The sequence below is a fragment of the Bacillus cereus group sp. BfR-BA-01355 genome, assembly GCF_022663675.1.
Classification (GTDB): domain Bacteria; phylum Bacillota; class Bacilli; order Bacillales; family Bacillaceae_G; genus Bacillus_A; species Bacillus_A thuringiensis_S.
Map to the genome: position 1 here is coordinate 1 of NZ_JAKUFY010000034.1, position 55,194 is coordinate 55,194.

Below are 55,194 nucleotides of genomic sequence, written 5' to 3' on the forward strand. Positions count from 1 at the left end.
TTCCTTTTTTCTGTTTTTTTAGATAAATAATGGTATAGTAAGAAAAAGGGATTATTTCTTATAAAAGCGAATGTATACAGCAGGACATATGGACAAAGAATTAGGTGGTTGAAGAAATGAAAATTTTACTGATCATGGAAGAGGCAGAAGAGAGAAGAGAGTTAGCTGAAAATTTCACTGAAAATATGAGAAATGTAGAATGTTTTGAAGCAAAGACAGGAACAGAATCTTTATTTATGATGAAAAAACATATACCAGACTTTGTTTTTTTAAGTTCCAAATTACTAGATGGTACTGGTTTTGAATATGCAAGTTTATTACGAGAAATAAATTGCTATACAAAATTTATTTTTGTAGGTGAAAACATAGAGGAATCTATTACAGCTTTTCGTTTCCAAGCATTTTATTATTTATTACGACCATTTCGTGAAGAAGATTTACAATTTCTTTTATATAAAATAGGTAAAGAACAAGGTGAGAAAGCAAAGAGTTATTTGCGGAAACTACCGATAGAAAGTCAAGAGGGTATACGATATATTCTTCCAGAAGATATCGTATATGTAAGTAAAAATAAAGAAAATAAAACTGTTTCAATTTACACAACGAATAATCAGTATATTTCAACATATACACTTCAGGAATTAGAAAATAAGCTAAATGCATATGATTTTTTACGTGTGCATAAAAGCTATTTAATTAATATGTCATATGTAAAAGAACTGAAACCTTATTATAATGGCACGTATAATTTGTATTTAGATAGGTATGATGAGCAACCGATTCCAGTCAGTCGTAATTATGTAAAACGCCTTCGAAATAAAATTGAATTATAGTAGGTAATGAGAGTATTTTAACATGATAAACTGAAAATCCTTCATGATAGGGAGGATTCAAGTTAAATATTCAGAAAATTTAGTACAATCTCCACTAAGAAATAGTATTGGGGGAATTGTATGTGAAGACATTGAAATCGATCTTACTTTGGGGCGTTATTACAGCAGTAGGAGCAGGGGCTTTTGGGGTAATAGCTTTATCACAAGGTGAAACCATTAATGCTGTATGGCTCTTAGTAGCTGCTGTATGTGTATATGCAGTTGCTTATCGCTTTTATAGTAGATTTATAGCGAGAAAGGTTTTTAATTTAGATGATAATCGTCAAACACCAGCCCATACATTAAACGATGGGAAAGACTATGTTCCAACAAATAAGTGGGTATTGTTTGGACATCACTTTGCAGCGATTGCTGGGGCGGGACCTTTAGTAGGACCGATTTTAGCAGCACAAATGGGATATTTACCAGGGACCATTTGGATTATTGTTGGGGTAGTTGTTGCGGGGGCTGTCCAAGATTTTGTCATTTTATTTGCTTCGATGAGACGTAATGGTAAATCGTTAGGAGAAATGATTAAGGATGAGATTGGGCCTGTTACAGGACTAATTGCAATGATAGGTATTTTAGGAATTATGATTATTTTATTAGCAGTATTAGCGTTAGTCGTAGTAAAGGCACTGATTGGAAGTCCTTGGGGAATGTTTACGATAGCAGCAACGATTCCCATCGCTATTTTAATGGGAGTTTACATGCGCTATATTAGGCCTGGTCGTGTTGGAGAAGGGTCAGTAATTGGTATTATCCTACTTATTTTATCTCTTATTGGAGGACAGTATGTAGCAGAAAATCCAACACTTGCAAGTATGTTCACATTTAGTGGCGAAACAATTGCTATTATGCTTATTGTATATGGATTTATTGCATCTGCATTACCAGTTTGGATGTTATTAGCACCACGTGATTATTTAAGTACATTTTTAAAAGTTGGAACAATTGTTGGATTGGCGATTGGTATTTTAATTGTAGCACCTGATTTACAAATGCCAGCAGTTTCGCAATTTATTGATGGAACAGGTCCTGTTTTCTCCGGTAATTTATTCCCGTTCTTATTTATTACGATTGCCTGTGGTGCAGTCTCTGGATTCCATGCTCTTGTTTCATCAGGTACGACGCCAAAAATGATTGAACAAGAGGGACATGCACAGCCAATTGGTTACGGAGCAATGTTAATGGAGTCGTTTGTAGCTGCGATGGCAATGATTGCAGCTTGTGTATTAACACCAGGAACTTATTTTGCGATTAATAGTCCGGCAGCACTTATTGGTACGGATGTATCGCAGGCAGCTCAAGTTATTTCTTCATGGGGATTTGCTATTACACCAAATGAACTAAAAGAACTTGCTGTAAATGTTGGAGAGCAAACAATTTTATCACGTACAGGTGGCGCACCAACGTTAGCGATAGGTATGGCATATATTTTCTCACAAGTAATAGGTGGAACGGCGATGATGGCATTCTGGTATCATTTTGCTATTCTCTTTGAAGCCCTATTTATTTTAACAACGATTGACGCAGGAACGCGTGTAGGACGATTTATGATTCAAGATATTTTAGGGCATGTATATAAGCCGTTTGCGAAAACAGATTCTACATTAGCAAATGTAATAGCTACAACGTTATGTGTATTAGGATGGGGTTATTTTTTGTACCAAGGGGTAGTAGATCCGCTTGGTGGAATTAATACATTATGGCCACTTTTCGGTATTGCAAATCAAATGTTAGCAGGTATTGCATTATTACTTGGAACGACAATTTTGTTCAAAATGGGGAAAAAGGCATATGTTTGGGTGACACTTATTCCAACTGTTGGATTGCTTATTGTAACGATGACGGCGGGTTATCAAAAGCTATTTCATGAAAACCCTAAAATAGGATTTCTATCTCATGCAAAGGTGTTCCAGGGAGCATTAGATGAGGGGAAAGTGTTAGCACCAGCTAAAAATGTTGCTCAAATGAAGCAAATTATTTTCAATGATTATATTGATGCAGCGCTTTGCGGGATTTTTATGATAGTTGTAATCGCTGTATTAATTTCTGCAATTCGAATTTGGATTCAAGTATTAAGAAATAAGCCGATGCTGCTAAAAGAGGCAGCATATATTTCTAGAGATGAAAGTGAGTCGAGGAACTATTATGCTTAAACGACTACGGAAAGTATGGGGGGAAAGAAAACGCTTTATTAGTTTGCTCGTTGGGGTACCAAGTTATGAAGTATATGTGGAGCATATGAAAAAGCATCATCCTGAAGAAGAGGTTGTATGTCAAAAGCAATTTTTTGCTGAGGCACAAGAAGCAAGATTTAATGCAAAGGGTGGAAAAATATCACGCTGTTGTTAATGAAGAAGGGCGAGTTTTCGCCCTTTTTATTTTTTTGCTGTTTCACGTGGAACAGCAAAAAATAAACAAAAAACTTTGGGAATTATAGGGATTTCGTATACAATAAAGTGGGGAAGGGGATAGATGGAAAAGTAGGGAGATTATTTTATGTTAAGGGACTTATTTGTAAATACAACAATTATTCTTTCCTTTATTTTTGTTGGAGGTCAGCTTTTAAGAGATAGGCCGTTAAAAGAAGAGTTTTCTCTTTGGCAGAAATGTGTAGTAGGTATTCTTACTGGAATATTAGGTATATTACTAATGTATTTCGGTGTTCATGTTGGTACCATCCTATTGGATTTGCGCTACTTAGCTGTTATTTTAGCTGTTATAATTGGAGGCCCGATAGCGAGTACTATAGCTGTTAGTATGATTTTAGTAACTAGGTTATTATTTATGGATTATTCATTAGCTTCTCAAGTAGCTTTTTATACAATTATTGCGATAGGAGTAGGTAGTATCTTTATTTCGCGTCTAAATATCTCTCTAGGAGAAAAGTGGGCATGGTTACATACATATATTTTATCTATTCTAATCCCCTCACTATATATATGGTTAATTAAAGATATTAACATAGTAGGATTATATTTAATTTCTAGTATTATTACAGGCTACATAACATTCATAAGTGCAAATTACGTTTTACAATCCAATGAGTTATTCCAAACGATGAAGCAATACGCAACGGTAGACGCATTGACAGGTCTAGGAAACGTAAGACAGTTTGATTTAGAGATGAATCGTCATATTAGTAATAAGAACATGAAAAATGATTCGCTTTGTTTACTACTTATAGATATTGACCACTTTAAGTATGTAAATGATACGTACGGGCATCCTGCAGGGGACGAAGTGTTAAAACAAGTAGGATGTATTTTACGAGAAACTTCACAATTTCCAGATTTGGCTTTTCGAAAGGGTGGAGAGGAGTTTGCGCTTTTGATACCGAATAAGGGATTAGCTTACGGAATTCGTATGGGCGAGCAAATTCGTATAGCTGTTGAAAGTCACCCATTTCAATTGTTAGATGGAACAAAAATAAAAATTACGGTTTCGGTAGGGGTTTCAGAGTATGAAGGGTCATCAGAGCAATTTATTCAAGCGGCGGATGATGCGTTATACTACTCGAAACGAAATGGTAGAAATAAGGTCAGCTCTGCATCTTAAAGATAAGATGACCAGAAGACATAAAGCTTATAAAAAACACTCACAGAGGCAATGTATGAACCTTGTGAGTGTTTTTATTTATATATTAGACAAGTTCTTTTGATACAACGAATTTACGATATGCACCATGGTGAGTTGGACCTACGTATTCGTTAATTTTGAATGAGTAACGAATAGCAGCTGTGATGAATTCTTTAGCAGTTTTTACTGCTTCTTTCACAGGTTTTCCTTTTGCAAGTTCTGCTGTAATTGCAGCAGAATATGTACAACCTGCACCGTGTGTATTGGTTGTATCGATTTTTTCTGATTCTAGAAGATCGAATGTTTCTCCATCATATAGGACGTCGATTGCAGTTTCCGTACCAAGTTTGCTTCCACCTTTAATTAGTACGTATTTGGCACCTAAAGCGTGGATTTTCTTCGCTGCTTCTTTCATGTCCTCAAGAGAATTAATTTTCACACCGCTTAATTGGTAAGCTTCAAATAAGTTTGGTGTTACAACTAATGCCTTTGGCACAAGAACGTCACGTAAGCAATCGTTCGTTTCAGGATGTAATGCTTCATCTGCACCTTTACATACCATAACAGGGTCAACTACTACATTTTTGAAATTGTGCTTTTCGATTGTTTCTGCAACCATTTCAATAATTTCTACTGATCCAAGCATACCTGTTTTTAAAGCGTCTACGCCAACACCTTCAATTGTTGTTTCTAATTGTGGTTTTAATGTAGAAGCTGGGATTGGAAATACGTTATGTGCCCAACCGTTATGTGGATCCATCGTTACGATTGTTGTAAGAGATGTCATTCCGTATACGCCAAGTTCTTGGAATGTTTTTAAATCTGCTTGTATACCAGCACCGCCACTTGTGTCAGAACCAGCGATAGTAAGTGCTTTATTTAATGTCATTATGAAAGCCCCCTCAAGTGATATAATGAAAACTATGTTTTCACCATTATATCAATGTTACGAATAAGTACAAAGTGAAAAGTAGATGATTTATTTTAAGAGCTATTTAAAATCTTGTATGCAGGAGACTGAGTATGTTTCGAGATAATCGTACAAATGAATTAGTTATATTAAAGGAAATTGCAGAAACATTAAATACATCAAATGATACATATCATGTATTGCAAGCAGTACTAGAAAAATTGCTCAGTGTAACAGGTTTAACGACAGGCTGGATTTTTCTTGCGGATGAAAATGGGAAGTATACGAAGGTGATCGATTACCAGTTACCAGAGGCACTTAAATATGAAAATAAACGCCCGATGTGTGAAGGTGAGTGTTGGTGTTTACGCGGCTTCGTAGATGGGAAATTAGAGAGAGCCGTTAATATTATTGAATGTAAAAGAATTAATAATGCAATTGAATATAATTGGGGAGATACAGAAGGAATTCTTCATCATGCTACGGTTCCTTTAAAGGCTGGAGGAGAGAAATTTGGTGTTTTAAATGTAGCTAGCCCAGGTAAAACACATTTTTCGGAAGAAGAATTAGTATTGCTCCAATCAGTTGCTTTCCAAATCGGGACGGCTTTAAAGCGAACAAAATTATATGAAAATGAAAAGCGAAGAGCACATTACTATGTGAAATTGGAGCGGTTTATTCAAGCTTTAAAAACGATTCATAAGTTTAATGTATTATCTGAAAAGGTGGTAAATCACGTAGGTGAAGTATTTCAGTGGAATCAAGTGGCGTTTTTTATTAGGGAAGAAATAGAGTTATCTTTGCGAGCTTCTTATGGGCAGGAAGAGTTACAAGAGGATGTAAAAGAAGCGGCAAAGAAGGCGTTAGAACAAGGTGAGCTAGCTCTATTAAAACGTGTAAATGGAGTTGTTATTGCTACGCCAATACATATTCAAAATCATATATTTGGTGTTTTATGTGTTAGTTTAAATAATGGAGAATTTGATGTTAATACAATAGATATAATTCAAGCATTATCGAATCACGTTTCATTAATAATAGAGAATCTAAGGTTAAACGAACAGCGCCGTGAACTCGTACGACTGGAAGAAAGAAACCGATTAGCAAGGGATTTACATGATTCTGTTTCGCAAAAATTATTTTCATTAACCTTTATGACAAAAGGGGCTGAGGCCGTTTTAAAAGGTCAAAATGAAAAGGTTGACCAATCTTTGCATGAGATGCGGGAACTAGCGCAAGGAGCTTTAAAGGAAATGAGAACATTAATTTGGCAGCTTCGTCCGGCAGGATTAGAAAAAGGTTTATTACCAGCTTTAAAGCAGTACGGTGAAAACTTGGGACTGAAAATTCGGGAACAAGTTACAGGTGTTCGTGATTTACCGCGTGTAGTAGAGGAAGCGTTATGGAGAATTGGACAAGAAGCTTTGAATAACGTAAGTAAACATGCGAATGTCAGAGAATCAACGATTTATTTCAAAGTGACAGAGAAGAATGTATCATTAGAAATAGTCGATCAAGGAAACGGCTTTGTAGAAAAGGATATAAAAGAGAAGAAATCACTCGGCATGACTACGATGCGTGAAAGAGTAGAATTAGTTGGTGGAACAATTAAAATTGTAAGTAGTAAGAAGCGAACGAGCGTAAAAGTAAATGTACCATTATGATGTGAAAATGAGGGAAGTTTGTGAAAATAAAAGTATTGTTAGTCGATGATCATACAGTCGTTTTAAAAGGATTAGCATTTTTCTTAAGTACACAGGAAGATTTAACGTTAGTTGGAGAAGCAAATAATGGGAAAGAAGCGTTAGTGAAAGTAGGGGAGACGAATCCAGATGTTGTATTAATGGATTTATATATGCCCGAAATGGATGGTGTCGAGGCGACGGCGTGCATCAAAAAAGAATATCCGAATGTGAAAGTAATTGTATTAACTAGCTTTTCTGATCAGGCGCATGTTTTACCAGCGTTAAGGGCGGGGGCAAGTGGGTATATTTTAAAAGATGTAGAACCGGATCAGCTTGTTGAAGCTATTCGAAGCGCATATAAAGGTAATATTCAATTACATCCGGATATAGCAAATACTCTTCTCTCTCAAACACTACCTGTGGAAGAAAAGGAAGAAGAACCTTCTATTCAAGTGGATGTGCTAACGGCGAGAGAAAATGAAGTGCTGCAGCTATTAGCGAAAGGGATGAGTAATAAAGAGATCGCTTCTGTTTTAGTTATTACAGAAAAAACGGTAAAAGCTCATGTAAGTAGTATTTTGAGTAAGTTGAATTTATCTGATCGCACGCAAGCGGCGTTATATGCAGTGAAAAATGGAATTGTATAAGACAAAAGTCGTAAGACCTAGTTCGCCTTTAGAAGGTGGACTTTTTTTATGGAAAAATACGTCTATGTGAGGACGAAAATGTATTGATATAAAGATAAAATATGTTTGTAAGCAACAAAACAACAATTACAAGGGATACCTTTTTTGAAAGCATATAACAACATAAGAGTGAGTACTAGGAGGAAGAAATAATGGCAACAGTTTTATTTGTTAAAGCAAACAACCGTCCAGCGGAACAAGCAGTTAGTGTAAAATTATATGAGGCATTTTTAGCGAACTATAAAGAAGCACACCCAAATGATACAGTAGTAGAACTTGATTTATATAAAGAAGAATTACCATATGTAGGTGTAGACATGATCAATGGTACATTTAAGGCAGGTAAAGGATTTGATTTAACAGAAGAAGAGGCAAAAGCAGTAGCAGTTGCTGATAAGTATTTAAATCAATTTCTAGAAGCTGATAAAATTGTTTTCGGCTTCCCATTATGGAACTTAACGATTCCAGCAGTGTTACACACATATATTGATTATTTAAACCGTGCTGGTAAAACGTTCAAATATACACCAGAAGGTCCAGTTGGTTTAATTGGAGATAAGAAGATTGCATTATTAAACGCGCGCGGCGGCGTATATTCAGAAGGTCCAGCAGCTGAGGTAGAAATGGCTGTTAAATATGTAGCAAGCATGATGGGCTTCTTCGGTGCAACAAACATGGAAACAGTAGTTATTGAAGGACATAACCAATTCCCAGATAAAGCAGAAGAAATCATTGCTGCAGGTCTTGAAGAAGCAGCTAAAGTAGCAAGTAAATTTTAATTTAAATTATAATCGTCACTCAAAGAAACAGCATTAACGTTTATGTTAATGCTGTTTCTTTATATTTTCAGCTCGTCAGCAAGCTTTTCTAATGTATTTCGATCTTGTATATAATATGTTCGGCCTTCTTTTTTTAAATAATTTTGTTGGCAAAACTGGTTTAATACATATAAAAGATGACGATAGCTGACATTTAAGTATTCTGCAGCCTCAGTATGCTTTTCTATATAACAATTATTTTGTTCTGTTAATAAAATAAAAGCAGCTAATCGATTTTCGAAAGGATAACTATAGTTTTTTGCGTAATTTTCAGTGCGAGTAATTGTCTTTTCTCCAATAAATTTGCATAAGTGCTGTAAAAACGTTGCATCTTGTAATACAAGTTGCTGACAATCTTTAAGAGGAAGTGCTAAACAAACACAATCTTCTAGTACTTCAACGGACTTGGTGATATTTTCTACTCCTATTAATCCTAATTCCCCGATAAAAGATGGTGCTTGAATAAAATTAATTAATGAAACTTTCCCGTTTTTATGATTCATATATATTTTTGCTTTCCCAGAAATTAAGTAATAGAGATAAGGGAGGGCGTTTCCTTCGCTACATATCATCTCTTTCGTTTGAAAAGAATGCAGCTCTACATATGGCAAGACATGAAATGAAAATAGGGTATGGAATTGATGGATTCGCATGTATTGATAAATTTCTTCTTCATTTTTGCTGATTTTCATATTTTCACCCCTATTTATAGTATGAGATATCTCCTATTATCTTTACAAGAAGGAATGATACGATTTATGTAAATTTGTTTTTGTAGAAAAGAGAGTGTGATGAATTTATGAAAAAATATAAAACATTGCTATTTGATGTAGATGATACATTATTAGATTTCCAAAAGGCTGAAAAAGTAGCTTTACAGGTGCTTTTTGAAGAGAAGGGAATCCCTTTAACAGAGGAGATAGAGGCTCGTTATAAAAAAATAAATAAAGGTCTTTGGAATGCTTTTGAAAAAGGTGAACTATCACGTAATGAAGTTGTAAATAAACGATTCTCTATGTTGTTTAAAGAGTATGGAGAAGAAGTAGACGGTATATTATTCGAAAATAATTATCGTAGCTACTTAGAAGAAGGAAATCAAATCATGCAAGGTGCGTTTGAATTTATAAATCAAATTCAAGGGGAGTATGAGTTGTATATAGTGACAAATGGTGTTTCTAAGACGCAAGATAAACGTTTGCGTAATGCAGGGTTACATTCATTATTTAAAGATGTTTTTGTTTCGGAAGATACAGGTTTTCAAAAGCCGATGAAAGAGTATTTTGATTATGTTTTTGAACGGATTCCTAACTTTGCACCTGAAGAAGGGCTGATTATTGGGGATTCATTAAGTGCCGATATTAAAGGTGGATATGTAGCGGGAATTGATACTTGTTGGTTTAATCCAGAAAGGAAATTAAATGATAGTGGGATTATACCGACATATGAAGTGCATAATTTTGAAGAATTATACGCTCTATTAAAACAGTTTGTTTAATGAAAATAGATGATTGGGGTTTATTTTACATGAATCATTTTTTCTAAAGGTCTTTTTCGAGTTAGTATGGAATATATTTCTTTTGTTGCTTTATATGAAATTGTTAATATTTATTTTAGAACATTCAGAAAAAATGTTTGACATTAGGAAATTATTGCTATAAAATCAACGGTAATTGCATAGTCTTATCAAGAAAAGGTGGAGGGACAGGCCCGATGAAACCTTGGCAACAGCCGTATAACGGAATTGTGCCAAATCCTGCAGGTAGTAATCCTGAGAGATAAGAAAGAGCCTTTAGAGCGTGTTTTCAAACTGCTCCTTTCTTGTTTTCAGGAAAGGGGCAGTTTTTTATTTTGTATAAAAGAAAGGAGAATGAGAGATGGGAGAATCATGGGGAAAAGGAACGATTTGTGTGCAAGGTGGCTATACGCCAAAGAATGGTGAACCACGTGTTTTACCACTTTATCAAAGTACAACGTATAAATACGATACTTCGGATGATTTAGCAGCCCTATTTAACTTAGAGGCAGAAGGATATATTTATACGCGTATTGGAAACCCTACTCTAGCTGCATTTGAGCAGAAGTTATCAGATTTAGAAGGCGGGGTAGGAGCTGTTGCAACGGCTTCTGGGCAAGCGGCTATTATGCTCGCAGTTTTAAATATTTGTAGTAGTGGAGACCATTTACTTTGCTCTTCAACTGTTTACGGGGGAACGTTTAATTTATTTGGGGTGAGTTTACGTAAGCTTGGCATTGATGTTACGTTCTTTAATCCCAATTTAACGGCAGATGAAATTGCGGCACTTGCTAACGATAAGACGAAGCTCATTTATGCAGAATCATTAGGAAATCCAGCGATGAACGTTTTGAATTTTAAAGAATTTTCAGATGCAGCGAAAGAGTTAGAAGTGCCTTTTATCGTGGATAATACATTAGCAACTCCTTATTTATGCCAAGCATTTGAGCACGGAGCAAATATTATCGTTCATTCTACGACGAAATATATTGATGGTCATGCAAGCTCTTTAGGCGGCATTGTCATTGACGGAGGGAACTTTGATTGGACAAATGGGAAATATCCTGAACTTGTTGAACCGGATCCAAGTTATCACGGCGTAAGTTACGTTCAAAATTTTGGTGCAGCAGCTTATATTGTGAAGGCGCGTGTTCAATTATTAAGGGACTACGGAAACTGTATGAGCCCATTCAATGCGTATATTAGCAATATCGGCTTAGAAACGCTGCATTTAAGAATGGAGCGTCATAGTGAAAATGCTCTCGTAGTTGCTAAGTGGCTTGCTAACCATGAACGTATTGAATGGGTGAATTATCCTGGATTAGATAGCAATGAAAATTACTCGTTAGCACAAACGTATTTGAAAAAAGGTGCTAGTGGTGTTTTAACATTCGGCATTAAGGGCGGATTAGAAGCGGCGAAAGAATTTATCGCAAATGTAAAACTAGCAACTCTTGTAACGCATGTAGCGGATGCACGAACTTGCGTTATACATCCTGCTAGCACAACGCATAGACAATTAAGTGCTGAAGATCAGCGTCTAGCTGGCGTTACATCAGATTTAATTCGTTTATCTGTTGGCATAGAAGATGTTTCTGATATTATTGCAGATTTAGAAGCGGCGCTAGTCGGAGGCAAAGAACATGCCGATCATAATTGATAAAGATTTACCAGCTCGCAAAGTGTTGCAGAAGGAAAATATATTTGTAATGACGAAGGAGCGAGCAGAAACACAAGATATTCGGGCATTGAAAATTGCTATCTTAAATTTAATGCCTACAAAGCAAGAAACAGAAGCGCAATTACTTCGTTTAATTGGCAACACACCGTTGCAATTAGATGTTCATTTGCTTCATATGGAATCACATTTGTCTCGCAATGTAGCGCAGGACCATTTAATGAGCTTTTATAAAACATTTCGTGATATTGAAAATGAAAAATTTGACGGGCTCATTATAACAGGAGCCCCAGTTGAAACTCTTTCTTTTGAAGAGGTAGATTATTGGGAAGAGCTTAAACGTATTATGGAGTATTCAAAAACGAATGTAACATCTACGCTCCATATTTGCTGGGGGGCACAGGCTGGCTTGTATTATCATTATGGTGTTCCAAAGTATCCTCTTAAGGAAAAAATGTTCGGTGTATTTGAACATGAAGTTTGCGAGCAACATGTGAAATTGTTACAAGGGTTTGATGAATTGTTTTTTGCTCCCCATTCTCGTCATACAGAAGTACGAGAGAGTGATATTAGAGAGGTGACAGACTTAACATTATTAGCAAATTCTGAGGAAGCGGGTGTTCACCTTGTCATTGGGCAAGAAGGAAGGCAAGTGTTTGCCCTTGGGCATAGTGAATATAGTTGTGATACGTTAAAGCAAGAATACGAACGAGATCGTGACAAGGGATTAAATATTGATGTGCCAAAAAACTATTTTAAACATAATAATCCAGATGAAAAGCCCCTTGTTAGGTGGAGGAGTCATGGGAATTTATTGTTTTCTAATTGGTTGAATTATTACGTGTATCAAGAAACCCCTTATATATTGTAAAGAAAGATTGTGTAACACGTGGCAACGTTTTCCTTGTAAAGATTAACCTTTATTTTTCCGAATGTTCTAAATACATTGTTTTTCAGATTTTTTATTCATATAATTTCATCTAAACACAATTTTTGAGGGGTGGACAGTACTATGAAAGAAATTCAAGTTGGGTTATTAGGTCTTGGGACAGTGGGTAGCGGTGTAGTTCGTATTATTACGGATCATCAAGAAAGACTCATACACCAAGTAGGTTGTCCAGTGAAGGTAACGAAAGTATTAGTGCAAAACATTGAGAAAGAGAGAGAAGTAGAGGTACCTTCTACTCTATTAACACAAGATGCAAATGAAATTTTAGATAATCCAAATATTGATGTTGTCATCGAAGTAATGGGTGGCATTGATGATGCAAAATTATATATTTTACAAGCTTTAAAAAGCGGAAAGCATGTTGTAACTGCAAATAAAGACTTAATGGCATTACATGGAGCTGAATTATTAGCGACAGCAAAAGATAATAAAACTGATCTCTTCTATGAAGCGAGTGTGGCAGGGGGAATTCCAATTCTACGCAGTATTGTAGAAGGACTCTCTTCAGATCTTATTACGAAAGTCATGGGAATTGTAAATGGAACGACAAATTTTATTTTGACGAAAATGTCAGACGAAGGGAGAGCATATAACGACGTGTTAAAAGAAGCCCAACAACTTGGATTTGCAGAAGCAGATCCAACATCAGATGTAGAAGGTTTAGATGCAGCAAGAAAAATGACGATTTTAGCTACTCTCGGTTTCTCTACAAATGTAGAGCTTGGAGATGTGAACGTAAAAGGAATTACCTCTATTACAGAGGAAGATATTGAATACAGTAAGAGCTTAGGTTATACAATTAAATTAATCGGTCTTGCAAAACGAGATGGTGAAAAATTGGAGGTTACGGTTGAACCAACTTTACTTCCAAATACACACCCTCTTGCGGCAGTACAAAATGAATATAACGCTGTGTATGTGTACGGTGAAGCAGTTGGGGAAACGATGTTTTATGGACCAGGGGCAGGAAGTTTACCGACAGCGACAGCTGTTGTTTCGGATTTAGTTGCTGTAATGCAAAATATTAGATTAGGGGTAACAGGAAATAGTGCTGTAGTCCCACAGTATCAAAAAGTATTAAAAGAGCCAGACGAAATAGTCGTGAAAAAGTTTTTAAGACTGCATGTAAAAGACGAAATTGGTGTATTTGCAAAAATTACTTCATTGTTCTCTGAGCGCGGAGTTAGCTTTGAGAAAATTATTCAAATGCCGCTTGAAGAGAAAGGAAAGGCTGAAATTGTAATTGTAACGCATCGTGCGTCTCTTGCTGATTATGATTATATTCTACATACGTTGCAAGGGTATGAAGAAATAGATTGTTTGAAAGCGAACTATCGAATTGAAGGGGATGCTAAGTAGTATCTCTTACCATAAAACAGAAAGAGCCTATTAAGCAGCTTGCTTAATAGGTTCTTTTCTATTTAAAATCTGTGTACCAACTTGAATAAATGCTTGGATAATCCAGCCTGTTGTAAAGGATAAGATGATGGTTCCAAAATAGATAGGTCCATCTAATAAAAAGCTTAAAGTTAAAAATAAAAAGGCTAATGAAATCTCTGTTCTTCTAAACGTCCATTTTTTCTTCTCAGCAACGGTTAAAACGAAAGCTTCTTGAGGCGCTGCGCAAAGGTTTGTAGAGACGTAAAGACCAATTCCAGCTCCAACGAATAGATTTCCGCAAATAAGTGTTATATATTTTGGAAGAGAGCGGATAGCGTCCATAATAGTTATAATGGAACCAATCCAATCAACAAAAAGAGAAATAAGAACCATCGTTACAATTGTACCGATTGTAATTTGTTTTTTATTCCAAAAGAGTACGATAAGTGTAAAGGCAAAGTTAATCATGAAAATCCAAAAACCAATACTTATCCCAAAATTTTGATATAGTGCAATAAAGAAGGAATCATAAGGGCTAAGTCCAAAGGAAGTAATTGTCGTCATCATATTAATACCGATGGCAAGAATGAGTAAACCGCCAATGAAAAATATATATTCTAATTTGAATCGAAGCATAGTTGTATATCCTTTCTAAATGTATTTGCTAGGAAAGGATATATTGTGGAAAGCTTACCAGGTCAAGAGAGAATTTTTGTGAGAAGGGGAAAGTGAGATGACAAATATAAGAAAGATTGCTGAACTTGCTGGAGTATCTGTTTCAACTGTTTCACGTGTACTAAATAATCATCCGTACGTAAATGAACAGAAACGAAAAGAAATTTTAGCGATTATAGAAGAATTAAATTACACGCAAAACGTGAATGCAATTCATTTAGTGAAAGGAAAAACGAATGTAATTGGCGTTTTATTGCCACACGTAAATGATCAATATTATAGCGCTATTATTGAGGGGATATCAAAAGAAACGGCAAAGAATAATTATAATATGATGCTTTGCCAGACAAATTATAGCGAAGAAAGAGAACTAGAAATTTTAAATATGTTAAAAATGAAAAAGCTTGATGGGGTTATTATTTGTTCTCGGGCAAATAGTAAGGAGAAGCTTGAAGAATATACGAAATTCGGCCCGATTGTTATGTGTGAAGAAATAGATTCAAAATGCATTTCAAGTGTCCATATTGATTACTACAAAGTATTTTCACGTGGGATGAAAAGCTTAATAGATGCCGGTCATACAAATATTGGATATTGTATTGGAAGAAGTAATAGCGTTAATAGCCAAAGACGAAAGAGGGCGTATGAAGATTCGCTTCAACAGAGTATCGTAACACCGTTAGAGACCTGGAAATTTGAGGGGTGTTTTACAGTGGAAGATGGACGCAATGTAATTAGAGAATGGGCTCATATGTCAGTAAAACCGACGGCGTTCCTTGTATCTTGTAACCATATTGCAGCGGGGATGGTTACAGAAGCAAAAAAACAAGGAATTCGTATTCCAGAGGATATTACGATTATTGGGTGTGATGATCAAGAGGTGGCAGATATATTGGGTATAACGACGATTTCGCATTCTAGTAAAAACGTTGGATTGAAAGCATTTGAATTATTATATGAAAAGATTAATGAAGAGAAATTAGATGTGAAGCATATAGAGTTATTACCAGAGTTAGTAGATAGAGAAACGACATAATTGAGAAGGTGTGAAAATCGCTTTTCAAAATTTCGTTTGGTATAATTATGGACAATCTATGAGGGCTAAAAGGGGTTTTGATATGAGATCAAAAGTAGTAAAAGTAATTCTACTCATTACAATTGCATCTTTCTGTTTATTTGCATATGGCTTTGTTTCAGGTGTAAATGATGTATTAAATCCGAAAGCTTCAAATTTAATTAAAAAGACCGATGTAGTGGCAAAAGAGAAAAAGAAAACGGGAACGTTACAAATCGTTAGTTTAGGTGATTCATTAACGCGTGGCGTTGGTGATAAAGAAGGAATTGGCTATGTTGGGCGAATGAAAGAGGATTTACAAAAAGATTATAAGCAAAAAATTGCATTAACAAATTTAGCAGTTAGTGGTGCAAAAATGCCCGATTTATTAAAACAAATTGAAAGTAATGGCGCTCAATATTCAATTAAGCAAGCAGATGTAATCGTGTTAACGATTGGTGGGAATGATTTGTTCCCAGGCTGGGAATCGCTTGGGAAGATAGATTTAGATACGTATCGTCCTGACACAGAAACGTTTCAAAATGAAGCAAAGAAAATTATAGAAGAAATTCGTAAATTAAATACAGATAGTCCGATTTTTTGGCTTGGTTTATACAATCCTTTTGAAGATGTAGAAGATTTAAAAGGGTCTTCAAACATTGTTGTGGACTGGAATGCATCTTTAGAGAAGTTAGCGCTAAACGATAAAAATGTGTATATTACACCGACATTTGATTTATTCCAAAACCGCGGAAAAGATTTATTATACTCTGATCATTTTCATCCGAACGAAGTAGGTTATACGTATATGGCAGAACGTTTAGTTCAAAATGTTGTAAGTAAATTAAAACTAGAACAAGGAGGGGTAAAATGACGACGATACTTTCCGTACGAGACTTGAAGAAGGTAATTGGAAAGAAGACTCTTGTAGAGGACATTTCCTTTGATGTAAAGCAAGGAGAAGTGTTCGGGTTCTTAGGACCAAATGGTGCTGGAAAGACGACTACCATTCGAATGTTAGTCGGATTGATTACGGCGACAGAAGGTACGATTTCTATCGGTGGTTATTCGATTAAGGACAATTTCAGAGAGGCGATGCGTCAAATTGGGAGTATCGTTGAAAACCCAGAGTTGTATACATATTTAACAGGATGGGAAAATTTAAAGCAATTTGCTCGTATGTTAGGTGATATATCAGATGAACGTATTATTGAAATTGCTGAAATGGTTCATTTAGATGAAAGAATTCATGACAAGGTAAAAACGTACTCACTTGGTATGAAACAACGCCTTGGAATTGCGCAGGCGCTCCTTGGGAATCCAAAATTGCTCATATTAGATGAGCCAACGAATGGTTTAGATCCAGCAGGGATTAGAGAACTTAGGGAATTTATACATAAGCTTGTAAAAGAAGAAAATATGAGCGTGTTTATTTCAAGTCACTTGCTAAGTGAAGTGCAAATGATATGCGATCGAGTTGCTATTATTCATAAAGGAAAGATGATAACAGTTGCCAAGGTTGAAGAATTAATTAAAACAGCAAGTGATCGTGTAGAATGGATTGTTACACCAATTTCTAAGGCGAAAGATATGTTAGAAGCAGCCGAAGAAGTAAGAGAAGTGAGTGTAGAAGGCGAGCGATTATTATGCCGCATGGATATTGCATCTATAAGTAGTTGGAATAAACACTTGGTAGAAAATGAAATAGATGTACATAGTGTTAAGGAGCTTGTATTTACGCTAGAAGATTTATTTATTGAACTCACAAGGGGTGAGCAGCATGCGTGAATTTGCGAATCTAGTTTTAAATGAATCAGAAAAGATTTACCGTAAGAAACGTATTTTTGTTGTTATGCTTATTTTAGCAATCTTAATCCAGCTTTTTGTGTATGCGCAGTATCGCGAAATAGAAACGACACAAAAAAGACTCGGTACAACTGATTGGAAGGTTTCATTGCAACAGCAAATTGTTGATTCTCAGAACCGGTTGAATAATTCTAGATTGCCAGAAGAATGGCGTGATTGGTTAAAGGTAAGAGTTGAACAACAACAATATTATTTAGATCATGATATTAATCCGATGGCGCCAGGTGCACCGACTTTTGTCAGAGCATTTATTGAACAAGGAATTACATTGTTTATTCCGCTTCTCGTAATGATTGTCGCCATTGATATCGTTTCAGGAGAACGAAGTGATGGGACGATGAAGATGTTACTTACGCGGCCGATTCGGCGCTGGAAAATACTCCTTAGTAAATACGTGACGATGTTATTTTTCATTTCGCTCATACTGCTCCTTGTAGGTTTGTTTGCTTACATATTATCAGGGCTTGTATTTGGGTACTCGGGATGGAATTTACCTGTTTTAACAGGATTCGTCATTGATAAGGAAACGTTAAATACGAACTTTGTGCACCTTATTCCGCAGTGGCAATACATCTTAATGGCGTATGGACTAGCCTGGTTTGTTGCTATCGTTGTCGGAACTATATCATTTATGGTCTCTGTTTTAATTCGTAATACACCAGCTGGTATGGGCGTTATGCTAGCTGCATTAATTGCAGGCGGTATCTTAAGCTCATTCGCAACATCTTGGGAAGGCGCGAAATATATTTTTAGCGTGAATTTATCATTAACGGATTATTTATCAGGAAAATTACCTGCATTACAAGGCTTATCAATGGGATTTTCTTTGATGAATTTAACTGTTTGGGCAGTTGTTTCTCTTATTATTTCGTTCTTAGTATTTACAAAACAGGATATGTTGAATTAATTGGACAGGAAGTGAAAGCATGGAAAATGTTTTAAGAAATGATTGGGGACCATTACTGGCACCAGAATTTGAGAAAGAGTATTATCTTACTCTATCCAGTTTTTTGACAGAAGAATACAGCACGCATGTTGTTTATCCGAAGGTGGAAGATATTTTTAACGCTCTTCAGTATACAAGTTATGAAAATACAAAGGTTGTTATTTTAGGACAAGATCCGTATCATGGACCGAATCAAGCGCATGGTTTAAGCTTTTCTGTACAACCTGGTGTTAAAACACCACCATCATTGTTAAACATGTATAAAGAGCTTCGAGATGAATATGGTTATGAAATTCCGAATAACGGTTATTTAGTAAAATGGGCGGAGCAAGGAGTATTACTACTAAATACCGTATTAACAGTTCGTCAAAGTGAAGCAAATTCTCATAAGGGAAAAGGATGGGAGCACTTCACAGATCGTGTGATTCAACTGTTGAATGAACGTGAAAAGCCAGTTATTTTCATATTGTGGGGGCGCCATGCGCAGGCGAAGAAGAAGTTAATTACGAATCCGAATCATCATATTATCGAGTCTGTACATCCAAGTCCATTATCAGCAAGACGTGGTTTCTTTGGTAGTAAGCCATACTCTAAAGTAAATACGATTTTAGCTAATATGGGCGAAAGAGAAATTGATTGGGAAATTCCAAATTTATAAATAGAAAAGGTAGTTAACAGTCGTTAACTACCTTTTTATTATTATTGCTCGTTCTTTAATTTTGCATCTAGTACAAAAGTACCAAATGGGATAACTGATGAAACGAATGCTCCAAGTGCCCATAAAATTGATTTACGGTGTACGATTGTTACTTGAATTACTGCAAAGATGAATAGAATAAATAGAACACCATGAGCCATGCCTGTAATTTTAACAGCTGTTGCAAATCCTGCGAAATATTTCAATGGCATTGCTACAAATAATAGTAATAGGAAAGAAATACCCTCAACTAGTCCAATTGCTCTTAATCGTCCGATTGGTGTAGATAACATAAAGTAGCCTCCTTTAACGTATGCTTGTATATAGTAAATTTGTATTCTTTTTCAAAATAAAATAGTCTATTTTGTTTCATTATATACAAAAAGAAAGTTTACACTACGAGAATAGTGCAAAGTTCAAAATATAGTCACAAAAGCATGAGAATTTAAATAAAAACCTATTTGAAGTATTTGACTTCAAATAGGTTTTGTGAATGAAAATATTAAACAAGTACATCCGTTTTTAAAACAAATTTCTCTACAACTTTTGCAACACCATCGTTCATATTTGTATCTGTTACGTAATTTGCAATTTCTTTAATATCATCAGGTGCATTGCCCATTGCAACGCCAAGACCAGCAAATTCAATCATTGCTTGGTCGTTATAGCTATCGCCCATTGCGATAACTTCTTCACGCTTAATGCCAAGCTTTTGAATCAGTTTGTTTAAGCTCGTTCCTTTTGTAACACCGGCTTCAGTAAATTCTAAGAAGAATGGTTTCGAACGCATCACGCTTAATTGGCCTTCTAGTTGTTTTTGTAGTTTCTTTTCAACTTCAACAAGGCGTTCAGCTTCTTTATTCATTAATACTTTTACTACAGGCTCTTTAACTGCGGCTTTAAAGTCATCTACTACAACAATTGGCATACCAGTAATATCGCCCTCAATTTCAGTATAAGGATTATTTTCTTCCGTTACGATATCATCGCCCATATAAGTATGAATCCATACATCTTCAGTTTTACTAATTTCAAATAGGTTGTGAACGATTTCAGGAGATAGTGTACTACTAAAGATTTCTTCGTTTGTTTTACAGTTAATAATTTTTGCGCCATTAAAAGATAGAATGAAACTGCCGTATTCTTCTAAGCGAAGTTCTTTGGCTACATTGCGCATACCAAACGTTGGACGTCCAGAAGCAAGTACAACCTTTACCCCTTGCTCTTGTGCAGTCATTAACGCTTCTTTCGTACGAGGTGAAATAGTATGGTCATCACGTAATAAAGTATCATCTAAATCTAAAACAATCATTTTATAAGTCATATAGAAAATTCCTTTCTTTAATTGAAATCAAAATACATGTTCATGAAGATGTTGAGGAATAATAGTAAGACATCAAACCTCTTTGAAAAGAAGTAGATAAATCATTATGAGTGTGTTGCTCATAATATCGGTTAATAATCATTGGGGATGGATAAAACCCCAATGATTCAAGTTTGATTTTATCGTAACAACTCTAAAGGTAGAGTGCAATAATGGAAGTTTTCCAATTTACGATATTTGTTTTGCTGTGGAACGAGAAAATAGTATTTCTAGCAAAATGGCCATTACAGATCCAAGAACGAGACCGTTACTTAAAAACGATGCTAGAAATGGTGGAAGTGTGGAATATGCTCCTGCTGGAACAAACATAACTCCGACTCCTGTGAAGATTGAAAGACCGGCTACTTTAAATAATCGTTCTTTATCCTGGACAGTTTCGTATTCTCGAAAGGCAAGGCCAATCATGCTTGCGAATACAGGATAAATAGCGGCATAACCAACTGCAACAGGGATTGCTGCAAAGAATGAAGTGATCTTTGGAAATATACTAACGACAATAATAAAGCTTGACCCTAATATAAACGGGAGACGTTTATAAATATTAGTCGTTGCAATAAAACCTGCTGATCCAGAAATAGCGACAGGCCCAATAGCTGAAAATAGGCCGCCTAGCAATTGGTTGATTCCTGTTATAATGCCAGCTTGTTTAAAACGATCTGGTGCTGCATTCTTTTCATACTTAGAGACAATCCTTTGCACAACACGAATACTTGCTAACATATTTGTTAGAAGTAATAGTGTAACGAAAACGACCGTAATTGCCATGTTCCATTCAATACGAGGCATTCCGAAAACAAATAGAGACGGAAAACGGATTATATCTGTCACAGGCGTTACTGGATTTGATAACCCGAAGCATGCGAATAATATCCAGCCGCATACGATACTGAAAAGAACAGAATATTGTCCAATAATAGGTAGCTTCATGATGAAAAAGGATAGTAAAATAACAATGAGTGAAAGAATAAATACGTTAGGTTGTACTTCTGTATGTTTTCCATCAAGGCCAAACATTCCCTTTAAGAAGGAGCCACTAAGCTGCGCAACAAGAAGAAATAAATATGTTCCAATGACTGTCGGTGTAAAATAGCGAACGAGTTTATCAATAAGTCCAAAAGCGCTAAGAATAATACAAATAATACCGCTTAATAGGAAAGCATATTGAAGAACTTTAAGTGTCTCATTGTTTGATCCAAATAATACGACGCCTAAACTTGCGTAAAGGGAGAAAATTCCCCACCAAAGTCCAGCAGGACCTTCTTGAATAGGAAGTTTATGCCCAAATATAGCTTGCAAGAGACCAGCAAAGCCTAGAACAAATAATGTTCTTTGTACGAATGCGATAGCTTCAGCGCCATCAAGACCATAACTAGTTGCGACACTAATTGGTACAATAAGGCTTCCAGCTAAAATAAATAGTGCCCATTGTAAGGCGGAAAGAAATGTCTTCATTATATCAACCTCTTTCATAGATTCCGTATCTAGTATATACGTATTTTATTTCCACTGGCAAAGATTGTAGATAGAGAAAAGAGTTGAAATACGGTATGAATGCACGTAAGCAATTATGGATCGCAGTTATATGTATGACTTTTGTTGTAATTCTAGGAACGATAGGATTTATGACAATTGAAGAGATTAGTTTGTTTCAAGCATTTTGGATGACGATGATTACTGTATTGACTGTTGGATACGGAGATGCTGTTCCTGTAACGCAAGCGGGGAAAGTATTTGCGCTCCTTATTATTCCTGTTGGCGTAGGTATTGTTACGTATGCAATTGGGGTAGTGGCAGCTATGATTATTGAAGGGAATTTATTTCATGCAGTGCGGAGGAAGAAGATGGATAAACAAATAGCGCAGTTGAAAAATCATATTATAGTATGTGGTTGCGGTAGAGTGGGGCTTCAAGTTGTACATGAATTGCAAGAAAAGAAAATTCCATTTGTTGTTGTCGATAAAGATGAAAGTGTATTAGAGAAGGGAAAGCTTTTGTATATACATGGAGATGCGACGGAGGATCAAGTTTTACATCATGCTGGAATTTCAAAAGCGGCTGGTTTAGTTGCTATCGTAGCAAATGATGCTGAAAATGTATTTATTACATTAACAGCAAGAGGATTAAACGATGCAATTAAAATTGTGGCGAGATCTGAAAAGCCAGAAACTGAAGAGAAATTAAGGCGTGCGGGTGCAAATAAAGTTATTAATCCATCCAGTATGGCAGGAATTCATATTGCAAAAGGTATTGCGAATCCATTAACAGTTCATTATATTGATACAGTGCTGTATGGGATAGAACAGTCATTTGTCATTGAAGAAATTTTAGTTGGAAAAGATTCAATATTAGTTGGTAAATCGTTACTAGAGAGTGATGTGAGGAATCAGTTTGATGTAACGATATTAGCGATTTTGAGAAATGGGGATATTATACATAATCCAACGGGGCAGGAAAAACTGCAAGAACATGATATGATAATAGTATTTGGTTTAGTAGAGAAGCTGAAGCAATTTGAGAAAGAACTACAAAGTACGAGGTGATAAGGAATGCAAATATCGAGCGATAAGATTTTAAATAAAATGGCGAATGAAATTGCAAAGGCAAAAAGTAGTGAAGGACAAAAATCAAAAGATCATTTATTAGTTGTGCGTGCTTTATGCGATTTACTATTAGATGAACAGGTTGAATCTTCTACGTATAGGGAGCCGCAAATTCAATCGCAAGTAATTGGATCGCAGCCTATAAAGACAGTTCAACCAGTTATGCCAGTTTCTGGAGAACCTGTGTATATTAAAGAAGAAGGTGCAAATGGTAATTCTTTATTTGATTTTTAAGGATTAAATCGTTTGGCTTATATGAAAAAATTGCTTATGATAAAAGTAAAAAAGGGGAATTAAGATGAAAATTTTCTTTTTACTAGGTTGTATTGCAGCGGGGCTATCTGTTGCGTTAGGAGCCTTTGGAGCACACGGTTTAGAAAATAAAATTTCTGCGAAAATGTTAGAAGTTTGGAAAACAGGTGTTACATATCAAATGTTTCATGCAGGTGGACTATTCGTAGTTGCTTTATTGATGGATAAGGTTCAATCATCACTTTTAACTACTGCTGGTTGGCTTATGGTAGCTGGGATTATTATGTTTTCAGGCAGTTTGTATGCATTAAGTACGACAGGTATTAAGTTCTTTGGCCCAATTACGCCTCTTGGTGGCGTAGCGTTTATTGTAGCATGGATTTTAGTCGGAACTGCAGTTGTAAAAGGTTTATAAAAAAACAAAAGCTGGCATATGCCAGCTTTTTTTATGGTCTTGGAGCATAAGTTGCTTGTTGACTAGGTAAGTACGTAATTTCTTCGGGGAATTCCACATAATCTAAGTAAATCATTAATAGTAAAAAACGTTTCCCTGATTGTGGCTCACTAATTACAATATGATCGCGACCAGCTGCTTCGATAATACCTGTATACGATTGGGTACCGAGTGAGCTACCACGTTCATAAGTCATTACAACCGTAGCTTGCTTACCCTTGTTTAAACGAAGGATATTTTCAATATAGGATTGTTCTAATGGTAACATGCCTTGAGAAACGGCATATTGAGCTTGCGCCGCTTGTTGTTGCATTGCTTGCTGTTGTTGTGGAGTCATTTGCTGCGGTTGTACATAAGTTCCAGATGGTTGATAAAATCCAGTTCCGTAATACGGGTTTTGTTGCTGTGCCATTCAAAAATCCCTCCTTATTATCAATCCTTAATAAACGCTAGGACAATCTTCGCCAGATGGCTGGAAGAAGCAGTGCTTTTTGAAGCGACCAGAGTTTTGTTGATTATACCAAGTTGACGGACAAGGGCCTTCAGGTCTAAAAAACCATAAGGCAAAATTTGCAGGCCAAAAGCGTTGTCCCTGAATCGTTCGCCTTGCTAAAGCAATATCTTGTTCCCTTGCACGTTGATAAAAATACCCTTTTTGTGTTGCCTCAAAACCACCAGGATTTTGATACACCATTTGACGTAAATTACGTATTTTTTTAAAATCTAAACAATTTCCACGGACACGATTTACCCCAACGTTCCCGACCATCAACATCCCCTGTTGTCCTTCTCCTTCGGCTTCAGCACGCATCAGTCTAGCTAATAACTTTACATCTTCTTCGTTATAAGCAATAACGCCCATTATGTGTCACCTCTCTTTTTGGAATACCTTGTGGAAAGAGGTTTATCCCGCATTAACGGGCAGTAAGACTCCCACCTTAAAATTGGGCTGGAGCAAAGAAGGTGGGTGGGAGATCAAACTGCTCGTAAAAGCCCGATTAGTTCAACTAATAATCAGTGGGAATGAACAAAACCCCCACTGATTAAAGTTTCACTTTATCTCTAGATGAAGTGTGTAACAATTACTAGTTCATACGTATGAGGAAAAGGACTCAGATATGACAACCAAACGAAGTTTTACATGGAGAGAAGAAAATAAAAAAAGCTAGCGTGAGCTAGCTTTTCATCATTATTAAAATACTTTAGACCATAAGTTTGAGAAGAAATCTCCAATAGAGCGCATTGATAATACAAACCAATTTGCTTTTTCAACTTCTTCTGTCGTTTTTGCAGTAGCTTTCATACTTTTACTACCGTCTAAGAAACCATATTTATCAGTTGATTCTAAAGTAATTGAGCCTACTTTGGTATCTTTCTTAACAGGAGCAACTAAATGTCCATCTTCAGCAAGGGATTTATCTAATTCAGTCCCAATTTTATAAGGCTCTTTGCTACCTTTTTTCGCAATTACTGTTATTTCTTTTTCGGGTGCAACAGTTACTTGGTCTTCTTTCCCTTTTACTACAGAGATTGTATTGTTTTTATTAACTTTTAATTTTTGTTTTTCAAAGTTATTAAATCCATGTTCGATTAATTCACGAGATTCTGTGAAGCGTTCATCCATTGATTTTGTTTTAATAATAACCGAGATAAGACGAACATCACCACGTTTCGCTGTAATAGTGAACCCATATCCAGCGGTATCAGAACTACCAGTTTTTAAACCGTCCGTTCCATCATAAGAGAAGGCAGCGCCTGGTAACATCCAGTTCCAGTTTTCCATACGAATTGGTTTTGGATGATTGTCTGGGAAGTTTCTAAATCTTTGTTTTGTATCCTCTAGCATTTCTGGATACTTTGTAATAATCGTTTTTGCAAGAATACCCATATCGCGAGCTGACATGGAGTTTTCTCCGGTCGGATCTGTTCCTTCAGGATGTTTTCCTTTTAAATCAGCATTATTTAACCCGGTAGAGTTTACAAATTTATATTTCTTTAACCCTAGCTTTTTTGCATGTTCATTTGCAAGATTTAAGAAGTTTTTCTCACTTCCTGCAAGAAGTTCTGCTAAAGCAATACTAGATCCATTTGCAGAGAATATAACAATAGAATGATATAATTCTCTTACAGTATATTGACGTCCTTTTTCGAACGGTACATTAGAGAATTCATTATTACGAGAGACTTCATAAGCGTAATCAGAAATATTTACTTTCGTATCCCAAGTGATTTTTCCTTCTTTAATTGCTTCTAAAACAGCGTAAACAACAATTAATTTTGACATACTAGCAATAGCTAGCAATTCATCTGGATTTTGCTCGTGAAGTATTTTTCCTGTATCTGCATCAAATAAAAGTGCAGCAGCAGCCTCAATATGTATTTTTTCTTCCGCATGGGATGTTGTTACTACTAAGGAAGAAATTGACAATACAAGCAATAGTAAAATAGACAAGATTTTTTTCATATAGATTATCACCTTCGCATCGTTATTTAGCATATAGCTCGTATCATTTTAGCATAAATTTGGATATAGAAAGGTTACAATTTTGTAAGGTATTTGAAAGAGATTTGTCGATTTTTGTTCAAATTTGCGGAGAAAAGCAGTTTTTTGAGGAGAAATATGGAGGGTAATAAAAAAAGGAACGAATTTCGTTCCTTTTTCACGATTTATATGTGTAAAAATTTCTCTACCTTTTCGTCTGGTAAAATGTTTCCAACGAAAAATGTTCCGAATTCACCATAACGAGCACTTACTTCATCGAAGCGCATTTCATATATAAGTTTTTTAAATTGAAGAACATCGTCAGCGAATAATGTTACGCCCCACTCAAAATCGTCGAATCCAACTGACCCTGAAATAACTTGGCGTACCTTACCTGCGTACTGGCGACCAATTTTACTATGACTGTACATCATTTTCTTACGTTCTTCCATAGGAAGCATGTACCAGTTGTCATCACCTTGGCGACGCTTGTCCATTGGGTAGAAGCAAATGTGATTTGCTTTTGGTAGTTCTGGATATAAGCGAGCTAAGATTTGTGGGTTTTGATATGGATCTTCATCAGCTGGAAGGTAGTTGCTTAGTTCAACAACAGATACGTAAGAGTATGCAGGAACCATATATTCAGCTAATGTTGTTTTATTCAATTCTGTCTCAATTTCATTTAACTCTTCCATTGTTGGACGTAAAATCATAAGCATAATATCAGCTTTTTGGCCAACAACTGTATACATTGCATGACTACCTTTTTTCGCAGTAGATACTTCGTTCCATTTTTCAACGACATTTAAAAATTCAGACACAGCTTGTCCGCGTTCGTCGCTAGATAATGTTTTCCATGCAGCCCAATCAATAGAACGTAAATCATGTAAACAATACCAGCCATCTAACGTTGTTGTTGCTTCACTCATTCTATTCACCTCAGTTAATGATAGTTTTACACGTTAACTATAGCATATATAGTTTTAAAATCATCTATATAAAGCTTTGGCGCATAAAATTGTCACATTTAAATTTACTTGAAAATAGGAGGAGATAAGGATTAAAGGGGATTTATTTTTAGGCTGAATTTTATGAAAATATAATCATTTTCATTTTATCTATTTTTTGGGAGCTATAAGTTTAAAATATAGAAGAAAAGCAGTATTCTTAAAGATAGAGTTTTTTTAACATATGTAGGAGGGTTTATTCGTGAGCAACTTATTTACAACAGTAAAAGAAAAAGTTCAAGGAAAAGGCATTTCTATCGTACTTCCTGAAGGAACTGATGAAAGAATTTTAGGCGCTGCAGAGCGTTTAGCAAAAGAAGAGTTAGTAAAACCAATCTTAGTTGGTAATAAGGAAGAAATTAGCGCAAAAGCTGCTAGCATGAATTTAACATTAGCAGGCGTTGATATTTATGACCCAGCTACATATGAAGAAATGGATGCAATGGTAGCATCTTTCGTTGAACGCCGTAAAGGTAAAGCAACTGAAGAAGACGCTCGCAAAATCCTTAAAGACGAAAACTACTTCGGTACAATGCTTGTATACATGGGCAAAGCACACGGTTTAGTAAGTGGTGCAGCTCACTCTACAGCTGATACAGTTCGTCCAGCACTTCAAATCATTAAAACAAAACCAGGCGTTACAAAAACTTCTGGCGTATTCATCATGGTACGTGAAGAAGAGAAATATGTATTCGCTGATTGCGCAATTAACATTGCACCAAACAGCCAAGATTTAGCTGAAATTGGTATCGAGAGTGCAAAAACTGCTGAATTATTCGGTATTGACCCACGCGTTGCTATGTTAAGCTTCTCTACAAAAGGTTCTGCGAAATCTCCAGAAACAGAAAAAGTTGTAGAAGCAACTCGCATTGCAAAAGAAATGGCTCCTGAATTAACTTTAGATGGAGAATTCCAATTCGATGCTGCATTCGTACCATCTGTAGCTGAGAAAAAAGCTCCAGGTTCTACAATTAAAGGTGATGCTAACGTATTCGTATTCCCAAGCTTAGAAGCTGGTAATATCGGTTACAAAATCGCTCAACGTTTAGGTAACTTCGAAGCAGTAGGACCAATCTTACAAGGTTTAAACATGCCTGTAAATGACCTATCTCGTGGATGTAACGAAGAAGAAGTGTACAAGTTAGCTTTAATTACAGCAGCTCAAGCACTTTAATTCTATAATGAATTGAAATAAAGACCGTCGCTATAATAGCGACGGTCTTTATTTTTCTAAGCCAAGTGCTTTATTGTTACGATCAATAATCCGTTGTAAATTCGTCTCATATAAAGGTATTTCATCTATTGTTAATTGAGATGGTGTTAACTTCGGAGCGAATTGCTGCAATGTTTTTAAAAGGCGCATCATTAAATCTTGTACTGTAATGGTTTCGCCAAGTAATTCTGAAAGTGAAGCCATCGTACTCGGTACAATTTCAGGATACGTAAAGCGTGTTTCTTCTCCTTGAATGGCTAGGTTATAGAAATCACGAACGAGTGCGGCACGCTCAGAGCCACTTCCTGTAGCACAAAGATAAATTTGGACAGCGACACCCCCGCGAATACGGCGCTGTGAAATGCCAGCGAATTTTTGATCGCGAATACTTAAGTCATAGCTACCAGGACAGTAAGAACCTACAATTTCTTTTGCCTCGATAGTAACGTCGTAATCCTTTAACATCTCCTTAATTAAATGCCACATCGTATCGTATCCAAGATCAATATCGATACCTTTTTCTGTTTCTTGGAATAAAAGTGATACGTTTAAAACACCTTCATCAAGCACGACTGCAAGCCCGCCAGAATTACGAACAATAACATTGAAGTTGTTCTTTTTTAACAAGGAAATGCCTTCTTCTAAGTGTGGTAGGCGTGAATCTTGAATGCCAAGAACAATTGTATTGTGATGAACCCAAGAACGCATTGTTGCAGCTGATTGACCATTTCCAATGCTTGTGCACAGTGTGTCATCCATTGCGAATGACTGCAATGCATGGAATGTTGGTCCCAAACTAGATTGATCTACAATACGCCACTCTGGCTGAGATAAAATGGAACGGGAATTGCTCATATAACTAACCCCTTATCTTTAAAATGACAATCTCTATTATAGCAAAAAAATGAAGAATAGAGTTTTCTCATATATAAAGGGGAAGTTTAGATGTGAAAGAATAAAAAGGATGCATTATATGCATCCTTTTTATTCTGCAATTTTTTCTAAATTACCGTTTCGATCCATTCGGAAAGATGTTTGAGAACGTTCTTCGTCATCCATGACTGCCAACTTACGAGCTCGGTTCATAATGTTCATAAGTGTTTCGTAATCTTCTTGTACAGTATGAGATTGCTTTTCTAATTTTTCTAGTTTCTTTTCTAGTTCTTCATTTCGAAGGATTTGTGCTTTAATTTCTTGTTTCAATCTCGTATTCTCGTTTTCAAGAGCTGTTACTTTTATATTTGAGGATCCAACTGTTTGTAAGAAATAAATAACATCTTGCATTGTCATAGAGCTTTTTGCAACAGGAACGGTAGATTCTTGATATGGAATAGCTTCTTTATATTGTACAATTGATTCCTCTTGTACGAATTCTTCATAATCAGTTATCGAATCTGAAGCTGGTGGTGTATAAAGTAAACGTTTTTTCGCTTGCTCACCGCTTGCAGCGCGCATTTTATCTTTACGATGTTTTTTTGCTAGTTGAAGAGCTTGTTCATAGCTATAGCGAACGACAGCATTCCAGCGGAAACCACAAGCAGCGGATGTACGATTTAACTGATCCCCTACTTCCTCAAATGCATTTAATTGCGTACTTCCTTCTCGAACATGACGAAGTACCGTTTCAGCAAGTAATAAATCATCCTCATCTGTCCAAGCATCTTGTCTTACTTTCATAGATTCAACTCCCTTTCTTTTTATGAACTTCCTATTTTTATAATGGGCAAAAAAATAAACTTTTATACAAAGCTTTTAAAAATATGGTAGATTTCGATGAAAGGTAAAAATTTTCCCATGAATGGTGAGCGCTTCTGTAGGAGAGCATATAAATATGTAGCATTATGTAGAGAATAGGCCCTGTAGGGAAACTTGCAACGAGCTTCAAAGAACGGTAAAATACCATTTAGTGTTTATTTTTAAATGTACTTGAGAAAAGTTTAAAATAGAGGAAGTGTTATATAATGGGAAACGAATTTCGCGTGTGCGATGACTGTCAGGCAACGAACGTTAAAACGTTAGTTCCGAAGTTAAAAAAAGTAGATTCATGTGCAACGATTGAAGTTGGATGTCAGTCTTACTGTGGTCCTGGTCGTAAAAAATCATTCGCATTTGTAAATAACCGTCCAGTTGCGGCTCCAACAGAAGATGAGTTAATCGTAAAAATTGAAGCAAAGTTAAATAAGTAAGAAAAAGAAGAGTGAAAAGATTACTCTTCTTTTTTATGCCCATAAGAGGAACGATTTATTCTGCGAAAGTGCTCTTGTGTGGACGAACGTTTTCTAAAGGATGGATATAACTTTTGTATTAAAGTTCTAATTTATATAAATTTGTATTTCAAAATAATGGTTGACAGTCTTTTAAAGCGATAGGTAGAATAGAAGTGTCTGATTCTGAGAATCATTATCAGGAAAATAACAATTCACCTAATTTTTTTATTACTATTTGAGAATAAATTTCATTTTAATAAATATATGTTGTTGGTTAGGATGGTTGAGGGATGGAAGCGAGCGCAAGCAGTATAGAACAGCAAGAAGAGAATGTTAAAGAGATTAAGAGCAGACCGCTCATTGCTTCTATTATTTTAGTAGCGGGTACAGTTTTGTTAGCTTTAAGCATGGCAGTTTCTATTTCTTTTGGGGCTGCAGATATTAGTTTAAAGACTGTATGGCAAGCTGTATTTCAGTTTGATGGATCTATTACACATCATAACGTAATTCAAGAGCTTCGCATGCCTAGAGCAATAGGGGGCGTAGTTGCAGGTGCCTTTTTAGCGGTATCAGGAGCAATTATGCAAGGCATGACGCGAAATCCACTTGCTTCACCATCGTTAATGGGGATTACAGATGGTGCAGTATTTGGAATTGCAATTATGTATGCATTTTTTCCTAATTCACCTTATTTGATGTTTGTTATTGCATCTTTTATTGGAGCTGCGTTTGGTGCAAGCATTGTATATGGAATTGGGTCTTCTTCACCAGGTGGATTAACACCTGTGAAATTAGCTTTAGCAGGTGCAGCTATTAGTGCTCTATTAGGGGCAATTTCATCTGGAATTGCATTGTATTTTAATCTTGCTCAAGAGGTGAGCATGTGGAATGCAGGCGGAGTTGCTGGAGTGAAATGGCAAAGTATTAATATGTTAGTGCCAATTGGCCTTGTTTGTCTTTTTATCGCAATTATGATGTCGAGATATATTACAATTTTGAGCTTCGGTGAAGAAATTGCGATTGGACTTGGTCAAAATACGACATTAATTAAATTTATCGGAACAGTACTTGTTCTTGTTTTAACGGGTTCCGCAGTTTCCATGGCAGGATCAGTTGGATTTGTTGGTCTTGTAATCCCGCATATGACTCGTTTCCTTGTAGGCTCGGACTATAGATGGGTTATTCCATGTTCTGCGGTCTTAGGCGGGCTGTTAATTGAATGTGCAGATATGTTATCTCGCGTTATTAACCCGCCATTTGAAACGCCAATTGGAGCAATTACAGCGCTAATTGGGGTTCCATTCTTCCTCTACTTAGCACGTAATGAAGGGAGAGGAAAGATGTGAGGACGAGTGTCTTAACAAAAAAGAACATTTCTATATTAACGATTTTAGTAGGACTAATCGTTTCTATATTTCTTATTAGTTTAAATACAGGAACTTTTAAAATACCGCCAATGGACGTATTAAAGTCATTGGTTGGAATAGGGGCTGAAGATCAGTCTGTTATTTTATTTGAATTCCGCATGCCGCGTATGGTGATTGCTATACTAGTCGGATCTGCTTTAGCGATGTCAGGTGCGATTTTGCAAGGATTATCACGAAATCCACTTGCTGATCCAGGTATTATCGGTATTAACGCTGGAGCGGGATTAACAGTTGTTATATTCGTCTACTTTTTCTTTGGAAAAGTTGGGACTGGTACATTTTTATCTGTATTTATCCTTCCATTCTTCGCGTTGGTTGGTGCAATATTAGCGGCGGTTATTATTTATTTACTAGCATGGAAAGACGGCGTTTCATCAACGAGATTAATACTAGTTGGTATCGCTGTTGCAGCCGGGTTTGGTGCTGTTAGTTTAATTTTTTCTATGAAGATGACATCTAACGATTTTCGTTTTGCTACGATTTGGTTAGCAGGAAGTCTATGGGGCACAGATTGGAAGTTCGTGCTAAGTGTACTTCCATGGATGGTTATTTTCTTGCCACTTGCTATTAGTAAGGCGCACATATTAAATGTAATGAACCTAGGCGATTCTACAGCAGTTGGTCTTGGTTTAAATGTAGAAAAGGAAAGACGTAAATTATTATTTATTGCAGTTTGCTTAGCTGGTGCATCTGTCGCTGTTGCCGGAGGAATTGGTTTTATCGGTTTAATGGCTCCGCATTTAGCGAGGCGCCTTGTTGGTGGTAAACATCAAATTATGCTGCCTACTGCTGCACTAATAGGGACGTTTTTACTCTTATTCGCAGACGTAATTTCAAGAAGCGTGTTAACAACTTCAGAAATACCGGTCGGTCTTGTTATTTCTGTAATTGGTGCACCATATTTCATATACTTACTTATGAGGACAAAATAAAGGGAGGCTTTTTGTATGGCAACTTTAGCAGTTGATGCGGTATCTGTTGGCTATAATGAAGGGTTAATTATTGATGGATTAACAGTTGAAATTCCGGAAGGGAAAATTACAACAATTATTGGACCAAATGGTTGTGGGAAGTCCACATTATTAAAAACGGCTTCTCGTATTTTGAAGGCGAAAAAAGGTACTGTTTATCTTGACGGAAAAGCAATCGAGAAACAACCAACAAAAGAAATCGCAAAGAAAATGGCGATTTTACCACAGACTGCAGAAGTGCCAACTGGCCTTACTGTGTTTGAACTTGTTTCATATGGACGTTTTCCTCATCAAAAAGGATTTGGAACGTTGAAAGAAGAGGATTATCGTTACATTCATTGGGCACTTGAAGTGACGGGAATGACAGAATTCGCAAATCGTTCAGCAGAGGCGTTATCAGGCGGGCAACGTCAACGTGTATGGATTGCGATGGCCCTTGCACAAGGAACAGAATTACTTGTATTGGATGAACCAACAACGTACTTAGATATGGCTCATCAATTAGAAGTATTAAACTTATTGAAAAAATTAAATGAAGAAGAAGGTAGAACGATTGTTATGGTTATCCATGACTTAAACCACGCTTCTCGTTTCTCAGATCATATGATTGCATTAAAAGCAGGTAAGTTAATGAAACAAGGAACGCCAGATGAAGTTATGACAAGTGAAACACTTCGCAGTGTATTTGAGATTGAAGCTCAAATCGTTCCTTGTCCAGTAAACTGTAAGCCAATTTGTTTAACATATGATTTAGCGATGATTAGTAATCAATTGCGTAAAAAAGCATAAGTAGAACCCCCTCGTGAAGAGGGGGGACTTCTAATGGACGTTGAGCTTCTTATATAAGAATGGGAAGTTGAACGCCCGTTAGAATGGGTTATTAACAACAATTAATAAATATATATAAATTAATTGTTATATTTGTTTCTTATAGTTCATTGTAACTTATAAGATAAATACAGCTAGAAGGAGTGGGAACATGAAGAATTTTAAAATGGCACTATTAGCAATGGTACTAGTTGTGACTTCTGTACTATTTGCAGCTTGTTCTAACAAAGAAGAAGAAAAGAAAGCAGATGCAAAGACTGAAGAGCGCACTGTAAAACATGCAAAAGGGGAAATTAAAATTCCTGCAAATCCAAAGAAAATTGCTGACCTTAGTGGTTCAACAGAAGAATTATTAATTTTCGGTATGAAACCGGTTATTACTGCTAATACATCTCAAGAAAAAATTGATGCACATATTGAAAAGAAACTAAAAGACGTTAAACCAGTTGGTTCTGCTTGGGGCGATAAAATTAACATCGAAGCAGTAGCTGCTGCAAAACCAGATTTAATTCTTGTAAATAATCGTCAAGAAAAGATTTATGATCAATTATCTAAAATTGCACCAACAGTTATGTTAAACACTCCATTAGATCAATGGCGTCCAAAATTCCAAGAAGTAGGTCAAATCTTCGGTAAAGAAAAAGAAACAAAAGAATGGTTCAAAAAGTATGATGAAAAAGCAAGCAAATTACATGACAAAATCGTCGCTAAAACTGGTGAAGCAACATTTATGAAAATGGCTGCATATCCAAATGCTTTCCGCGTATACGGTGACTACGGTTACGGTAGCGTAATCTTTAATGATTTAAAACTACCAGCAGTTAAAGGTACACCAACTGATAAACCGTTAGTACAAGTACAAAAAGAAGCTTTAATCGATTACAACCCAGATTACTTATTCGTATTTACAACTGGTGACGGTTCTCAGCGCTTAAAAGAATTCCAAGAAGAATCAATTTGGAAAAACATGAACGCTGTTAAAAACAACCACGTATTTACAATTAAAAATGAAGACTTAAACAAAGGTTACTTCCCACTAGGGAAAGATATGATCTTAGACGAAGTTGCTGAATTCGTTTTAGGTAAATAATGTATAAAGGAAATCACTTTTACTTCGGTAAAGGTGATTTTTTCTTTTTATAAAGGGAATTAATACAGTCTTTCATTTCTTTCTGTTTCTCATTTCGTTTATAATATAAAGTAAGAATGTAGTAAAGAAAGGGGGATGTCGGAAAGTGGTATATTTAAACGACAAACTCAGCGAAACAAAAGTGTTTAAAGACCCAGTACATAAATATGTGCACGTGCGTGATCGTGTTATTTGGGATTTAATCGGAACGAAAGAATTTCAACGCTTGCGCCGTATTAAGCAGCTTGGAACGACATTTTTTACATTTCACGGTGCAGAGCATAGTCGCTTTACTCATTCGTTAGGTGTATACGAAATTATTCGTCGTATGATTGATGATGTGTTTGATGGCAGACCAAATTGGAATGCTGAAGATAGATTGTTATGTTTATGTGCGGCATTACTTCATGATGTCGGCCACGGCCCATTTTCTCACTCGTTTGAAAAAGTATTTTCATTAGATCATGAGAAATTTACGCAAAAGATTATCGTTGGCAATACGGAGATTAATGATGTATTAAGTCGTGTTGATAAGGAGTTTCCACAAAAGGTAGCAGATGTAATTGCAAAAACGTCTACTAATAAATTAGCGATTAGTATGATTTCGAGTCAAATTGATGCGGATCGTATGGATTATTTATTAAGAGATGCTTATTTTACAGGCGTAAAGTACGGAAACTTCGATATGGAACGTATACTGCGTGTAATGCGTCCGTATGGGAATCAAGTAGTCATTAAAAATAGTGGTATGCATGCTGTTGAGCATTACATTATGAGTCGTTATCAAATGTATTGGCAAGTATATTTCCATCCGGTAACGCGAAGTGCAGAAGTTATTTTAACGAAGATTTTACACCGTGCGAAATCACTGCACGAGAAGTATTACACATTTAAAAATCATCCTGTTCATTTCTATTCTTTATTTGAAGAAGAAGTAACAGTAGAGGATTATTTAAAGTTAGACGAGAACGTTATGTATTACTACTTCCAAGTATGGCAGGAAGAAGAAGATCCAATTTTAAGCGATTTATGTCGCCGTTTTATGAATCGAAATCTATTTAAATATGTAGAGTTTACAGATAAACACGGTTTAGATAATTGGATGGAGTTAAGTAGTTTATTTAAAAAGATTGGACTTGATCCGGAGTATTATTTAGTAGTTGATTCAACATCGGACTTACCGTATGACTTTTATCGTGCAGGAGAAGAAGAAGAGCGTCTGCCAATCCTGCTTCTTATGCCAAACGGAGAGCTTAGAGAGCTTTCACGTGAATCGGATATTGTTGAGGCGATTACAGGTAAGAAAAGAACGGATCAAAAGTTATTCTATCCACATGATTTAATCTATGAAGATGGAAGAAAAGGAAAATATAAAGAGAGAATTATTGAGTTGTTAGAAGGAAAGAAATAAGAAGCAGCTAATGGCTACTTCTTATGAAAAAACTTGAAATTATTTGTCGCTTAATCGTTTTCCGCCAACTGCATAATGGTTTTTAGACATTTCTTCGATGAAAACAACGATGTTTTCTTCAGGAGCACCAGTTGTTTCGCTTACTGCTGCTGTTACTTTCTCAGCAAGAGCTTTCTTTTGTTCTTCTGTGCGTCCTTCTAGCATTTTCACTGTTACGTATGGCATGTACAATCGCTCCTTTTATGTAAGTTACACTCTTATTATAGCGGATTATGGGGAAGAACAATCGAAAAAACAAATAATTTCTTTTTTTGACATATGGAAGAGGAGATGAAGTATGGATCAGTTATTTAGATATCCATTGCACGAAATTCCGTTGGTAGCAATGGCGATTATTATTGCATTATCCGTTCATGAATTTGCACATGCATATGTTGCATATAAATTTGGGGACGATACAGCAAAGAGACAAGGGCGTTTAACGTTATCACCGATGGCTCATTTAGACCCTATCGGTTTGATTGCAGTATTAATTCTTGGATTCGGTTGGGCAAGACCGGTTCCTGTTAACCCATATAACTTTAAAAGACCGCGTCTTGCAGGCATATTAGTTTCAATTGCAGGGCCGATTAGTAACTTAATTTTAAGTGCAATTGGTTTAATTATTTGGTATAGCTTATTAAAATTTGGTGTATTATACTCAATTCCATCTGCAGTAGCAGATACGTTAGCTCAATTTTTCCAGATTTTTATTATGCTGAATATCGTTTTACTTGTATTTAACTTATTACCGATCCCACCACTTGATGGGTATCGCGTAGTGGAAGATTTAGCACCAGCAAATATTCGCGCGAAAATGACACAGTATGAAAAATACGGGGCAATTGCGTTATTAATTCTCGTTATTACACCGCTTAGTAATTACACAATTCAACCTATTTTTCAGGTAGTTATTCCGCATGTATTTGTATTTTTAGATAGCATCATTGCGCCTATTTTTGGCCTTTTATAATTTTTAAGTGAGGAGGATTTTACATATGACAGAGAAAAAGAAAAAAATCGGTTTTAATATCGTGAAAAATGATTCAACAGATGGACATGGTGGATTTGGTGTTGGGGCATTAAGCTTAGAAAACATTTCACCTGTATTTGTTGATGTACTAGAGAAGACTGCATTCGTTGATATCGGTGCGATGCATGCGCGTAGTACAGTAGAAAAAGGTATTAAGTTTTTAACAAATAAAGATGAAGTTCCAAACGGAAAACCATTTTGGCTTGTTTGGGTAACGATTGAAAGAACTGCGACAGGTGCGTATTACGCAGGTGTAACAGCTTGTGAAATGACAGTTGACCGTGAGATTCGCCGCGGATATAAATCACTTCCAGAACACGTAAACAAAATGGATAAATCAATGAAGCGTCACATTATGGTTGACCATATGGATGAATCATCTAAAAAAGTACTTGGTACGTTCTTGAAAGAACATAATGAAGCGATTTGGAACGAATCTGGTGAAGAATTGCGCCGTGCATTATTAAGTGAATAAAAAATAGCTGACGGATGCCCGTCAGCTATTTTTTTTACCAAGGAAGATATTTTTTCCACCAACTTGTTTTTTTCTTTTCTTCAGTCGTTTTTTCAAATTCTTCTTTATCATCGACGTGATCCATACAATATTCAGTCGGTTCGGTACCTTTAGCGAAGTACATTTTCACAGAAATAGGACAATTTTTTGTAGCAATTTTACCGTTCTCTGGGTTGATATTAACCGCTACGACGTCACCTGGTTGTTTAAATTCTTTTTTTGGCTGTCCATCTAAGCCTTTCTCCATCGTATCAGTCCATATTTTCTTCGCATATCCTTGTTCTGCTACGTTTGAAATAGATTTAGGTTGATCGTATCCGACCCATACACCAGTTACGATTTGCGGAGTAAATCCGATCATCCAACTATCCGTTTCAGTAGAACCAGATTTTCCGGCATATGTTCTTGATAATTTTGATAACATCGATTGGCCAGTTACAGCAGCATAACTGCTTAGTTTCTTATTAAACATACCAGTCATCATTTCTTCCATTACAAACGCTTTGCTCTTGTCGAGAACTTGTTTACTCTCTAAATGAGCATCGTATAATATATTTCCTTCATGATCCATAATGCGGCGAATGAAAGTAGGTTTTACTTCTTTTCCACCGTTTGCGAACATGCTATAAGCGTTGACCATTTCAATTGGTTTTACTGGTGATGTACCGAGAGCTAGAGAAGGCACATCTTTTAATGCACTTGTAATTCCAAATTGTTTCGCTGTTTTTGCAAGCGCGTCATCTCCTAAAAATAAATTCGTTTTCACAGCATATATGTTATCAGAGACTGCGAGAGCTTGTGCCATCGTTACGAAATCATCGGCATAATAATCTTTATAGTTCTTCGGTTTATACTTTGAAACACCGTCACCTAAGGTGAATACAGTATATTCGCTTTTTAAGCGCGTAGCAGGTGTGAATCCTCGTTCTAATGCCGCATAATATAGAAATGGCTTAAATGTAGAACCAGGCTGACGGATGGCTTGTGTAGCCCTGTTAAATTGACTCGTAGTATAATCAGTTCCGCCAACAAGAGCAGCCACTTCACCTGTCGTTGGATTCATAGAGACGAGAGCAGTTTGTATGTTTGTTGTGTCAGGTATATGATCTTTTACAGCTTGTTCTGCTACAGCTTGTAGTTTAGGGTCTAGCGTTGTATAAATTCGCAAGCCACCTCGTTGTAAAGCTTGTTCGTCTAATCCAACATCACGAAGAAGTGAAGCTTGTACAGCATCTTGGAAATATGGTGCGACCTCTGCTACTTTTTTCGTATCTAATGAGGCAAAAGTTAGTGGCTCTTTCTTCGCTAAGGCTGCTTGTTGCTTCGTAATATATCCTTGTTCTACCATTTCATCTAATATGAGGGCTTGTCGTCCTTTAGCACGATCCTCTTTCAAAAAGGGAGAATAGACACTTGGTCCTTTTGGGATACCTGCGAGCATACTAGCTTCTGCTAATGTTAACTCTTTTGCTGTTTTATCGAAATATAGACGGGACGCAGCTTCGATGCCATAAGCGCCATGTCCGTAATAAATTGTATTTAAATATCCTTCTAAAATATGATTTTTATTATAGTTTACTTCAAGGCGGACAGTGTACATTGCCTCTAATAATTTCCGTTTCCACGTTTTATCATGATCTAAATACAGATTACGCGCGTATTGTTGTGTAATTGTACTAGCTCCTTGTACCTTTGCCATTGCTTTTAAATCAGCAACAATTGCACCTGCAATCCGTTTTAAATCGAAGCCGTGATGTTTATAAAATCTTTGATCTTCAATAGAAAGGGTCGCTTCTTTTACATAAGGTGAAATTTCATTAAGAGAGACATTGTAACGTTTTTGAATTTCGTTACTTTGTCCAATAACGGTATCATCGTTTGCGTAAAAGACGCTTGTTTGCGGGACCGCAACAGGAGGAGGTCCCATAATTTTTGCAACTATAATAATAACAAAAAAAGAAAAAACGAAGAAAAGGACGCAAGAAAACATTGCGGTGAAGAAAAGACGTTTATATTTTTTAAGTTTTGGATTCATAGTTTGATCCATCTTTTTTCAGCCCCTCATTAATACAAGCGTTATTGTATTAGTATTGAGGGTTTTCGTTTATTTTAAACAATGAAATTTCGAAAATAAAAAAGCCCCTTCCATTAAGAAAGGAGCTCAAAGGCACGTGCTGGCCAATCGGTAATGATGACATCTACACCATAATCAATCATAGTTTGTAAATCTTTGTATTCGTTAATTGTATATGGACGGAAAACATATCCTTGCTCTTGTGCTAACTGCACAAATTCTTTCGTTAATAGCTGGAAGTTTGGATGTAATCCACTTGCTTCTCTATGTTTTGCTTCGGCAATTGGATCAGCAATCGGTGTATCATATAAAATTGCTCTTGGAATTTCAGGAGCAATTTCTGCTAATAATGAAACAGAGTCATGGTTAAATGATGAAAATACAATTTGATTTGAAAGATGATATTCACGCACAAGTGCAACAACTTTTTCCTCAATATTTGGGTAATGAATAACATCTGTTTTTAATTCAATATTTAGTTGTAAGTTCGTTGTGGAAAGCCAAATGAAAACCTCGCGCAACGTTGGAATTTTTGCTTCTTGGAAAGAAGGGGCTTTATGGCTACCAGCGTCCAATGATTGTAATTCCTCTACCGTTTTTTCAGAAACAAGTCCAACGCCATTTGTTGTACGATCGACGGTTTCATCGTGAATTACGACAAGTTCACCATCTTTTGATAGGTGGACATCGAGTTCAATTCCGTGAGCGCCAATGCGTTCAGCTTCTTGGAAGGCAATCATCGTATTTTCGGGATGTGTTCCTTTTACTCCGCGGTGAGCAAAAATAAGTGGTTTACTCATATGAAAATCTCCTTATTATCTCTTTTCTTTCATTATGAAACTGCTTTAGGGAAAATACAATTGAATATGACAAACATTTACAAAAGTCTAACAGTTGCAGAAAAGTTAACGTTAACGTAAAATGTAATAATTGAGTGAAGGGAGGAATAAACATGTATAAAATTGATGAAGTAACAAAGCAAGTCGGTTTAACAAAACGTACACTTCGTTATTATGAGGAAATTGGTTTAATTCATCCCCCAGAACGTAGTGAGGGGAATATTCGTCTGTATACGGATGAGGATATTGCCAGAATTAAAAGAATTGTAGAAGCGAAAGAAGTGCTAGGAATCACACTTCAAGAAATGCAACATTTCTTATCACTAAAAGAAAGAATGGAGCAAAGAAGAAATAGCGAGAACCCTCGTGATCGTGAAGTGATTCAAGAAATTAAAGATATGCTTGAAAAACAAGTGCAAACGTTAGACGAAAAAATGGAGCAAATGCAACGTGTAAAGGCAGAACTCGAAGATAGTTTACATCGTGCAGTAACATTTTTAGAGAGCACAAAAGGAGAGTAATCAAAATGGAGAGCAAACAAAAACTAGGGAGATTGATTACAGTGGTAGCTACCTTTCTTGCCTTTTCGGGTATAGGGGTAGTTGACCCAATCTTGCCGATTATTGCTGAGAAAATTGGTGCAACGCATTGGCAAGTTGAAATGTTATTTACCGCTTATATTTTAACGATGGCAATCATGATGTTACCAGCTGGTATATTTGCATCGAGATTTGGTGATAAACGAATGATGACAATCGGTCTTGCGATTGTGACTGTATTTGCGTTTATATGCGGTATATCGCAAACGATTGCTCAATTATCTCTTTTCCGTGCTGGATGGGGATTAGGAAATGCGATGTTTTTTGCGACAGCAATGACACTGTTAATAGCATTAAGTAAAGAAGTTCATGAAGCAGTAGGATTATACGAAGCAGCTATCGGCTTAGGTATGGCTGGGGGGCCGTTATTGGGTGGAATACTAGGTGGACATTCTTGGCGTTATCCGTTTTTCGCGACGAGTATTTTAATTTTCTTAGCATTTATTTTAGTATTCTTTTTTGTAAAAGAACCAGAGCGAAAGGTGAAGCGTAAGGCTGCTGGCGTAGGGGAATTACTTAACTTGGTGAAGTATAAACCATTTATGCAAGGTGCTATTTCAGGGATGCTATACTACTACGGATTTTTTGTTGTGTTAGCATATTCACCACTTATTATGCATTTATCAGCTATTCAATTAGGCTTTGTATTTTGCGGATGGGGACTGGCGTTAGCTTACGGTTCTGCAATTTTAGCACATAAACTAGAAGGGAAATATGAACCAAAAACATTATTGAAGGGGAGTTTACTCGTATTTGCGATTTTCTTAATTGCACTATTCTTTGTGAAAATTATGTGGTTACAAATTACTCTTATCGTTTTATCAGGATTGGCATCTGGCTTAAACAATGCATTATATACAAGTTATGTAATGGATATTTCACCTTATGAAAGATCTGTTACGTCAGGTGTTTATAACTTTGTTCGTTGGTTAGGTGGTGCGATTGCTCCAATTTTATCAGGAGTTATCGGGCACACAGTTTCACCACAAAGCCCATTTTTAGTTGGGGGAATTGTTGTGTTAGTTGGTTGTATTATGATCTTAATTCCAATTCGTAAACCAGTAGAACTAGAGACGAAAACCCTTTCTTAAGAAAGGGTTTTCTTTATACACATATGTTAGAACCCTCTGACTAAAATATATTTTCGGTATTTTTGTACTTTTAACTATACATTTTGGATGTTTTGTTTTATTTTTGTTAGGGGACATTAATGATGTCCCTATTATAAATTTGCATTGAAAGGCGTGATTGTACGATGGAACTATGGTTCACTGAAAAACAAACAAAACATTTTGGGATTACGGCGCGTATTAACCGCACATTACATACGGAGCAAACAGAATTCCAGAAACTTGATATGGTTGAAACGGAAGAGTTCGGAAACATGCTTATTTTAGACGGCATGGTTATGACAACAGAAAAGGACGAGTTCGTTTATCACGAAATGGTAGCGCACGTACCTTTATTTACACATCCAAACCCTGAAAACGTATTAGTTGTTGGCGGCGGCGATGGCGGTGTTATTCGCGAAGTGTTAAAACACCCAAGTGTAAAGAAAGCAACTCTTGTTGAAATCGATGGAAAAGTAATTGAGTACTCTAAACAATACTTACCATCAATTGCAGGCGCATTAGATAATGAGCGTGTAGAAGTAAAAGTAGGAGACGGTTTCCTACACATCGCAGAAAGCGAAAATGAATACGACGTAATTATGGTAGATTCTACTGAGCCAGTAGGCCCAGCAGTAAACTTATTTACGAAAGGTTTCTACGCTGGAATCTCTAAAGCGTTAAAAGAAGATGGTATTTTCGTTGCACAAACGGACAACCCTTGGTTCACACCAGAACTAATTACAACTGTGTTTAAAGACGTAAAAGAGATTTTCCCAATTACTCGTTTATACACAGCGAACATCCCAACTTACCCAAGTGGTCTTTGGACGTTCACAATTGGATCTAAAAAACATGATCCATTAGAAGTAAGTGAAGAGCGTTTCCACGAAATCGAAACGAAATACTACACAAAAGAATTACACAATGCAGCATTCGCATTACCGAAATTTGTTGGCGATTTAATTAAGTAAGAAATCGAGTTTGAACAAATAAAGTGTAGGTAGCTCATTTAAGGTGTTTGTCCAGAAGACTTGAACATGCTAGCTACTTACACTCCTGTAAAGAAAATCGTCTTCTTATTGTTAAAAAAGAAGACACCGGTAAATCGAGAAAGAGGAGCAGTTCGCTCCAAATTTGAGAAATAATGAAAGGTTGGGATACCTTAAGTTCCACATAAGGAGGAAAAGAATATGCGTTTTGATGAAGCTTATTCAGGTAAAGTATTTATTAAAAGTCATCCAAGTTTTGAAGAGTCAAAGGTAGTTATTTACGGGATGCCTATGGATTGGACAGTAAGTTACCGTCCAGGTTCTCGCTTTGGTCCTGCACGTATTCGTGAAGTATCAATCGGTCTTGAAGAATATAGCCCATATTTAGATCGTGAATTAGAAGAGGTAAAATATTTTGATGCGGGTGATATCCCATTACCATTCGGAAACGCACAACGCAGTTTAGACATGATTGAAGAGTATGTATCAAAACTTTTAGATGCCGATAAGTTTCCACTAGGTCTCGGCGGTGAGCACCTAGTGTCTTGGCCAATTTTTAAGGCAATGGCAAAAAAATATCCGGATTTAGCAATCATCCACATGGATGCTCATACTGATTTACGTGAATCGTATGAAGGGGAGCCTTTATCCCACTCTACACCAATTCGTAAAGTGTGTGATTTAATTGGTCCGGAAAACGTATATTCTTTCGGAATTCGTTCTGGAATGAAGGAAGAATTTGAATGGGCGAAAGAAGTAGGTATGAACTTATATAAATTTGACGTATTAGAACCGTTAAAAGAAGTATTACCGAAACTTGCTGGACGCCCAGTCTATGTCACAATCGACATTGATGTATTAGACCCAGCTCACGCTCCAGGAACAGGAACGTTAGAAGCTGGCGGTATTACATCTAAAGAATTATTAGATTCCATCGTAGCAATTGCAAATTCAAATATAAATGTAGTTGGAGCAGACTTAGTAGAAGTAGCTCCGGTCTACGACCATAGTGATCAAACACCAGTCGCAGCAAGCAAATTCGTGCGGGAAATGCTGCTCGGTTGGGTGAAGTAAAAGTGAAGCCGACTGTTTAGACCCGGTGAATAAGGTTCTTCCCTGCAAAAGGTGCTTTTTACCTTTTAGCAGGGAAGGTTCTTAGACGCAAGGGTCTAGGAGGCGTAACTGGATAGAAATAAAAGCGGAAGCGGCTCGCTCAGAATGTGTCGGTAAGTCGATATATAAAAAAATCGTCGATATAATCTTATTTACCATGGCAAGACATGAAAAAAAGAGTTATTCTCAAAAGGTGAGAATAACTCTTTTTCTTATGCAACTTTCTCTTCCGAATTAACGCCGCGAATTTCATCAGCAGAGCGGATCGGATATTTGCGGAACACAATAGATCCGATGTATCCGATAATAGTGGTAACGATTCCACATAGTACAGCAGCAATCGTTACTTTTATAACGTCATTAAATCCGAATAGGACGAGAAGACCTGGAATTGGTGATGCTGTTCCTGGTGCATTATTAACAAGCTGGAATAGCGATGTAATAATACCGGCAAGTGCACCGCCAACGAAATTTGTCATATAAATTGGAATTGGATTTGCTGAGACAACATCGGCTTGTGTTAAAGGCTCGATTGCTACAGCAATTGTATCTTTCTTTGAACAAATTTTTAATCGTTTAAAGAAAATAAAGTTCATCGGGGCTGAAGCTGCTACGGCAAGACTACCAATTGCCATTGGTAAACCTGTTAATCCAAGCATTGCAGTTAGTGCCATAGAACTCAGTGGAGAGGTAGAAATAACTGTTATTAATCCACCAAGCATAATACCCATAATGATAGGACTCTCTGTAGTTGCAACTGAAATCATAGAACCGATTTTACCAAGTGTTGCGTTAACGAGCGGATCCATAAGCATTGCCATTCCACGTGAGATTGGTGCAGCGATGAATAGGATTGCTAAAAATTCCACACCAGCTGGTAATTTCTTTTCGAGAAATTTCACGACGAAGGCACAAACGTATCCAGCGAAAAATCCTGGTAAAATACCGAATCCACTAGTAGCGATACCAATTAAAACAGCGTATACGGGGGAAACACCGATTGCTAATGCGACTAAAATCGCTGCTGCAACACCGCTCATACTACCAGAAGCTTCTCCTACTGATTGTAAAAAGTCATTGTGAAACATTTCTCCACCTATATAACGGTGAAATGCTTCAATAAGAAAACTTGCGATTGCTGCATTAGCTAAAGCACCCATCGCCTTCATTCCGTAAGGCGCACGGTAACTGAAAAGTGTAAATAGACAAAGTACAACAAGTAATAGTGCTAAACCTTGCAAGATAGCCATTTGAAAACTGTCTCCTTTGATTTTTGTAATAAAAATTCGTATCATTCAATAATAATATAAAAGTGTATGAAACGGAAAAATTTTTTCTTGGGAACTTGCTGTAAGAAAAAATCCCTTACAATAATGTAAGGATTGTGTAAGACTTTTCGATAGAGTATAGTATACCCTTTTCCGTATAATACAGGTATAGACATAACATTAGTGAGAAAGAAGTGTAAAACAGGAGGCGCATGTATGAAATTGGTCATTAAAGTTTTAGCTGTATTTGCCATTATTTTAGGGGGAACAGCGTATTATTTGAATACAAAAACAGAAGGTGTACATGCTTTTGTAGACAACTTCTTTTCAAATAAAGAAATACAAGATTATTATGCGGTTGTAGATAAAGGTGAGAAAAAAGACGGTGAGTATTTGTATACATTTAAAGGGTATACAGAGGACGGAAATCAACAAATTATTAAAAGAATGGTAAATCGTGAATTGCATGCAGGTGCTTTTATAAAAATTTATGCAAAAGGTATGCAAGGAAAAGGATGGGCTGAAATAACGAAAGAGTCAATCCCGCAAAAAGCGTTGCAAAAAATAGAAAAACCATAAAAGGAGCGACTCATTCGCTCCTTTTTTAGTACGCTAAAATAGTGATAGATGTCTTTTCTTTGTTAGAAATAATTTTTGCACGTCCACCAATTGGGAAAGTGAAAATCGGGGTTGTATGCCCGAAACTTGCGTTTGCAATAATAGGAATATGTGCAAGTTCAGGTTTTGAAGCAATCATTTCTTGAATGTCCGCTATCTTACATTCTGCTTCTTTTTGCATTCTTCCTATTACAATACCTGTTATATGTTCAAAATTAGGTTGCTGCATAAGGGAATGTAGATAGCGATCAAAAGTTTTAAGTGTCGATTTTCCTGTTAAACTGTCTTCTTCAAGGAATAAAATTTTGCCCTTTAAGTTTGGCATATATGGTGTGCCTTGTAGTAAATTAAGTGTGCTCATATTGCCACCGATAATTTCTCCTGTCGCTTCCCCCTTTTGAATTGGAACATACCCTTCATTTTTAATAAATTCTCGATTTTCCTGATCCATATACCAAGAATCATCGCTCCACGTTTCCGCCGGAATGATTTCAATAGGCTCATTAGCGGTTAAGCATTGTAAAAAGTAATCAGCCGTGTAATGGAGTCCTTTTTCCATTCCAAATGAAGAGAAGTGGGGACCTGAATATGTAACGAGACCCGTTTTTGCGTAAATTGCATTATTTAAGGCAGTAATATCAGAATAACCACAGAAAAATTTTGGGTTTTCACGAATTAAATCAAAATCGAGATATTTCAATAAACCATTCGAGTTGTATCCGCCAAGTGTAGTTAAAATAGCTTTTACATTAGGGTCTCTAAATGCTTCATGGAGGTCTTGGACGCGGGAAGAAATAGAAGAGGAAGCAAATCGATCTATCTCATCGGCATATTTTGAGAATGTCACTTGAAAGCCCATGTCAGTTAATCTTTTTATAGCAAGTTTTCTATTTTCATTTGAAACAATACTTAAACTACAGGATGGTGAAATCACGCGTATTTCATCACCCTTTTTTAACTTTGTTGGTATCATTGAATTCACCTCTATAATTAAAAGAATATTTAGATTTAAAAAATATTTTATCATATGAAATAAAGTAGGAGGGAATTATTTTTTGAAATGGAGTTTTCCTGATTTTTCAGCAGACAGACAGCGTCTTTTTTTGATATGATAGGAAAAGTGATTTATTATAAGTAGTATTTAATATCTATAACATTTGAAAGGTGTGCAAGACGTGAAGAAACAACTTGCAGGCTTGCCGGTACACGTTCATTTCGTAACAGAAATCCGTGAAGGGGCGAGGAAGGAAACCGTTGCTTTTGAAGCAAATGGTCAATACTATGTAAAAGGTCAAGGTACATATGTAACATTCCAGGAGCCGAACGAACAAGGCGAAGTGAAAACAATTATTAAAATTCAAGATGAACAAGTTCTCATTATGCGTTCAGGTGCTATTTCTATGCGTCAGACGCATGTGAAAGGTGAATGGACAACGGGTACGTATACGAGTGAACTTGGTACGTTTGCACTGCAAACGAAAACTGATAACGTTCTTTTTAAATGGTCGGATGAAAAGAAAAAAGGACAACTCTTCTTAACGTACGCATTGCTTCTAAGTGAACAAGAAGCTGGCAGATATACAATTACAATTAATTTGAAGGAGGCAAAATAATGAATTCCTTAGAACAGGTAAAAGGATTGATTAAAGAAGAAATTCAAGCTGCTGTATTAAAGGCAGAATTAGCGACAGAAGAACAGATTCCAAACGTTGTATTAGAATCTCCAAAAGATAAAACAAATGGTGACTTCTCTACAAACATGGCAATGCAACTTGCACGCGTTGCGAAAAAAGCACCTCGTATGATTGCAGAAGAACTAGTTGCAAACTTCGATAAAGCAAAAGCTTCTATTGAAAAAATCGAAATCGCTGGTCCTGGTTTTATTAACTTCTATATGGATAATAGCTACTTAACAGATTTAATTCCAACAATCGTAAACGCTGGTGAAGCTTACGGTGAAACGAACACTGGTAAAGGTGAAAAAGTACAAGTTGAGTTCGTATCTGCGAATCCAACAGGTGACCTTCACTTAGGACATGCACGTGGTGCGGCAGTGGGTGACACTTTATGTAACGTATTAGCAAAAGCAGGATACGATGTATCTCGTGAGTACTACATTAATGATGCCGGTAACCAAATTCATAATTTAGCTCTTTCTGTTGAAGCTCGTTACATGCAAGCTTTAGGTTTAGATAAAGAAATGCCAGAAGACGGTTACCATGGTGCGGATATCATTGGAATCGGTAAACGTTTAGCTGAAGAGTTTGGCGATCGTTACGCAAAAGCTGATGCTGAAGAAAGCTATGAATTCTACCGTTCATACGGTTTGAAATATGAGTTAGCAAAACTTCAAAAAGACTTAGAGAGCTTCCGTGTTAAATTTGATGTATGGTTCTCAGAAACATCATTATACAAAAACGGAAAAATCGATGCTGCACTTACTGTATTAAAAGAGCGTGACGAAATCTTTGAAGAAGGCGGAGCAACTTGGTTCCGTTCAATGACTTACGGTGATGACAAAAACCGTGTATTAATTAAAAATGACGGTTCTTACACATACTTAACGCCAGATATTGCTTACCATCGCGATAAATTAGAGCGTGGTTTCGATAAGCTAATCAACATTTGGGGTGCTGACCACCACGGTTACATTCCTCGTATGAAAGCTGCTATTCAAGCGCTAGGTTACGATAAAGAAACACTTGAAGTAGAAATCATCCAAATGGTACAACTATACCAAAATGGTGAAAAAATGAAAATGAGTAAGCGTACAGGTAAAGCAGTTACACTTCGTGAGCTTATGGAAGAAGTAGGCGTGGACGCAATGCGATACTTCTTCGCAATGCGTAGTGGTGATTCTCATTTGGACTTCGATATGGACTTAGCTGTATCAAAATCTAATGAAAACCCAGTATACTATGCACAATATGCTCATGCTCGTGTATGCAGTATCCTTCGTCAAGGTGAAGAGTTAGGATTAGCTGCAGATGGAGACGTGAATTACAAACTTGTTACTTCTGAGAAAGAAGTAGAGTTACTGAAAAAGCTTGGTGAATTCCCAGCTGTAGTTGCGGATGCAGCACAAAAACGTCTGCCACACCGCATTACAAGCTATGCATTTGAATTAGCAGCAGCATTACACAGCTTCTACAATGCAGAAAAAGTATTAAACCAAGATAACTTAGAATTAAGTAAAGCTCGTTACGAGTTAATGAAAGCAGTACGCACTACGCTTCAAAATGCATTAGCAATCGTAGGAGTATCTGCACCAGAAAAAATGTAATGAAGAAAAGCGGAGCCGACTGTTTAGTCCCGAAGGCTAAGGTTCTTTCCCACAGAAGATGCATTTTATCTTCTCGTGGGGAAGGTTCTTAGACAGAAGGGGCTAGGAGGCAGAGCTGGACATAAAGAAAAGCGGAAGCGGCTCGTTCAGAATAGGAGGGGGATGGAGCTCCTGACAGAGAGGCGTACTTTGCCTCGGAGGAAGGCGCGAAGCCACCGAGTATTCTAGCCGCTGGAGCTAGACAATGAAGAAAAGCGGAAGCGGACTTTCGTTTTTAAATAAAAGGCAATCACATGATGTTGTGATTGCCTTTTTGTATGGAGATAATAAAAAAATAAAATTTTATCAAACAAAAGGATAATTTGCGTCGTCTTATATAAATGACAGGAGGCTTATGATGGAAGAAAAGGTAGAAGAATTAATTGATATATATAAGCAGCAAATATATTCCTTATGCTATAAGTTAGCGAAAACGAAAGAAGATGCGGAAGATATTTTTCAAGAGACGTGGATAAAGGTTTTTTCATCAAGGCATCAACTTTCCTATGTGGATAATTATAAAAAATGGATTGCTACAATTTGTGTTCGTACGTTTTATGATTTTTATCGTAAGAAAAAAAGGTGGAAAGATCGAATATTGGATTTGTTTCATAAAGAAGATGGTGGAGAAATAGATTTCGCAGATGAAGTAAATATATCAGAAGAATGTATTCAAAAAGTGGAAGCGGAAATGATACGGGAAGTTATACAGTTATTGAATGAAAAGTATAAAACTGTGCTCGTACTCTACTATTATGAACAATATTCTTATAAAGAAATGAGTGAAATATTAAATATACCGATTGGTACAGTGAAATACCGCCTTAATTATGCGAAGAAGCAAATTCGAGAACATTTGGAGGGGTTCGTTTATGACGGAAGATAAGTTTGATCAGAAGATAAAAAGTAGCTTAGCGGGAGAGATGGTTCCTAACGAAGAGCTAATAAACCATACGAAACAGAGCGTGCGAAATGCTCGAAAATTAGAAAAGAGATGGGTTGTTTTCATTCATGCTATTTGGATGATTGTATTAACAGTCACCCTAGAGCAGTTTGTTAGTCATTTGGATCATAAAATATCTGTCATTATAACGATAGTTATTATGATGCACATATACATTCCTATATATGTTGTCATACAGGCATTTTTAAAGAAGGAGTATAAATTACATGATAGGGTTCGCTAATCCATTTGTAGTATTTGAGATAGCTGGGATTACAATGTTTTTGGCTTTTATAGCACTTTTAGTATGTGTAGCATCATGGGTATATACAGATGCGAAAACGCGTGGAATAAGTAAGTGGTGGAGTGTTATAGCGATTATATTGCCATTTTTTATTGGAGTTTTGTTATATATGACACGCAGAAATAGCCGGAAAGTAGAAGGAGAATATACGATGAAGGGTATGAAAAAGCAAAAGGTAACATTAGTTGTTATATTTGCAAGTGCGATGTTTGTATTACTTAGCGGCTTTGCTTTCGTTCAAACGTTAGATGATATGTGGAGAGCTGGTGATATATATTTAGAAAATGAGAAGAAAGGGGAGACAAGTTACGAGGCAAAATTCTCATCATGGGATATTGCTGGGAAAGATATTGAACTTGAGTATGCAAAAGATACAGAAGTAACATTTTCTTATGAAACAGATGCAAAGCGTGGTAACTTATGCTTTAGCTTGTATGAAAGACAAGGAGAAGGGATAAAGGAATTAAAGGAGATTTGTGAATCGAAAAAAGGTACTTTTAAAGCTACATTAAAAGCAAATGAAAAGTATGTATTCAATATAAGTGGTTTAATGGTGAAAGATGGTTTTGTAAAAGTGAATTGGGAAGCAAAATAAAGGGCCTCTGAGAAAGGCCCCTTATTTTATTGGATTGTATAAGTAACAGAAAAACTAACAGGACTATAGTAAACGTAAGGTGCATGAAATTGAACATACATATTTCCATCTGTTTTTGCAGTGAAAATTCGGCCGTAACCATCAGAATAACGCCCAATAAGGTTATGATTTGAGTCATAAACACTGTAACTAGGAGTTTTGCTGTTAGGATGAATTGTTAGTTCTTGTCCTTTTTGAAGGGAAATAGGTTCTTGTTCAGAACTACCTCCAGTTTGCAAAGAATAAAATTTTGTAAAGCTTTGTTCTTGAGCGGCAGCAGCGACTTTTGTTTCAGGAATAAACGCGGTAGCTCCGGTAATTCCTGCTAAAGTTAACGCACCTACTAAAATCATTTTTTTCATAATAGAAAAAGCCTCCTTATTAGTTGTAATCGGTGTTGTTACAGTTAATATTGTATACGATAATGAGTAGGATAAAATATGCTTTTATGCATATATATTTTTTCTCAATAAAAGACCACTGATAAAAATCAGTGGTCTTTTATTGATTAAGCAGCTTTCTGCTCAGTTTGAGTAATAGGTTTTTGAAGCGAGTTATAAACTCCTGTTCCGATAACGTCTAATGCCATTTTCATTCGTTCAGGTGAAATGTTTTCTAATACGTTATCTTGGGGTGTATGGTATACCTTCTCGATATGATAGATTAATGGATTCCAACTATCGACACCCATCCAAATAAATAGAGCAGCAGGAATACCAGCTTCAGCAAACGGTACGTGATCACTGGAGCCAAATTTCCCTTGAAGAACGAGGTCATTATTTAATTGTTTACCTGCTTGCAAGGCAGCATCTGTTACAAAGTTTGTAGAGCCATCAGGTGTCATAGCGTATAAATTCTTTGCTTTATCATAATTTGTTGCAACCATATCAGCATTAAAGACGCCTAAAATACGGTCACGTTCTTTTTGGGATAGACTATTAACGTAATAATCCGAACCAAGTAATCCAGTTTCTTCAGAACCAAAGGTAATAAAGCGAATTTCTTTATCAGTTTCTACATTTTGAAAAGCACGAGCTAGTTCTAATACTAATCCAGTTCCAGAAGCATTATCATTTGCGCCAGGTGCTCCAACAACACTATCATAGTGCGAGCTTACAACGACTGCTTTTTCATTACCCGTACTCTTTTTTGGTTTCTTTTTTGCGATAACATTTAGAGATGTTAATTTAGATTCATGTCTCGCTTTTAGGGAAAGAATTGTTGTCTCTTTTTTAGCGATTTCTTCTTTAAATGCATTTCCTTGCGCATAAGCAAGACCAAAGACAGGGATAGATTGCTTTTTCGTTAGGCGGGGATTGAAGGTTTGTCCATAATTTCCGCGTCCGCCAATTAAACTGTATAAAAGAACACCTTTTGCACCTTTGCTAACAGCATTTTCAACTTGTTTATTATAATCTGTAACTGTCGTTCCTCTTTCAAATAAAACAATTTTACCGTTTACTTCATTTGGAATATCTTCTAATTTTGTCCCACCTTGAACAAAGATAAGGGGAGCTGTAATAGCTTCTGTAGATATTAGTGCATTAGGAGCAGCACCAGCTTGCCAATTACGTTTTGTTGATAGTGGTGATTCAATGAATCCAACGTATTGATCGGGCACCTGAAATGGCTGATATTCTACGTCATAACCCATTGATTTAAGCTGCATACCAATGTAACGAGAAGCCCATTCTTCGGATTTTGTTCCACCGGGTCGAGGCCCAATTGTTTCAGATAAGAAACGAACATGTTCAATGGCGCGGTTTGGATCAATTTGTTTTGTAATAGATGGAGTTTGTGGAACTTCTGAAGTGGAATCCGCTTTTGCTTGCCCAATTGGAGCTAAGCTAACAGCAAGTGATATAGCAAGCAAAGAGCTTACTATTTTTTGTTTCAATGATTTGCTCATTTTTTCCTCTCCTATTCTTCTATTCTCTCTGACTGACAAAAGAAGACGGATAATGACTTTATTTTACCTTTGCGTCTTTTATTTTTCAATATTCTGACATTGAGAAATAAAAACAATATATGCATATTTGCATATTTTTGAGGGAGATATGTATGCTATCATTTTAAACGAAGGTTCGCTTTCTACTCTGAAAGCCCCTACATTGCATGAATCTAGTGTACCCAAACTTTAGATTATGTAGAGGAATGGAACCACTGTAGGGTTTCATTCCTCATGTTTGAATCAGTTGATGGTAATTATGTTTCCGCATTTCATAATTATTATCAGTGATATATGTAAGGCATCCATATGAAAATACGAGGCTGTTCAAAGGTTTTCCGTACTTTTGGGCAGCCTCACCCCGTTAAAAGGACGATACTTTATGTATCGTCCTTTTTGTATAAAAAAACACCCAATCAATTGAGAGATTGATTGGGTGTGAAAAAATTATTAATAATTTTTTTTGCGTTTTTTAGCTAAAATACTTAATAATCCAGCTAGTAGAAGAACGATACCTACTGTTTGTGTAGGATCTTCTTTATGACCTGTATTTGGAAGGTGCTTATCCGTATTTCGATCATCTTGCTGTTTGTTATCTGTTTCATTCGATGTTTCTTCGGAAGTTCCGTTTTCGTGTTTTTCAGATGTTTCAGTGCCTTTGTTTTCTTCTTTATTTGGCGTAGTAACGGGCTTGTCATCTCCACCTGAAGAAGATTCAATCTTTTTATTTGAAACTGTAATTTGTAGTGGCGTAGCTTGGGCTTTATCAATTGTAAAGTTTATTGGTGATGCATCTAATTGATAGCCTTTAGGAGCCTTTGTTTCTACTAATTGATAATTACCAGGTTTCAAATCATTTATGATTACTTTTCCTTGTTGATCTGTTTTTAAACCTTCTCGGATGACGTTTCCATCTTGGTCTAAAATATTGAAAATGGCACCTTCAAGTGTTCCATGGTGATCAATATCAACTTTAGTTAACTCAATTGAACCTGTTGTTAAACTATTTAAAGCTGTAACAGAGGTAACTTGAGTTTGTCCTTTCGTAATTGTGAAAGGAATTGGTTTAACGTTTAAATCATAGCCAGTTGGAGCTTTCATTTCAATGAACTGATAGTCTCCCGGACGCAAATCAGAAACAGAAATCTTCCCATCTTTATCAGTAG

58 protein-coding genes and 1 riboswitch are annotated in these 55,194 nt (G+C 36.3%); of the genes, 38 read left to right on the forward strand and 20 right to left on the reverse strand.

Annotated features, from left to right (window positions below; all coding sequences use genetic code 11):
- The first annotated feature begins 116 nt into the window (after window positions 1-116).
- The 4 genes from MR167_RS13650 to MR167_RS13665 all read left to right on the forward strand — a co-directional run bounded on the left by MR167_RS13650 (window position 117) and on the right by MR167_RS13665 (window position 4,436).
- The gene (locus MR167_RS13650) at window positions 117-833 is read left to right on the forward strand and encodes a LytR/AlgR family response regulator transcription factor (RefSeq protein ID WP_000698255.1); all 717 of its coding nucleotides are present in this window, start codon (window positions 117-119) and stop codon (window positions 831-833) included.
- A gap of 122 nt (window positions 834-955) precedes the next feature.
- Window positions 956-3,034 (forward strand): carbon starvation protein CstA, encoded by a 2,079-nt coding sequence (gene cstA, locus MR167_RS13655; protein WP_000854306.1) that lies wholly within the window; start codon window positions 956-958, stop codon window positions 3,032-3,034.
- The gene (locus MR167_RS13660) at window positions 3,027-3,230 is read left to right on the forward strand and encodes a YbdD/YjiX family protein (RefSeq protein ID WP_000919819.1); all 204 of its coding nucleotides are present in this window, start codon (window positions 3,027-3,029) and stop codon (window positions 3,228-3,230) included. The genes cstA and MR167_RS13660 overlap by 8 nt, the downstream gene beginning before the upstream one ends.
- A 147-nt stretch (window positions 3,231-3,377) precedes the next feature.
- The gene (locus MR167_RS13665; protein ID WP_000942921.1) at window positions 3,378-4,436 is read left to right on the forward strand and encodes a GGDEF domain-containing protein; all 1,059 of its coding nucleotides are present in this window, start codon (window positions 3,378-3,380) and stop codon (window positions 4,434-4,436) included.
- Between the two features lie 85 nt (window positions 4,437-4,521).
- Here MR167_RS13665 and pdxK read toward each other — a convergent pair whose 3' ends face one another.
- Entirely contained in the window at window positions 4,522-5,346 is an 825-nt protein-coding gene (gene pdxK, locus MR167_RS13670; RefSeq protein WP_000174252.1) for a pyridoxine/pyridoxal/pyridoxamine kinase, read from the reverse strand.
- A 134-nt stretch (window positions 5,347-5,480) separates the two neighbouring features.
- Between pdxK and MR167_RS13675 the strand changes: the two genes are divergently transcribed.
- From MR167_RS13675 to MR167_RS13685, 3 genes are all read left to right on the forward strand, one after another.
- Complete coding sequence (locus tag MR167_RS13675) at window positions 5,481-7,031, forward strand: GAF domain-containing sensor histidine kinase (protein WP_000488150.1); 1,551 nt, start codon at window positions 5,481-5,483, stop codon at window positions 7,029-7,031.
- 20 nt (window positions 7,032-7,051) lie between these two features.
- On the forward strand, window positions 7,052-7,699 hold the full coding sequence (locus MR167_RS13680) for a response regulator (RefSeq protein ID WP_000695816.1): 648 nt from the start codon (window positions 7,052-7,054) through the stop codon (window positions 7,697-7,699).
- Between the two features lie 191 nt (window positions 7,700-7,890).
- Window positions 7,891-8,517: an FMN-dependent NADH-azoreductase gene (locus tag MR167_RS13685; protein ID WP_000246718.1), complete on the forward strand. Its 627-nt coding sequence runs from the start codon at window positions 7,891-7,893 to the stop codon at window positions 8,515-8,517.
- Window positions 8,518-8,576: 59 nt separating this feature from the next.
- Here MR167_RS13685 and MR167_RS13690 read toward each other — a convergent pair whose 3' ends face one another.
- The gene (locus MR167_RS13690; protein WP_000703317.1) at window positions 8,577-9,248 is read right to left on the reverse strand and encodes a transcriptional regulator YeiL; all 672 of its coding nucleotides are present in this window, start codon (window positions 9,246-9,248) and stop codon (window positions 8,577-8,579) included.
- Between the two features lie 107 nt (window positions 9,249-9,355).
- Between MR167_RS13690 and MR167_RS13695 the strand changes: the two genes are divergently transcribed.
- The 4 genes from MR167_RS13695 to MR167_RS13710 all read left to right on the forward strand — a co-directional run bounded on the left by MR167_RS13695 (window position 9,356) and on the right by MR167_RS13710 (window position 14,055).
- Window positions 9,356-10,051, forward strand: coding sequence for a YjjG family noncanonical pyrimidine nucleotidase (locus MR167_RS13695; protein WP_242314826.1), 696 nt, complete (start codon window positions 9,356-9,358; stop codon window positions 10,049-10,051).
- Between the two features lie 182 nt (window positions 10,052-10,233).
- A riboswitch (SAM riboswitch) is annotated at window positions 10,234-10,338 on the forward strand.
- A 92-nt stretch (window positions 10,339-10,430) separates the two neighbouring features.
- Window positions 10,431-11,729 carry a bifunctional O-acetylhomoserine aminocarboxypropyltransferase/cysteine synthase gene (locus MR167_RS13700; RefSeq protein ID WP_000504772.1) on the forward strand — a complete coding sequence of 433 codons (1,299 nt, stop codon included), beginning with the start codon at window positions 10,431-10,433 and terminating at the stop codon, window positions 11,727-11,729.
- Complete coding sequence (metA, locus tag MR167_RS13705; protein ID WP_001121544.1) at window positions 11,713-12,618, forward strand: homoserine O-acetyltransferase MetA; 906 nt, start codon at window positions 11,713-11,715, stop codon at window positions 12,616-12,618. The genes MR167_RS13700 and metA overlap by 17 nt, the downstream gene beginning before the upstream one ends.
- A gap of 141 nt (window positions 12,619-12,759) precedes the next feature.
- Complete coding sequence (locus MR167_RS13710) at window positions 12,760-14,055, forward strand: homoserine dehydrogenase (RefSeq protein WP_000659105.1); 1,296 nt, start codon at window positions 12,760-12,762, stop codon at window positions 14,053-14,055.
- A 30-nt stretch (window positions 14,056-14,085) separates the two neighbouring features.
- On the opposite strand, the gene MR167_RS13715 is transcribed toward MR167_RS13710, so the two are convergent.
- On the reverse strand, window positions 14,086-14,712 hold the full coding sequence (locus MR167_RS13715; RefSeq protein WP_000943409.1) for a YczE/YyaS/YitT family protein: 627 nt from the start codon (window positions 14,710-14,712) through the stop codon (window positions 14,086-14,088).
- Between the two features lie 97 nt (window positions 14,713-14,809).
- Between MR167_RS13715 and MR167_RS13720 the strand changes: the two genes are divergently transcribed.
- From MR167_RS13720 to MR167_RS13740, 5 genes are read left to right on the forward strand one after another with little or no spacing between them, the layout of a single operon-like run.
- Window positions 14,810-15,787: a LacI family DNA-binding transcriptional regulator gene (locus MR167_RS13720; protein ID WP_000181960.1), complete on the forward strand. Its 978-nt coding sequence runs from the start codon at window positions 14,810-14,812 to the stop codon at window positions 15,785-15,787.
- Window positions 15,788-15,797: 10 nt separating this feature from the next.
- Window positions 15,798-16,679 carry an SGNH/GDSL hydrolase family protein gene (locus MR167_RS13725; protein ID WP_002083539.1) on the forward strand — a complete coding sequence of 294 codons (882 nt, stop codon included), beginning with the start codon at window positions 15,798-15,800 and terminating at the stop codon, window positions 16,677-16,679.
- The gene (locus MR167_RS13730; RefSeq protein WP_000207706.1) at window positions 16,676-17,593 is read left to right on the forward strand and encodes an ABC transporter ATP-binding protein; all 918 of its coding nucleotides are present in this window, start codon (window positions 16,676-16,678) and stop codon (window positions 17,591-17,593) included. Before MR167_RS13725 ends, MR167_RS13730 begins: the two co-directional genes overlap by 4 nt.
- Window positions 17,586-18,578: an ABC transporter permease gene (locus MR167_RS13735; protein ID WP_242314828.1), complete on the forward strand. Its 993-nt coding sequence runs from the start codon at window positions 17,586-17,588 to the stop codon at window positions 18,576-18,578. The genes MR167_RS13730 and MR167_RS13735 overlap by 8 nt, the downstream gene beginning before the upstream one ends.
- A gap of 19 nt (window positions 18,579-18,597) precedes the next feature.
- Complete coding sequence (locus MR167_RS13740) at window positions 18,598-19,275, forward strand: uracil-DNA glycosylase (RefSeq protein ID WP_000432545.1); 678 nt, start codon at window positions 18,598-18,600, stop codon at window positions 19,273-19,275.
- Window positions 19,276-19,316: 41 nt separating this feature from the next.
- Here MR167_RS13740 and MR167_RS13745 read toward each other — a convergent pair whose 3' ends face one another.
- The 3 genes from MR167_RS13745 to MR167_RS13755 all read right to left on the reverse strand — a co-directional run bounded on the left by MR167_RS13745 (window position 19,317) and on the right by MR167_RS13755 (window position 22,150).
- On the reverse strand, window positions 19,317-19,607 hold the full coding sequence (locus MR167_RS13745) for a DUF3817 domain-containing protein (protein ID WP_000953395.1): 291 nt from the start codon (window positions 19,605-19,607) through the stop codon (window positions 19,317-19,319).
- Between the two features lie 209 nt (window positions 19,608-19,816).
- A complete protein-coding gene (locus tag MR167_RS13750; protein ID WP_000221382.1) occupies window positions 19,817-20,638 on the reverse strand; it encodes a Cof-type HAD-IIB family hydrolase in 822 nt (273 codons plus the stop codon).
- Window positions 20,639-20,866: 228 nt separating this feature from the next.
- Complete coding sequence (locus tag MR167_RS13755; protein WP_000847020.1) at window positions 20,867-22,150, reverse strand: purine/pyrimidine permease; 1,284 nt, start codon at window positions 22,148-22,150, stop codon at window positions 20,867-20,869.
- A gap of 95 nt (window positions 22,151-22,245) precedes the next feature.
- Between MR167_RS13755 and MR167_RS13760 the strand changes: the two genes are divergently transcribed.
- The 3 genes from MR167_RS13760 to MR167_RS13770 all read left to right on the forward strand — a co-directional run bounded on the left by MR167_RS13760 (window position 22,246) and on the right by MR167_RS13770 (window position 23,965).
- Window positions 22,246-23,238, forward strand: a complete 993-nt coding sequence (locus tag MR167_RS13760) for a potassium channel family protein (RefSeq protein ID WP_000993978.1) — start codon at window positions 22,246-22,248, stop codon at window positions 23,236-23,238.
- 6 nt (window positions 23,239-23,244) lie between these two features.
- Window positions 23,245-23,532 carry a YwdI family protein gene (locus MR167_RS13765; protein WP_001167339.1) on the forward strand — a complete coding sequence of 96 codons (288 nt, stop codon included), beginning with the start codon at window positions 23,245-23,247 and terminating at the stop codon, window positions 23,530-23,532.
- Window positions 23,533-23,596: 64 nt separating this feature from the next.
- Complete coding sequence (locus tag MR167_RS13770; protein WP_000688315.1) at window positions 23,597-23,965, forward strand: DUF423 domain-containing protein; 369 nt, start codon at window positions 23,597-23,599, stop codon at window positions 23,963-23,965.
- A 31-nt stretch (window positions 23,966-23,996) separates the two neighbouring features.
- On the opposite strand, the gene gerQ is transcribed toward MR167_RS13770, so the two are convergent.
- The 4 genes from gerQ to hemQ form a co-directional block, all read right to left on the reverse strand.
- Entirely contained in the window at window positions 23,997-24,416 is a 420-nt protein-coding gene (gene gerQ, locus MR167_RS13775) for a spore coat protein GerQ (protein WP_000068643.1), read from the reverse strand.
- Between the two features lie 27 nt (window positions 24,417-24,443).
- Window positions 24,444-24,866: a cell wall hydrolase CwlJ gene (gene cwlJ / locus MR167_RS13780; RefSeq protein ID WP_000538161.1), complete on the reverse strand. Its 423-nt coding sequence runs from the start codon at window positions 24,864-24,866 to the stop codon at window positions 24,444-24,446.
- Between the two features lie 330 nt (window positions 24,867-25,196).
- Window positions 25,197-26,468, reverse strand: a complete 1,272-nt coding sequence (locus MR167_RS13785; RefSeq protein WP_000722880.1) for a serine hydrolase — start codon at window positions 26,466-26,468, stop codon at window positions 25,197-25,199.
- A 203-nt stretch (window positions 26,469-26,671) separates the two neighbouring features.
- A complete protein-coding gene (gene hemQ, locus MR167_RS13790; RefSeq protein ID WP_001287602.1) occupies window positions 26,672-27,415 on the reverse strand; it encodes a hydrogen peroxide-dependent heme synthase in 744 nt (247 codons plus the stop codon).
- A gap of 280 nt (window positions 27,416-27,695) precedes the next feature.
- On the opposite strand from hemQ, the gene pta reads away from it, so the two are divergent.
- Entirely contained in the window at window positions 27,696-28,667 is a 972-nt protein-coding gene (pta, locus tag MR167_RS13795; protein ID WP_000067215.1) for a phosphate acetyltransferase, read from the forward strand.
- A 48-nt stretch (window positions 28,668-28,715) separates the two neighbouring features.
- Here pta and lipL read toward each other — a convergent pair whose 3' ends face one another.
- Together lipL and MR167_RS13805 are read right to left on the reverse strand one after the other, a co-directional pair.
- A complete protein-coding gene (lipL, locus tag MR167_RS13800; protein WP_000071959.1) occupies window positions 28,716-29,561 on the reverse strand; it encodes an octanoyl-[GcvH]:protein N-octanoyltransferase in 846 nt (281 codons plus the stop codon).
- Window positions 29,562-29,690: 129 nt separating this feature from the next.
- Window positions 29,691-30,383: an RsfA family transcriptional regulator gene (locus MR167_RS13805; RefSeq protein WP_000868355.1), complete on the reverse strand. Its 693-nt coding sequence runs from the start codon at window positions 30,381-30,383 to the stop codon at window positions 29,691-29,693.
- Between the two features lie 284 nt (window positions 30,384-30,667).
- Here MR167_RS13805 and MR167_RS13810 point away from each other — a divergent pair, with 284 nt between their 5' ends.
- The 6 genes from MR167_RS13810 (at window position 30,668) to MR167_RS13835 (ending at window position 36,679) form a co-directional block, all read left to right on the forward strand.
- Window positions 30,668-30,892 (forward strand): YuzB family protein, encoded by a 225-nt coding sequence (locus MR167_RS13810; RefSeq protein ID WP_000526079.1) that lies wholly within the window; start codon window positions 30,668-30,670, stop codon window positions 30,890-30,892.
- Between the two features lie 311 nt (window positions 30,893-31,203).
- Window positions 31,204-32,259 (forward strand): FecCD family ABC transporter permease, encoded by a 1,056-nt coding sequence (locus MR167_RS13815; protein WP_000388296.1) that lies wholly within the window; start codon window positions 31,204-31,206, stop codon window positions 32,257-32,259.
- A complete protein-coding gene (locus MR167_RS13820; protein ID WP_001260753.1) occupies window positions 32,256-33,272 on the forward strand; it encodes a FecCD family ABC transporter permease in 1,017 nt (338 codons plus the stop codon). The genes MR167_RS13815 and MR167_RS13820 overlap by 4 nt, the downstream gene beginning before the upstream one ends.
- Before the next feature lie 15 nt (window positions 33,273-33,287).
- Entirely contained in the window at window positions 33,288-34,100 is an 813-nt protein-coding gene (locus MR167_RS13825) for an ABC transporter ATP-binding protein (RefSeq protein ID WP_000212066.1), read from the forward strand.
- A 190-nt stretch (window positions 34,101-34,290) separates the two neighbouring features.
- Window positions 34,291-35,229, forward strand: a complete 939-nt coding sequence (locus MR167_RS13830; RefSeq protein ID WP_000787726.1) for an ABC transporter substrate-binding protein — start codon at window positions 34,291-34,293, stop codon at window positions 35,227-35,229.
- A gap of 145 nt (window positions 35,230-35,374) precedes the next feature.
- Entirely contained in the window at window positions 35,375-36,679 is a 1,305-nt protein-coding gene (locus MR167_RS13835) for an HD domain-containing protein (protein WP_000262742.1), read from the forward strand.
- 39 nt (window positions 36,680-36,718) lie between these two features.
- Here the strand turns inward: MR167_RS13835 and MR167_RS13840 are convergent, their stop codons facing one another.
- Complete coding sequence (locus MR167_RS13840; protein ID WP_001147171.1) at window positions 36,719-36,904, reverse strand: 2-hydroxymuconate tautomerase; 186 nt, start codon at window positions 36,902-36,904, stop codon at window positions 36,719-36,721.
- A gap of 112 nt (window positions 36,905-37,016) precedes the next feature.
- Between MR167_RS13840 and MR167_RS13845 the strand changes: the two genes are divergently transcribed.
- Together MR167_RS13845 and MR167_RS13850 are read left to right on the forward strand one after the other, a co-directional pair.
- A complete protein-coding gene (locus MR167_RS13845) occupies window positions 37,017-37,691 on the forward strand; it encodes a site-2 protease family protein (RefSeq protein ID WP_000372445.1) in 675 nt (224 codons plus the stop codon).
- 25 nt (window positions 37,692-37,716) lie between these two features.
- Window positions 37,717-38,226, forward strand: coding sequence for a YwhD family protein (locus MR167_RS13850; RefSeq protein WP_000136681.1), 510 nt, complete (start codon window positions 37,717-37,719; stop codon window positions 38,224-38,226).
- Between the two features lie 34 nt (window positions 38,227-38,260).
- Here the strand turns inward: MR167_RS13850 and MR167_RS13855 are convergent, their stop codons facing one another.
- Window positions 38,261-40,312, reverse strand: a complete 2,052-nt coding sequence (locus MR167_RS13855; protein WP_000372951.1) for a transglycosylase domain-containing protein — start codon at window positions 40,310-40,312, stop codon at window positions 38,261-38,263.
- Between the two features lie 101 nt (window positions 40,313-40,413).
- On the reverse strand, window positions 40,414-41,139 hold the full coding sequence (locus tag MR167_RS13860) for a glycerophosphodiester phosphodiesterase (protein ID WP_000042780.1): 726 nt from the start codon (window positions 41,137-41,139) through the stop codon (window positions 40,414-40,416).
- Between the two features lie 152 nt (window positions 41,140-41,291).
- On the opposite strand from MR167_RS13860, the gene MR167_RS13865 reads away from it, so the two are divergent.
- The 4 genes from MR167_RS13865 (at window position 41,292) to speB (ending at window position 44,952) form a co-directional block, all read left to right on the forward strand.
- The gene (locus MR167_RS13865) at window positions 41,292-41,699 is read left to right on the forward strand and encodes a MerR family transcriptional regulator (RefSeq protein ID WP_000276560.1); all 408 of its coding nucleotides are present in this window, start codon (window positions 41,292-41,294) and stop codon (window positions 41,697-41,699) included.
- Between the two features lie 5 nt (window positions 41,700-41,704).
- Window positions 41,705-42,868, forward strand: coding sequence for an MFS transporter (locus tag MR167_RS13870; protein ID WP_000444236.1), 1,164 nt, complete (start codon window positions 41,705-41,707; stop codon window positions 42,866-42,868).
- 164 nt (window positions 42,869-43,032) lie between these two features.
- Entirely contained in the window at window positions 43,033-43,860 is an 828-nt protein-coding gene (speE, locus tag MR167_RS13875) for a polyamine aminopropyltransferase (RefSeq protein WP_000424696.1), read from the forward strand.
- 219 nt (window positions 43,861-44,079) lie between these two features.
- The gene (speB, locus tag MR167_RS13880; protein ID WP_001209831.1) at window positions 44,080-44,952 is read left to right on the forward strand and encodes an agmatinase; all 873 of its coding nucleotides are present in this window, start codon (window positions 44,080-44,082) and stop codon (window positions 44,950-44,952) included.
- A gap of 251 nt (window positions 44,953-45,203) precedes the next feature.
- Here the strand turns inward: speB and MR167_RS13885 are convergent, their stop codons facing one another.
- A complete protein-coding gene (locus MR167_RS13885) occupies window positions 45,204-46,241 on the reverse strand; it encodes a PTS sugar transporter subunit IIC (protein ID WP_000996325.1) in 1,038 nt (345 codons plus the stop codon).
- Window positions 46,242-46,475: 234 nt separating this feature from the next.
- Between MR167_RS13885 and MR167_RS13890 the strand changes: the two genes are divergently transcribed.
- On the forward strand, window positions 46,476-46,838 hold the full coding sequence (locus tag MR167_RS13890) for a YxeA family protein (protein WP_000779933.1): 363 nt from the start codon (window positions 46,476-46,478) through the stop codon (window positions 46,836-46,838).
- Between the two features lie 25 nt (window positions 46,839-46,863).
- Here MR167_RS13890 and MR167_RS13895 read toward each other — a convergent pair whose 3' ends face one another.
- Window positions 46,864-47,850 carry a S66 family peptidase gene (locus MR167_RS13895; protein WP_242314831.1) on the reverse strand — a complete coding sequence of 329 codons (987 nt, stop codon included), beginning with the start codon at window positions 47,848-47,850 and terminating at the stop codon, window positions 46,864-46,866.
- 202 nt (window positions 47,851-48,052) lie between these two features.
- On the opposite strand from MR167_RS13895, the gene MR167_RS13900 reads away from it, so the two are divergent.
- The 5 genes from MR167_RS13900 to MR167_RS13920 all read left to right on the forward strand — a co-directional run bounded on the left by MR167_RS13900 (window position 48,053) and on the right by MR167_RS13920 (window position 52,041).
- Window positions 48,053-48,490 carry a YwiB family protein gene (locus MR167_RS13900; RefSeq protein ID WP_000744343.1) on the forward strand — a complete coding sequence of 146 codons (438 nt, stop codon included), beginning with the start codon at window positions 48,053-48,055 and terminating at the stop codon, window positions 48,488-48,490.
- Window positions 48,490-50,160, forward strand: a complete 1,671-nt coding sequence (gene argS / locus MR167_RS13905; RefSeq protein WP_001086463.1) for an arginine--tRNA ligase — start codon at window positions 48,490-48,492, stop codon at window positions 50,158-50,160. Before MR167_RS13900 ends, argS begins: the two co-directional genes overlap by 1 nt.
- Window positions 50,161-50,557: 397 nt before the next feature.
- Entirely contained in the window at window positions 50,558-51,085 is a 528-nt protein-coding gene (locus MR167_RS13910) for an RNA polymerase sigma factor (protein ID WP_000391648.1), read from the forward strand.
- Window positions 51,072-51,386 carry a hypothetical protein gene (locus MR167_RS13915; RefSeq protein ID WP_000133816.1) on the forward strand — a complete coding sequence of 105 codons (315 nt, stop codon included), beginning with the start codon at window positions 51,072-51,074 and terminating at the stop codon, window positions 51,384-51,386. The genes MR167_RS13910 and MR167_RS13915 overlap by 14 nt, the downstream gene beginning before the upstream one ends.
- Complete coding sequence (locus MR167_RS13920; protein WP_000578914.1) at window positions 51,370-52,041, forward strand: ABA4-like family protein; 672 nt, start codon at window positions 51,370-51,372, stop codon at window positions 52,039-52,041. Before MR167_RS13915 ends, MR167_RS13920 begins: the two co-directional genes overlap by 17 nt.
- A 26-nt stretch (window positions 52,042-52,067) precedes the next feature.
- Here MR167_RS13920 and MR167_RS13925 read toward each other — a convergent pair whose 3' ends face one another.
- The 3 genes from MR167_RS13925 to MR167_RS13935 form a co-directional block, all read right to left on the reverse strand.
- Window positions 52,068-52,442, reverse strand: a complete 375-nt coding sequence (locus tag MR167_RS13925; protein ID WP_016099332.1) for a hypothetical protein — start codon at window positions 52,440-52,442, stop codon at window positions 52,068-52,070.
- 146 nt (window positions 52,443-52,588) lie between these two features.
- Window positions 52,589-53,989, reverse strand: a complete 1,401-nt coding sequence (locus MR167_RS13930; protein ID WP_000045708.1) for a M28 family metallopeptidase — start codon at window positions 53,987-53,989, stop codon at window positions 52,589-52,591.
- A 489-nt stretch (window positions 53,990-54,478) separates the two neighbouring features.
- The coding region (locus MR167_RS13935; RefSeq protein ID WP_242314833.1) for an MSCRAMM family protein at window positions 54,479-55,194 on the reverse strand (716 nt) is incomplete at its 5' end.

Bases quoted from the DNA above. Each gene is read 5' to 3' on its own strand.
- MR167_RS13785 (WP_000722880.1), bottom strand. From the start codon at position 26,468: ATGAAAAAAATCTTGTCTATTTTACTATTGCTTGTATTGTCAATTTCT.
- MR167_RS13715 (WP_000943409.1), bottom strand. From the start codon at position 14,712: ATGCTTCGATTCAAATTAGAATATATATTTTTCATTGGCGGTTTACTC.
- MR167_RS13910 (WP_000391648.1), top strand. From the start codon at position 50,558: ATGGAAGAAAAGGTAGAAGAATTAATTGATATATATAAGCAGCAAATA.
- MR167_RS13850 (WP_000136681.1), top strand. From the start codon at position 37,717: ATGACAGAGAAAAAGAAAAAAATCGGTTTTAATATCGTGAAAAATGAT.
- MR167_RS13685 (WP_000246718.1), top strand. From the start codon at position 7,891: ATGGCAACAGTTTTATTTGTTAAAGCAAACAACCGTCCAGCGGAACAA.
- MR167_RS13750 (WP_000221382.1), bottom strand. From the start codon at position 20,638: ATGACTTATAAAATGATTGTTTTAGATTTAGATGATACTTTATTACGT.
- lipL (WP_000071959.1), bottom strand. From the start codon at position 29,561: ATGAGCAATTCCCGTTCCATTTTATCTCAGCCAGAGTGGCGTATTGTA.
- MR167_RS13830 (WP_000787726.1), top strand. From the start codon at position 34,291: ATGAAGAATTTTAAAATGGCACTATTAGCAATGGTACTAGTTGTGACT.
- argS (WP_001086463.1), top strand. From the start codon at position 48,490: ATGAATTCCTTAGAACAGGTAAAAGGATTGATTAAAGAAGAAATTCAA.
- MR167_RS13690 (WP_000703317.1), bottom strand. From the start codon at position 9,248: ATGAAAATCAGCAAAAATGAAGAAGAAATTTATCAATACATGCGAATC.
- MR167_RS13810 (WP_000526079.1), top strand. From the start codon at position 30,668: ATGGGAAACGAATTTCGCGTGTGCGATGACTGTCAGGCAACGAACGTT.
- MR167_RS13745 (WP_000953395.1), bottom strand. From the start codon at position 19,607: ATGTTATCTACACCAATCGGACGATTAAGAGCAATTGGACTAGTTGAG.
- MR167_RS13760 (WP_000993978.1), top strand. From the start codon at position 22,246: ATGAATGCACGTAAGCAATTATGGATCGCAGTTATATGTATGACTTTT.
- MR167_RS13890 (WP_000779933.1), top strand. From the start codon at position 46,476: ATGAAATTGGTCATTAAAGTTTTAGCTGTATTTGCCATTATTTTAGGG.
- MR167_RS13930 (WP_000045708.1), bottom strand. From the start codon at position 53,989: ATGAGCAAATCATTGAAACAAAAAATAGTAAGCTCTTTGCTTGCTATA.
- pdxK (WP_000174252.1), bottom strand. From the start codon at position 5,346: ATGACATTAAATAAAGCACTTACTATCGCTGGTTCTGACACAAGTGGC.
- MR167_RS13885 (WP_000996325.1), bottom strand. From the start codon at position 46,241: ATGGCTATCTTGCAAGGTTTAGCACTATTACTTGTTGTACTTTGTCTA.
- MR167_RS13895 (WP_242314831.1), bottom strand. From the start codon at position 47,850: ATGATACCAACAAAGTTAAAAAAGGGTGATGAAATACGCGTGATTTCA.
- MR167_RS13860 (WP_000042780.1), bottom strand. From the start codon at position 41,139: ATGAGTAAACCACTTATTTTTGCTCACCGCGGAGTAAAAGGAACACAT.
- MR167_RS13765 (WP_001167339.1), top strand. From the start codon at position 23,245: ATGCAAATATCGAGCGATAAGATTTTAAATAAAATGGCGAATGAAATT.
- MR167_RS13805 (WP_000868355.1), bottom strand. From the start codon at position 30,383: ATGAAAGTAAGACAAGATGCTTGGACAGATGAGGATGATTTATTACTT.
- MR167_RS13660 (WP_000919819.1), top strand. From the start codon at position 3,027: ATGCTTAAACGACTACGGAAAGTATGGGGGGAAAGAAAACGCTTTATT.
- MR167_RS13840 (WP_001147171.1), bottom strand. From the start codon at position 36,904: ATGCCATACGTAACAGTGAAAATGCTAGAAGGACGCACAGAAGAACAA.
- MR167_RS13845 (WP_000372445.1), top strand. From the start codon at position 37,017: ATGGATCAGTTATTTAGATATCCATTGCACGAAATTCCGTTGGTAGCA.
- MR167_RS13700 (WP_000504772.1), top strand. From the start codon at position 10,431: ATGGGAGAATCATGGGGAAAAGGAACGATTTGTGTGCAAGGTGGCTAT.
- MR167_RS13870 (WP_000444236.1), top strand. From the start codon at position 41,705: ATGGAGAGCAAACAAAAACTAGGGAGATTGATTACAGTGGTAGCTACC.
- MR167_RS13815 (WP_000388296.1), top strand. From the start codon at position 31,204: ATGGAAGCGAGCGCAAGCAGTATAGAACAGCAAGAAGAGAATGTTAAA.
- MR167_RS13675 (WP_000488150.1), top strand. From the start codon at position 5,481: ATGTTTCGAGATAATCGTACAAATGAATTAGTTATATTAAAGGAAATT.
- MR167_RS13730 (WP_000207706.1), top strand. From the start codon at position 16,676: ATGACGACGATACTTTCCGTACGAGACTTGAAGAAGGTAATTGGAAAG.
- MR167_RS13665 (WP_000942921.1), top strand. From the start codon at position 3,378: ATGTTAAGGGACTTATTTGTAAATACAACAATTATTCTTTCCTTTATT.
- MR167_RS13735 (WP_242314828.1), top strand. From the start codon at position 17,586: ATGCGTGAATTTGCGAATCTAGTTTTAAATGAATCAGAAAAGATTTAC.
- hemQ (WP_001287602.1), bottom strand. From the start codon at position 27,415: ATGAGTGAAGCAACAACAACGTTAGATGGCTGGTATTGTTTACATGAT.
- MR167_RS13770 (WP_000688315.1), top strand. From the start codon at position 23,597: ATGAAAATTTTCTTTTTACTAGGTTGTATTGCAGCGGGGCTATCTGTT.
- MR167_RS13825 (WP_000212066.1), top strand. From the start codon at position 33,288: ATGGCAACTTTAGCAGTTGATGCGGTATCTGTTGGCTATAATGAAGGG.
- MR167_RS13650 (WP_000698255.1), top strand. From the start codon at position 117: ATGAAAATTTTACTGATCATGGAAGAGGCAGAAGAGAGAAGAGAGTTA.
- cwlJ (WP_000538161.1), bottom strand. From the start codon at position 24,866: ATGGGCGTTATTGCTTATAACGAAGAAGATGTAAAGTTATTAGCTAGA.
- gerQ (WP_000068643.1), bottom strand. From the start codon at position 24,416: ATGGCACAGCAACAAAACCCGTATTACGGAACTGGATTTTATCAACCA.
- speB (WP_001209831.1), top strand. From the start codon at position 44,080: ATGCGTTTTGATGAAGCTTATTCAGGTAAAGTATTTATTAAAAGTCAT.
- MR167_RS13920 (WP_000578914.1), top strand. From the start codon at position 51,370: ATGATAGGGTTCGCTAATCCATTTGTAGTATTTGAGATAGCTGGGATT.
- MR167_RS13855 (WP_000372951.1), bottom strand. From the start codon at position 40,312: ATGGATCAAACTATGAATCCAAAACTTAAAAAATATAAACGTCTTTTC.
- MR167_RS13695 (WP_242314826.1), top strand. From the start codon at position 9,356: ATGAAAAAATATAAAACATTGCTATTTGATGTAGATGATACATTATTA.
- MR167_RS13755 (WP_000847020.1), bottom strand. From the start codon at position 22,150: ATGAAGACATTTCTTTCCGCCTTACAATGGGCACTATTTATTTTAGCT.
- MR167_RS13925 (WP_016099332.1), bottom strand. From the start codon at position 52,442: ATGAAAAAAATGATTTTAGTAGGTGCGTTAACTTTAGCAGGAATTACC.
- MR167_RS13720 (WP_000181960.1), top strand. From the start codon at position 14,810: ATGACAAATATAAGAAAGATTGCTGAACTTGCTGGAGTATCTGTTTCA.
- metA (WP_001121544.1), top strand. From the start codon at position 11,713: ATGCCGATCATAATTGATAAAGATTTACCAGCTCGCAAAGTGTTGCAG.
- MR167_RS13740 (WP_000432545.1), top strand. From the start codon at position 18,598: ATGGAAAATGTTTTAAGAAATGATTGGGGACCATTACTGGCACCAGAA.
- speE (WP_000424696.1), top strand. From the start codon at position 43,033: ATGGAACTATGGTTCACTGAAAAACAAACAAAACATTTTGGGATTACG.
- MR167_RS13710 (WP_000659105.1), top strand. From the start codon at position 12,760: ATGAAAGAAATTCAAGTTGGGTTATTAGGTCTTGGGACAGTGGGTAGC.
- MR167_RS13865 (WP_000276560.1), top strand. From the start codon at position 41,292: ATGTATAAAATTGATGAAGTAACAAAGCAAGTCGGTTTAACAAAACGT.
- MR167_RS13915 (WP_000133816.1), top strand. From the start codon at position 51,072: ATGACGGAAGATAAGTTTGATCAGAAGATAAAAAGTAGCTTAGCGGGA.